This is a genomic window from Pseudomonas sp. 91RF, from assembly GCF_003576265.1.
Classification (GTDB): domain Bacteria; phylum Pseudomonadota; class Gammaproteobacteria; order Pseudomonadales; family Pseudomonadaceae; genus Aquipseudomonas; species Aquipseudomonas kribbensis.
In genome coordinates this window covers 114807-172346 of the sequence record NZ_QWFC01000029.1, presented here as the reverse complement: position 1 = coordinate 172346, position 57540 = coordinate 114807, and the positions used below count along the sequence as shown (strand labels likewise).

Here is a 57540-nt window from a genome sequence, read left to right as displayed (position 1 = left end):
AATTCGACAGGCCCCAATAACGGATCTTGCCCTGGCGAATCAGATCGCCAATCGCCGAGACCGTCACTTCCAGCGGCGTGTTGTGGTCTTCTCGGTGCAGGTAATAGATGTCGAGGTAGTCGGTGCCGAGCCGGGTCAGGCTGGCCTCCAGACCATTGAAGAGATGCTTGCGACTCAGACCGCTGCGGTTCGGCACGCCATCCACCGGGCCGAAACCGACCTTGGTCGCCAGCACCCACTCATGACGATGACGGGCGATGGCTTCACCGACGATCTCTTCCGAGCGGCCGTTGGTGTAGACGTCGGCGGTGTCGATGAAGTTGATGCCCTGATCCCAGGCCTTGTCGATGATGCGCAGCGAGTCTTCCGCGCTGGTCTGTTCGCCGAACATCATCGTGCCGAGGGTGAGGGTGGACACCTGCAACCCCGAGTGACCCAGTGTGCGATAGCTCATGCCGAAATCCTTTTGTCGGTGGGAAAGCTTCCATCAAATACCAGAAGCATCCGGCGCGGCAAAGTGAATTTATCGGCGCAATGCCTCGCAGCGCTCGCGCAAAAACGCCTGCAACACCTTGACCCGTTCCGACACCTGCACCCGGTGCGGGCACAGCAGGTTGAACGGCACGCTCTCGCCGTGCCAGTCATCGAACAGCGTCACCAGCCGCCCGGCGCGCACGTCTTCGGCCACGTCGAGCCAGGCTTTATAGGCGATACCGTGCCCGCCCAGCGCCCAGCGGCGGGCGACTTCGCCGTCGTCGCTGAGGTAATCGCCGCGTACTTCGACCTCGACCGTTTCGTCTTCGCGATGGAAACGCCAGGTGTTGTACGGCCGGCCATTGCGCAAGTAGAGCAGCGCGCTGTGTTCGCTCAGTTCGGCGGGGTTTTGCGGTGTGCCGTGACGCTCCAGATACGCAGGGCTGGCGCAGGCCACACGCCGATGCTCAGGCAGCATCGGCAATGCCACCAGTGTCGAATCACTCGGCACGCCAAAGCGCAGCGCCACATCCACTGTCTCGCGAAACAGATCCGCATGCCGGTCGTTGAGCAGCAATTGCAATTGAATGTGCGGGTGCTCGCGCTTGAAATCGTCCAGCCACGGCAGCAACACATTGCGCCCGAAGTCCGACGGCGCCGCCAGTTGCAGCACGCCGCTCAGGCCTTCGGTCTGCTGCTTCAGCGCCTGCTCGCCCTCGGCCAGGGTGACCAGCGCCAGACGCACGCTTTCCAGATAACGCCGGCCTTCTTCGGTGAGGCGCATGCTGCGGGTGGAGCGAGCGAAGAGGCGGATGCCGAGGCGGGTTTCCAGGCGTTTCAGCGCGATGCTGGCGGCCGCCGGCGTCAGCTCCAGCGCCCGGGCGGCGGCGGAAATGCTGCCGGAGTCGGCGGTGCGGACGAAGATTTCCAGATCGAGGATCGAGCTCATTAGTAAAAATCCGTTGAAGATCCTTGGCGTTTTGCGGGATTTTTCCGGGATTGGCAAGCGCAGATACTGGAATCCTGAATAACCGCAGGAGACAGACATGACGTGGACATTTGATCATCTGGCCTTCAACACTGCTGACGGTCAGGCGCTGCAGGACGCTTTTGGCGGGTTATTGGGATTGACGCCGGGGCGCCGGCCGCCATTTCCGTTTCCCGGGCGGTGGTTGTACCAGGATGAGCAGGCGTTGGTGCATGTGATTGAGCAGCCGGCGCTGGATGAGGCGGCGTTGAGTCACATTGCGTTTCGTACCGATGAAGACGCGACGGTGGTTTTGAAGCGGGTGCAGGGCAGTGGGTTGCCTTATCAGCTGGCGCAGGTGCCGGAGGACGGGATCTGGCAGATTTTTGTGCAGATTCCGGGGGGATTGGTGCTGGAGCTGGATGCAAAAACGGGCATTTTGTGAGTGTTTAATCGTGGTGTTTATGGTGGCCATGCGCGGGGCGCTTTCGAGCGCGCCGGTTCTCCAAGTCACCGGTCTACCAACCCGTGTACGGCCACCACCTCTTCGTTTGGTAGCGAAGTTTGATGGCTCCATTTTTCTGATTTGGAGATTCAAACGTGATCAAACCAACACCCAACCCACCCGAAGTCGATTCAACGTCCCCCTACGAAACCCTCGACTCCAAGAAATTCCACGAAGCCGCCGAACGCGCCCTCGATCACTACCTCCATCCGTTCCACCCCAGAAAGCCGCTGCTCAAGCCCAACACCCGCTACCTCATCGCCCCCGGCATCCCGAGCGAAGAACTGTTGGCCGACGCCTGCGAAACCCTGACCTGCGCCAAAACCATGGCCAGCGATTTCGCCGGGATGATCGATACGCCGCAGCGGCATGTGCTGCTGGGCATCGGGCAACTGATCATGCTGGCGGAACTGGCGGTAAATCGGGTGCTGGATAACCTGGAGGTGACCGCGGACTCGGCTGTCTGATGCGTTGAAAAAGAAACGGTCTGCATGCGGACCGTTTTCATCTGGGGTGTGGGGGAATCAACCATGACCACCTGTCGCTACTGTCAGAGTTGACAGTAGCGATGCTCCAGGCGAATGGCGTTCGATGGCTGAGGCCACTGCCGCGTCATTCGAAATCACGAAGGAATGTTTGCCATGAGCACCCAGAATCCGTTTTTCTCTTTTTTTTCCACGTACCCGGGCGGGACCCCGCTGAATAACCCCGATATTACGCAATCCAAAGGCATTGAGATTGGAGCTGACGGGCCGCCCGGAGATCCGCTGGAAATAACCGACACCCATGGCGGCGCCCTTAAAGTTCTGACGCCACCCGGCAGCGTGTTCAACCAGAGTGGCCGCTACCTCCATCGGGAGCTGAACATGCTTGGTGGGGTGCACACCTTTGGCGTGCGTACAAACTCGAGTTCGAAACCCTCCGAATGGGTTTTGACCGTGGTTGAATCGGATTTGCCGAATACGGAGGATTTTGAGTCCGCACCCAATCAGGGTGCCTTCGAGGTCGGGCAATTCGTTTCTACCAGCACGATCAAAATAACCTTGACGGGGAAATTTTGGCCAAGTGACCATCTAGCCATTGCAAAGTTTGTTGATACGGTAGACGCGAATGGACAGGCGTTTTATGGATATTTGGGGCAGATTAATGGGCAAATTACTTCCCTATCTTATGACGTGGAGCTGATTGGCAGAACTGCCAACAGACTGCTGATCTGGATAGCAGGTGGCAATATTACCGGGATTGCTCAGATGAATTTGATTTTCAGGGACGCCGCTGGGGCGACACTCAATATCATTAACCGAACGGTCACCGCCCTCCAGCGTCAGCAACAGATCGATACAGGGCCTCTGAATGGCATCAAGTCGATTGCTGTGGTAGTAAATGGTCAGGTGATCATCGATCGGATACAGTTTTTGTAGCCCTTGCATAGCGCTGACTCTAGCGTCTCAAGACAAAAAACGGCCCGAAGTGGGCCGTTCTTGTTTACATGCCAATAATCAGGCCCGCAACTTCCGCGTCATCCGCAACGCCAACAAACTCCCGCCAATAATCACCTCCATCAGCAGATACGGAATCGCACTCAGCCAGCCAGTCACCAGGTTGTCGCTGAATCCGAGGTTCTTGATGATCGACGGCAGCCGAATCGGGCGCTGGATAATTTAGAGGTGGCGGCGGATTCTGCTGTTTGATCCGCTGAAAAAGAAACGACCTGCGGGCCGTAATGAGAGGGTCACACCGACACTCTGCGAGGCCTACACTTTCGCAGGGTGTTTGGTTTTTTGAAATCATCATGAGCACTGTGACACTGACCGGCATCAGACTCAGCCAGATCTCGGCTTGACCATTCGTCGCTACTGTCAAAGTTGACAGTAGCGGGGTGCTCGGCAATTGACGCTTGATGGCATGGCCCACGCGGCATGAACCCGATCAGCGAAGGAGCGTCCCCATGAGTGTCCCAAATCCCTTCTCTACTGACCCCGCGCCGTATTCCGGCGGACTCCCGATCCCACCTTGCACAATTGCTCCTTTTCCTAACGTGGGGGTTAGCGGAAGAGGGCCGGTGGATGTTTCATTACAAAATCCGTTCTTGTCTTACTGCGCGACGCCTCACGGCGGATTCCCGATCCCACCTTGCACAATTGCTTCCTTTCCTAACGTGGGGTTGAGCGGAAGCGGGCCGGTGGGTGTTTCAGTGCAAAATTCCTTCTCTACCGAGCCCAGGCCGTATTCCGGCGGATACCTGGTCCCACCTAGCGCCATTGCACCCTTCCCTGACGTCGGGTTGAGTGGAAGCGGGTGGGCGAACGCTCCATTTCAAAGCATGATCTTTAGTTATTGCACGACGCTTCCCGGCGGAACCCCGATCCCGCCGGGCACCAGTACCCCCTCCACTGGAGTCGAGCTCGGCGCACGCGGGCCTGCGTATGCTCTATATGTGATCACGGATTACGGCAGAGAGGTGGCCAATGGAGCGTTTAATGAGAGCGGTGCGTCCATTAATCCGTTGGAAAACCTGGCTCCGGGGCCTCATAGCTTTGAACTACGGCCTGATCGCAACTCGCCGCCGATCCACACCTGGCCTCTGACTGTGGAGCCCGTTGCACCTGTAAGAAATGAGAATTTTAACAACGTACCAATTGGCAATTACCCGGGGGCGCTTATAACACCTGGACTCAAGATAACTGCAACTTCCGGTGCTTTTGGCGTAACGGTATACACCACGCCTAATCATCAAGTTCCTTCGCTTCCAGGCAAAATCGATGGCAGGGCGGCTGTGCTGCAGACAAACAGTGGCGCAATGGGGATTTTCAGATGTGATTTCCCGCAGCCGACGAACGCTGTTACCTTCTACTACGCGCGAGTTTTGTTTCTAGGCGGATCGGTCGCGATCTATGACCGCGCGCAAAATATGATTCAAACACTGCCTCTTCAAGTGACAGGACCGTATGATTCCCCAATCGCACATCTGATGGCATTTAATGCTGTAGATATAGCCCGATGCGACATCATTACTCCGCCCAATAACGGCATTGTCGTAGATAATTTCACATTCTAGGGCAGCGGTTCCGGGCAGTTCCTGGTTGTATGCCCCCAAAATGCGCGGAACTGAAAATCCAGAATAGAAAACGGCCCTGCAGAGGGCCGTTTCTGTATCCCACTAAGGCTTAAGCCCGCAACGTCCGCGTCATCCGCAACGCCAGCAGACTCCCGCCAACAATCACCCCTGCCAGCAGATAAAGCGCCGCATCGGTCGAGCCAGTGCTGTCCTTGACCCAACCCACCAGATAAGGACTGAGGAACCCGGCCATCTGCCCCATGGAGTTGATCAACGCCAGACCACCCGCCGCAGCACCCGCGCTCAGCATGGCAGTCGGCACCGGCCAGAACATCGGCAAACCGGTCAGCGCGCCCATGGTCGCAATGGTCAGACCGAGGATCGCAATCGCCGGGTTCGCCGCGAAGTTCACCGCAATCAGCAGGCCGACAGCGCCCATCAACATCGGCACTACCAAGTGCCAGCGACGTTCTTTGCGCAGGTCCGCCGAACGACCGACCACCAGCATGAACACCGCTGCCAGCAGATACGGAATCGCGCTCAACCAGCCAATCACCAGGTTGTCGCTGAAGCCGAGGTTCTTGATGATCGACGGCAGCCAGAAGTTGATCGCGTAAACGCCGCTCTGGATGCAGAAGTAGATCAGGCCAAACGCCCAGATCGCCGGGTTCTTGAACACCGCGATCAGCGAATCGGAAGTGGTTTTCGGTTTGTTCGCCAGGTCTTCCGCCTGATCGGCTTCCAGCACCGAACGCTCGAGCGGGGTCAGCCATTTGGCAGCGGCGAAGTTGTCGCTCAACAGGAAGTAAGCGAGTGCGCCGAGGATCACAGTCGGAATGCCCTGCAGCAGGAACATCCACTGCCAGCCGGCCAGACCACCCTGGCCTGCAGCGAAGTGATTGAGGATCCAGCCGGAAAACGGGCTGCCGAGCAGGCCGGACACCGGGATCGCCGACATGAACAGCGCCATGATCCGCCCACGGCGGAAGGTCGGGAACCACTGCGAGAGATACAGCACAACACCCGGGAAGAACCCGGCTTCGGCGGCGCCGGTGAACAGGCGCAGGGTGTAGAACTGGGTCGGCGTGGTGACGAACAGCAGGCAGGTCGACAGCGTGCCCCAGGTGATCATCATCAGCGCGATCCAGCGCCGTGGGCCGAATCTGGTCAGCGCCAGGTTGCTCGGTACGCCGCACAGCACGTAGCCAATGAAGAAGATACCGGCCCCGAGGCCGTACACGGTTTCGCTGAATTTCAGCGCGTCGAGCATCTGCAGTTTGGCGAATCCGACGTTGACCCGGTCGAGGTAGTTGAACAGGTAGCAGATGAAGATGAAGGGGATCAAACGCAGGGTGATGCGTTTGTAGACGGCATTTTTATCGTCAGCGATGGTCTGGGCGGCAGCGGCGCTCTGCGACATGGCGGCTCTCTCTTTATTATGATTTTTTGCGATGCAAAGGGTAACGTTGATCGCCCTGAGAGTCTCGGTCACCTTTGGCCGGATTGTCTTTGTGCCTGAGCACAGGGTTTGCCGGCAGACCCTGTGCGGGTGAACAACCGTCCGCGCCTGTTTTCAAGGATTTTCCCCTTATGTTCGAACTCGATCACGACCTCGCCCAGGACATCGTCGACCGGGCCATGGCCATTTTGCCCTACAACGTCAACGTCATGGACAGCCAGGGCCTGATCCTCGGCAGCGGCGAGCCGGAGCGGATCAACACCCGCCACGAAGGCGCGCAACTGGTGCTGGCCAACGGGCGGGTGGTGGAGATCGATGCGCAGACCGCCGTGCATTTGAAAGGCGTGCAGCCGGGGATCAATCTGCCGCTACTGCTCGACCAACGCCTGATCGGTGTACTCGGCATTACCGGCGAGCCGGAGCAACTGCGCACTTACGCCGAACTGGTGCGCATGACCGCTGAAATGCTGGTCGGCCAGCGCAATCAGCAATCCGAGCAGCAATGGCGGCGGCAGCGTTGCGATGACCTGCTTGCGTTGTTGCTGAGTGAGGCGGGGGATTCACCGCGCCTGGTGGATGAAGCCCAGCAGCTTGGGCTGAAACCACAATTGACGCGAGTGCCTTATCTGTTTGAGCTGGGGCTGGAGCACGGGCCGGGGCAAACCGTCGAGGCGCTGAGTGCCTGGCTGATGTCGCGTTATCCAGACAGTTGGTGCGTGAGTTCGGCCAAGTCGTCGCTGTTGTGGTGTCGGCCGGCGAGTCAGAACGTCGAGCATGATCGGCTGCTGGAAAAGCTCGATGGTCTGGGCTGGAACATCCTGCGCATTGCCGTTGGCGGGCAGGCTGATGGACTGGCCGGGTTGCGCCGTTGCTATCGGCGGGTCGGCGATTTACTCGCCTATGGCCGCGAAGTGCTGCCGCGTTCACGACTGCTGACCCTCAATCGCTACCGCTTGCCGGTGATGCTCTGGCGTCATCGCAACGACGATGCGCTGGATGAACTGCTCAAACCGTTACGCAAAGTCATCGCCAAGGACAGCAACGGCCAGTTGCTCGCGACCCTGCGCAGCTGGTGCGATCACGACGGGCAGAGCCAGGCCTGCGCCGATGCCTTGGGGATCCACCGCAACAGCCTGCGTTACCGGATGGAGCGGATTGCCGAGTTGAGCGGGGTCGATCCGCTGAAGCTCGACGGCATGTTGGCGTTGTATCTCGGGGTGCAATTGCTGCCGCAGACTGACTGAAGCTTATTCGGCGCCTCGGATAATGCTTTCGCGAGCAGGCTCGCTCCCACATTTGGAATCCATTCTTCTGTGGGAGCGAGCCTGCTCGCGATGGCGGTGGGACATTCAGCACCGAAATTCCTGCCTTTGTGAAAATGAACAATAAACGCCAATCCAACTTGTGCAGCGGACAGGCGTCAACGTTTGAAGCGACTGGCAGCATGAGGGGCATTGGAACTGGAGAATTCGCATGAAAATCGTCATCGCCCCCGATTCGTTCAAGGACAGCCTGAGTGCCCAAGGCGTTGCAGAAGCCATCGCGCTGGGCCTGGCGCAGGTCTGGTCGCAGGCGACGCTGGTCAAATGCCCGATGGCCGACGGTGGCGAAGGGACGGTGGAGTCGATTCTCGACGCCTGCGAAGGCGAGTTGCGCCGCACCTGCGTGCGCGGCCCGTTGGGCGCGGCGGTCGAAGCCGCGTGGGGCTGGCTGCCGCACAACCACACCGCGATCATTGAAATGGCCGAAGCCAGCGGCTTGCAACTGGTGCCACCGGGGCAGCGGGATGCGTGCATCAGCAGCACGTTCGGCACCGGTGAGCTGATCCGTGCAGCGCTCGATGCTGGCGCACAACGGGTGATTCTGGCCATCGGCGGCAGCGCCACCAACGACGGCGGTGCCGGCGCGATGCAGGCGCTGGGCGTGAAACTGCTGGATGCTCAAGGGCAATCACTGGTGCCTGGCGGTCTGGCGCTGGCACAACTGGCCAAACTGGATCTCGATGAACTCGACCCGCGTCTGGCACAAGTCCGTTTCGACATCGCCGCAGACGTCAACAATCCGCTGTGCGGCCCCCACGGCGCTTCGGCGATTTTCGGTCCGCAGAAAGGCGCATCACCCGCGCAAGTGCAGCAACTGGATCAGGCCCTCGGTCACTTCGCCGAACTGTGCGCGCAAGCGTTGGGCAAGGATGTTCGGGACGAGCCTGGCAGCGGTGCAGCGGGCGGACTGGGTTTTGCCGCCAAGGCGTTTCTCGGCGCACGGTTCCAGGCCGGGGTTGAAGTGGTCGCGGAACTGGTCGGGCTGGCCGATGCAGTGAAAGGCGCAGATCTGGTGATCACCGGGGAAGGGCGCTTCGACGCGCAGACCTTGCGCGGCAAAACCCCGTTTGGCGTCGCGCGAATCGCCAAGCAACACGGCGTCCCCGTAATCGTCATCGCTGGCACCTTGGGCGAGGGCTATCAAGAACTCTACGGTCACGGCATCGACGCCGCATTCGCCGTCACCAGCGGCCCGATGACGCTGGAACAAGCCTGCGCCGAAGCGCCGCGTCTGTTGCGCGAACGTGCTACTGACATTGCCCGCGTCTGGCGCATGGCGACTGCGGGCTGACCTGTCACCCATCATCTAAAACGGCGGGTGTTTCAATCGCGAAACACTCGCAATAATTAGAAAAATATTTGCGCTTTACCTGCAAAATTCCTCAAGCCTGGCCGATATATAGATCAGGCGCGCACAGGATTTCCACAAACAGTGACGCCGGACTGAAGCCCGCCCTCGCGGGCCAGTGATTACGGCATGGATGCTCTTAGCTTCGACTTTCCGAGAGCCTTCCTATGTCCCTGCGTAATCTGAATATCGCACCCCGTGCCTTCCTCGGTTTTGCCTTTATTGCCCTGTTGGTGATCGTGCTCGGCGTCTTCGCCGTCAACCGCATGTCGGTCATCCGCCAGGCCTCTGTCGAGATGCAGACCAATCAGTTGCCCAGCGTCGCCTACCTTGGTGTGGTGACGGAAAACGTCTTGCGCCTGCGTATTCTGTCGTTCCGTATTCTGGTCAACCGTGACGCCGCCGGTCTGCAGGAGGCACAGACCCGCATCGGCGTACTCGTCGATAAAGTGCGCAGTGCCCAGGCCGCCTACGCCGCATTGCCGGCAGAGAGTGAAGAGCGCGCGCAATATCAGGCCTTCGCGACGACGCTGGACAACTACCTGCAAGCGCAAAATCAGATGATGGAGTTGTCCCGTCAGGACAAGGTCGAGGACATGCGCACCCTGATCAACACGAAGATCAAGGACGGCACCGACCAGATGGGCGAGCAGCTCAACAAGCTGATTGCGATCAACGCCGCCGGTGCGAAAGACGCCTCGATTCAGGCCGGTGAGCATTACGACAGCGCCATCACCGGCGTGGTCATCGTGGCGGTCATCGCCGCTGTGGCTACCGTGCTGCTGGCCCTGTTGCTGACCCGCAGCATCGTCACCCCGTTGAACCGTGCCGTGGCCGCTGCGCAAACCATTGCCGATGGCAACCTGACCAAAGCCATCGAAGTCGACGGCAAGGACGAACCGGCGCGTCTGCTCGAAGCCTTGGCAGTGATGCAGACCAACCTGCGCAAGACCATCGAGCAGATTGCCGGTTCCGCCACGCAACTGGGCGCCGCTGCCGAAGAACTCAGCGCCGTGACCGAAGAAGCCTCCCGTGGCCTGCAACAGCAAAACGACGAAATCGAACAAGCCGCCACCGCCGTCAACGAAATGACCGCGGCGGTGGAAGAGGTTGCGCGCAACGCAGTCTCGACCTCCGAAGCCTCCAACCAATCGACTCACGCTGCTCGTGAAGGTCGCGATCAGGTGGTGAAAACCGTCGACGCGATCCAGACCATGACCCAAGACGTGCAGAACACCGCACAAATGATCGAAGGCCTCGCCGCACAGGGCCGCGACATCGGCAAGGTGCTGGACGTAATCTGCGCCATCGCCGAACAGACCAACCTGCTGGCGCTCAACGCTGCCATCGAAGCAGCCCGTGCCGGTGAGGCCGGGCGTGGTTTTGCCGTGGTAGCAGACGAGGTGCGTGCCCTGGCCCATCGCACCGCGCAATCGACCCAGGAAATCGAAAAAATGGTCGCCGGCATCCAGAACGGCACCGGCGAAGCAGTGGAGTCGATGCAGCAAAGCAACCAGCGCACGCAGACAACCCTGGAAATGGCCCGCGCCGCTGGCGTGGCGCTGGAGCAGATCACCCAATCGATTCATCAGATCAACGAGCGCAATCTGGTGATCGCCAGCGCTTCGGAAGAGCAGGCGCAAGTGTCCCGTGAAGTCGACCGCAACCTGGTGAATATCCGCGATCTGGCCACCCAATCGGCAGCCGGTGCGAATCAAACCAGCGCCGCGACCCACGAACTGTCGCGTCTGGCGGTGGATTTGAATGCGATGGTGGCGCGGTTTGTGATTTGACCTAGGGTGAAGGCTGGAGACCGCGCAATCAGGAGACGTACATGCGCTATTCAGCCTTGACCCAACGAATCGCCGGGGAGGGAGCAGCGGCCTGGCGGATTCACGACCGAGCGCTGGAGCTGCGCGCCGAAGGGGTCGATGTGTTGCTGCTGTCGGTGGGTGATCCGGATTTCGATACGCCGTTGCCGATCATCCACGGCGCCATCGACAGCCTGCTGGCGGGCGATACCCATTATTCCGAAGTGCGCGGCCGCCTGGAGCTGCGCAAGCGGATCGCCGAGCGCCATCGGCGACGCAGCGGCCAGGACGTGGACGCTGACCATGTGATTGTGCTGCCGGGCGCGCAATGCGCGGTGTATTCGGTGGCGCAATGTCTGCTGGATCCGGGCGATGAAGTCATCGTCGCCGAACCGATGTATGTCACCTACGAAGGCGTGTTTGGCGCTTGCGGCGCGACCGTGGTGCCAGTGCCGGTTCGTCCGGAAAACGGCTTTCGTGTCGATCCGGTGGATGTCGCGGCGCGCATCACCCCGAAGACTCGGGCCATGCTGCTCAACAGTCCCAACAATCCTTCCGGCGCCAGTCTGTCGCTGCTGATCTGGCAGGAGCTGGCAGCGCTGTGCATCCGTCATGACCTGTGGCTGATCAGCGATGAGGTCTACAGCGAATTGTTATACGAAGGCTCGCATGTCAGCCCGGCGAGCCTGCCGGGCATGGCCGAGCGCACGGCGACCATCAACAGCCTGTCCAAATCCCACGCCATGACCGGGTGGCGGATCGGCTGGACGATCGGCCCCAAACCGTTGGCGGAGCATTTGGTGAACCTGTCGCTGAGCATGCTGTTCGGTCTGCCGGATTTTGTGCAGAAAGCCGCTCAGGTCGCACTGGAAAAGGATTTGCCGGAAGTGACCCAGATGCGTGAGGAATACCGTTTGCGCCGGGATCTGGTGTGCGAACGGTTGCGCGGCTGTCCGGGGCTGTACCCGATCAAACCTGATGGCGGGATGTTCGTGATGGTCGACGTGCGCCAGACCGGGATCGGCGCGCAGGGTTTTGCCGAACGGCTGCTGGAAGGGTATGGAGTTTCGGTGCTGGCGGGAGAGGCATTCGGGCCGAGTGCGGCGGGGCATATCCGCATCGGGCTGGTGGTGGATCGGGTGAAGCTGGCGGATGCGTGTTCGCGGATTGCCCTTTGTGCTGCTCAGCTTCTCCAGGTGCGCAGTGCCTGAAAGTTGTGTATTGCCTTGACTGGCCCCTTCGCGAGCAGGCTCGCTCCCACAGTGTACTGCGGTGTACACAAGACCTGTGGGAGCGAGCCTGCTCGCGAAAGGGCCGGTACAAGCGCTGAGAGTTTCAGCTCTGCCAAGCCGATGAGTTCACCAGATTCATTGGCTTCTCCCCACCCAACGCCGCCAACAGATTCTCCACCGCACACCGCGCCATGGCCTCGCGCGTTTCATGGGTCGCCGAACCCATGTGCGGTGTGGCCACCACGTTGTTCAACTGCAGCAACGGCGAGTCATGATTCAGCGGCTCACGCTCGAACACATCCAGCCCCGCCGCGCGAATCCGGTTATGGCGCAAGGTGTCGATCATCGCCGCCTCGTCCACCACCTTGCCCCGTGAGATGTTGATGAAGATGCTTTCCGGGCGCATCAACCCAAACTGTTCCGCGCCAATCAAACCCTCGGTCTGTGCGGTCAGTGGCAACGTGAGGCAAATGAAATCCGCCTGCCGCAGCAGATCCTCCAGACTGCGGTACTGCGCATCGAAACGCGCTTCAACTGCCGGTTTGCGCGACTGGCTGTGATAGATCACCGGCATCCCGAACCCGAAATGCCCGCGCTGCGCCAGCGCCTCGCCAATCCGCCCCATGCCGATGATGCCCAGCCTCTTGCCATGCACATCGGTGCCGAAATGCGCCGGGCCAATGCTGCGATGCCAGTGACCGCCGCGCACCATGTTCGCCAGTTCCACCACGCGCCGGGCGGTGGCCAGGATCAGTGCGAAACCGGTGTCGGCGGTGGTTTCGGTGAGCACGTCCGGGGTGTTGGTCAGCAGGATCCTGCGCCGGGTCAGGTAGTCGATGTCGTAGTTGTCGACGCCCACCGAGACGCTGGAAATCGCTTCGAGCTTCGGCGCCAGATCGAGCAGCGCCGCATCCAGTTTCAGGCTGGCACCGAGCAAACCGTGAGCGGCGGGCAGTGCGTCGCGCAGTTTCATCAGGCCAGTGGCGTCGAGACTGTCGATCAGTGTCACATCGACCTGTTCCTCAAGGCGCGCCATCAACGCCGGCGACAGTTTCTTGTACAACACAACCTGCTTTTTCATTGCAGTCATCTCTCTTTCAATTCAGGAATGGGCCGGCAGCGGACGCGGTGCGACGTGCTTGGCCATCAGCCGGTCGCTCGCGCCGGGCTTGAGAAAAATCGTCAGCACCACCGAGAGCAACAACGCGCCGCTCATCAACAAGTACGAAGCGCCGGGCGAACCGGTGGAGCTGTTCAGGTAGCCGACCAGATAGGAACCGCCGAACGAACCGAGGGCGCCCATGCTGTTGATCAGCGCCATGGCGCCACCGGCAACGTTGGCCGGCAGGATCTCGGGGACGATGGCGAAGAACGGCCCGTAAGGTGCATACATGCAGGCGCCGGCAATCACCAGCAACGTGTACGACCACCAGAAGTGTTCTGCACCCAAAGCGTAGGAGCCGTAGAACGCCACCGAAGCAATCAGCAGCGGCGGCCAGACGAAGCGTTTGCGTTTTTGCAGTTTGTCCGAGCCCCAGGACACCAGCAGCATGCCGATCACTGCCGCCAGATACGGCAGGGCCGACAACCAGCCGGCCTCGATCATGTCTATTTGCGCGCCGGCCTTGAGGATCGACGGCAGCCACAACACGAAACCGTAGACGCCAATGCTCCAGCAGAAGAATTGCAGCGCCAGAATGATCACCTTTGGCGAGCGGAAGGCTTCGGCGTAGTTTTTCACCGCTTTGATCCCGACCTGTTCGGCGGCGAGAGCGCTTTCCAGATCGTGCTTTTCCCGGTCGCTGAGCCACTTGGCCTGGGCCGGACGATCATCGGCGAGTTTCCACCAGATGAATGCCCAAAGCACCGCCGGCAGTCCCTCGATGATGAACATCCAGCGCCAGCTGAAATGCTGCACCAGATAACCCGAAACCACCGACATCCACAGCATGGTCACCGGGTTGCCAAGGATCAGGAAGGTGTTGGCCCGTGAGCGTTCGGCGCGGGTGAACCAGTGGCACAGATACACCAGCATCGCCGGCATCACCGCGGCTTCGACCACGCCGAGCATGAAACGGATGACGATCAGCCAATAGGCGTTGGAGACCACGCCGGTCAACGTGGCGAGCCCGCCCCAGAGGATCAGGCTGACGAAGATCAGCTTCTTGACGCTGTGCTTTTGCGCGTAGATCGCTCCGGGCACCTGGAAGAAAAAGTAGCCGAGGAAGAACAGCGCGCCGAGCAGCGAGGACAGGCCCGGCGTGATCATCAGGTCGGCGGCCATTCCGGAGGCGGCGGCGAAGCCGTAGTTGGCACGGTCGAGGTACGCCAGGCTGTAGGTGATGAACACGATCGGCATGATGTACCACCAGCGGCGGGTGGCGAGGGTTGCGGTTTTCATGGTCTTGCTCCTGAGCTTGTTGTTTTTGTCGCAGCAGGTTCAATTAATCGGTTGTTTGTACTGGCCCTATCGCGAGCAGGCTCGCTCCCACACTGGATCGGATTCCAACTCAGAACCCTTGTGGGAGCGAGCCTGCTCGCGATTGACGGCCTCCGGCTCAGCCGAAAGTTCGGATCGGGTCGGCAAACCCTCCATGTCGCCACGGCTCTGCACCGCCCGGCTGCCAATCCAGTTGGCGCGTCTGACGGCTTCGGGAAAACTCAGGTGCTCCAGCAAGGCGCTGATCATCCCCACCGCAAATCCGTCCCCGGCGCCGACCGTATCGACCACGGTCTCGACCGGCACCCCGGCGACAAACCCCTGATCCAGATGCGTGCGGTAATACGCGCCCTGCGGCCCGAGCTTGATTGCCACGGCTTCGGCACCCTGATCGAGATAGAACGCAGCAATATCCGCCGGATCTTCAAACCCGGTCAGCAACCGGCCTTCGCTCAACCCCGGCAACACCCAGTGGGCGAGGGCGGCGAGGCGGTTGATCTCGGTGATCATCTCTCGCTCACTGGCCCACAGGCTCGGGCGCAGGTTCGGGTCGAACGACACGCTGCGCCCGGCGTTGCGCATGCGGGTCATCAGTTCACGGGACATTTCTCGCGCTGAGGCGGACAGCGCCGGGGGAATGCCGGTGGCGTGCAGATGTCGGGCGCCGAGCAGTGTCGGGGTGATCGACTGCGGCGACAGGTGACTGGCTGCCGAGCCACGACGGAAATATTCGACCGTCGGGTCGCTGCCGTCATCGTTGCGGGATTTGAGCTGGAAACCGGTCGGGTGCGCGTTGTCGACTTCGACATGGCTGCAATCCAGTCCTTCGCGAGCCAGAGTCTCGACGACAAATCGTCCCAGCGAATCGGCACCGACCCGGCTCAGCCACGCAACTTTGAAACCCAACCGGGACAAACCGATGGCCACATTGCTGTCCGCCCCGGCAATCCGCCTGTGGAATTGGTCGACGAATGCCAGATCACCGCATTGTTCGGCGACAAACATGGCCATGGTTTCGCCGAAGGACAGAATATCGATCTCAGACATGAGCAGGCTCCAGGGAGGATTGGCCGAGGCGGGCGAGGGCGGCGACGTGTTCGGTAGTGAGTTGCATCAGGTCATCGCCCTGCAACGGGTATTCGGCGGCGCGCATGACCCCTTGGGCCATGTGCCGTAGCAGTTGTTCCCACAGATGCAGATCAGTGGCGGCCGGCGGCACCGCCACCAGTTTGCCGTCGGCACGACGGGCCACTGCTTTGCAATGCACGTAACCGACGTGGCGGCCCAACAAGCGTGCGGCGCTGGTGGCGGACTGGTCTTGCCACTGCCAGTTGCCGATGTCGAAGGTCATCTTGATTGGCAGGTTGTGTTGTTCGACAGCGGCGAAAAAGCGCTGGAACGGTTCGATGCGACCACCGTGCAGGGTCTGGTCGTTCTCCACCAGCAGTTGCACCGGGCTTTGCGCAAGGATTTGCGCCAGCGTCTGCAGATCGTTGTTGTCGGTGAAGAAACCAAGGGAAACTTTCAACCACTTCGAGCCGAACGCTTGGGCGTTCTGCAGTGCGGTGATGAGTTCGGGATTGGGTCGCGACTGGCCGGCAAGCCACAGTTCGGTGGGCGAGGAGTAGATGCTTTGAAGGCCTTCGACTTGTGTTGCGGCGGCGAGCTGTTCGGGGACTTCGTTGGTCAGCAGCTCTTCGCGCCATTCGATGCGATTGGCGCCGGCGGCGGCCAGCACTTCGATGAATGAGCCTTGACCGCGGCGGCGAACGAGGTCGGCGCCGTAGCTGGACAGGCTGATGGAGACGGCAGGTTTATTCATTGTTATCTACCTCTGAAACCGGTTTCATTTTTGGTCAAAAAAATTTTGGTGGCTCCGCAGGGCCTTATTCCGCCTTACTGCGCGTTGAGCCGCGCTCGATCAGCACCGACGCAAAATCCCGAGTTCGCGCCGCTTCATCATTTCCACGGAGGCGCGTGAGCAAGCATTCAAATGCCTGTGCTCCAATCTCGGCGGTTGGCTGGGCGAGGGCGGTGATCCCGCTGCCTACCAGCGGGTACCAATCCAGATCATCCAGCGCGATCAACCCGACATCCTCGAACAACCGGCAGCCAATCTCGCGCAAGGCCAACGTGCAAGCCAGCGCTGCCACGCCATTGGCGCAGAACAGGGCTTTCGGCCCGTTATCAGGTGTGTTCAAAAAGGTTTGAAGATCGTTCGCAAGGCTTGGACCGGTTTCCAGCACCGCGCCACGCAGGTCTCCGCGCTGGCCAATCTGCTGCTGAAAACTGCTGACCCGCTCGATTCGTGAACTGGTGCCGTCGTACGGTTCAGTCACTAGCAGTACATCGCGATAGCCACGCTGCTGAAGATGTGAGAGCGCCATCTCGATGGCTTGCGGGTTGTTCAACCCGACCATGTCGCTGTCGAGCCCGTCGACCTTGCGATCCACCAGCACCAGCGGCATTTCCCGCTTCAGCTCGTCCAGTTCATCCCGGTGATGGCCCAGGGTGTTCACGATCAGTCCTTCGATGTTGTACGAGCGCAACAGCGCCAGGTGCTGACGTTCCTGCTCGTCATCGCGGTCGGTGTTGCACACCACCAGGCTGTAGCCATGCCGGCGGCAGGCGGTTTCCACCCCGTGCATCACGGCAATCGAATAAGGGTTGCGGATATCGGCCACCAGCATGCCGATCAGCCGGGTGCGGCCGCGCTTCAAGCCTCGGGCCATTTGATTGGGGCGGTAGCCCAGTTCGGCAATGGACTGCTCGATGCGCTGCGCAATGGCATCGGAGAGCAGGGCGCGGTCATCGCCGATGAAACGCGAGACGCTGGCCTTGGATACGCCCGCGTGTTCGGCGACGTCAAGCATGGTGACGCGGCTGCGTTGGGCGGCGGAGAAGTCGTTCACGGTGATGGACCTTGTTTTTATGTCTGTGTGCAGCTAACGAAACAAATGCTGAAACCGGTTTCAGTTGGCCTGAAAAAACCGTTCTTCGTCAAGCTCCCGAAGCGTCAAGTCTGACATCCAGTTCAGATTGTTCCGACAGGCGGTCTTGAGACCTGTCAGATCTGACAGTAGGCAAGCGTGGAAAATCGTCGCCTAATCGAATTGAGTCCGACATTGAATCAAGTGCGCATTCATAACGCCTGCATCAAGGGAGATCGCCATGCCGCCCGATCAACAAATAACCGCAGAGGCTTTGAAAATCGATGGTGTGAGTGATCTCGACCCGGAGGGCTACGTACCGTCGGACATATTGATTAATGGAACTCTGATAAGGATACCGCGCTGGGCTCGCTTTCCGCCGCCGCCAGCTCCGGGAGAGGCTGCCAAACATACGGTTCTTCATATCTACTGGCAGCAGAACAATGTCGAAACAGAGATCGTCAGGAAAACTTACACTTACGTCGATGATCAGCCCGAGTTCACGTTTTCGTTAACACCGCAACAAATGAGCTCCAACGGGACCGCGTTTATTCGTTACGTTCTGGAAGGCTTTGATGGCAATGACGATCCGTCACCTGTGAAAAAGTTAACTATTTTACATGCGTCGCTTAGGGCTCCTGTGTGCCCGGACGTGGATATATGGAATACCCTGCATTGTTATTCTGTTCCTCCGGTGTCGGAGAAAATAAGAGTAAGAGTAAATCCGGAGTCGGTGTTTGCTGCTTTCGATGATTTTGTAATTGAATGGCAAGGTTTCGCGACAAGAGACGGAAAACCTCCTGCGTTGACTCAGATTTTTAAATTTAATAAAAAAGTTGATGCGAATGAGGCTGTCAATGGATTTGTGTTCGATATTTTGTTTGATCCTTATGTCCGGCCTATGTTTGACAACCATTCTGGAGTGGCGAGATACATTGTTTTTCGAAATGGAACACCTGTTTATAAATCTTTTGATGTTGTGGTCTCGATAGATCGCAAGATAGCAGGCGAGCTGGTTCCCTGTGGCGGCTATCCTTGAAAGTGGTGGTAGGGTGAAGTAACAAACGATTGCCTGAGAATGTGCAGCGAAGTCGTTGAGAGACTGCGTCGTTTGTCACGCTGTTCGTGTTTCTGATCGTTTATTTAAATAGTATTTGAATTAAACAAATCGGGAGAGAAATAATGACCGCTCAAGAAAAAATAAGCAGTGGAAAAAAACTGACCCCTCAGGAAATTGCCAAGCGCTCTCGCCTGGCATTGCGAACCAATTATGTAAATGTGGGAGTCAGGTCAGCCGCCCCGGAAGTTATTGGAAAAATCGTCGATGATTTGATTCCCAAGGCAATTCTGGATCCGGGCCCGTTGAACATTCAATTCGATACCAGAACAATAACAAACCCTCATGACCTTGATGCATACCGGTTATTTATTCGCAAGGGCGCGTCGGGAACTCCGATTACGATCGTAGATAAAGATATTGGTGTTGTTGCAGGGCGCCCTGACTTTGTGGATATAGAAGTCCTTACAGCTCAACTTGTTGATGATGATACGAGCAAAGGATCTACAACCTGGCAATGGTTTTTCAGCTTTATCAAAGGCGCTGATGGTAACCCGGAAAATCATGGGTGGTTCAACATTGAAATTGATCGGCGCGCGCCTGAAGAAGACGTGCCAGGGACAAAGTTTCGACCTGAGGCGGTCAGCTTCGTCAACTTAAGTCCACCTCATAAAATTGATGAGGTATGGCTGGGAAGTCATACATCGCTTGATCTGACTATCAATATTGCGTATCTGTACTATCGTCCCGATGACAATATTGATATTTATATTGGTACCAATATCGGAGTCGGTACGCCTGTCTATTCCAAACCGTTGACATCGGCAAACGTGTCCATTCCAGTAGCGGATCTTCCAAAAATCGATGGAACTTATTTCATCTGGTACAAATTGAGGGATGTGTGTGGCAATATAAGCGATATTTCCCTCACGGCCACAGTCGTTGTAGAGCGAGTTCCGCCACCATCCCTTAGGGATTGTCTGATTCCCAAAGGTATATCGCCGGATGTCATTGATCTGGAGGATCTCAAGGGGCCGGTTTATCTGGAAGTGCCGTATACCACCAATGGCAATCAAAATGATCGCATCATTCCCACGGTTGCTGTTCCCGGAGGTAATTCAGTTCCTCTTGGAAGTCAGACTCTCGGCCCTGATACAACAAGAACGCTTCAGTTCCTCATCACTACCAGCCGGCTTCTCCATCTATGGGCGAATGCCACGACTGTAGTGGATTTAATTGCCAACTATAAATTCGGCCGCGGCGTCGAGCCACTTGTTGACTCAGTGGACACTCCTTCAGGCATCGACTTCTCGTACAAAGGACCCATCAACCCGGGTTTCCCCGGAACGGAAAACCCTGACATGGTCAAGGTGCTGGTTGTCGGCGACTCCGCCACGCCGAATCACATTCTGTCCAGCGACCGTGGAAAGGATGCGACCATCAGTACACCAATGGTTTCTGCCGGTCATGCGTGGGTTCCGCTTGGGGATGAGACGGCAAGACTCTGGTATGACGGTAAAGAGGTATTCAGTGTACTTCTGACTGCCGGTGCCGTTACGCCCTTGAGTGCCACCATTGATGCCGCTGATATCGACGCCGCCGGTCCAGGCAAAAAAATTGCGTACTGGACAATTGAAGAAACCGGTGGGCGAAACGTAATCAAGTCTTTCGATACCGAAGTCACCGTTGATCCGGTTCTGGTCAATCTGCCTCCACCGACAGTACGGCTTCATAACGGTTTTGTTTCCTGCGTGTCTCTGAAACCTTTCACCTGGGAACTGCCGGTAACCGTTCCGATTGATGCCACTCATATGCCAACAGGAACGACTGTCAGGATCAGATCAGTCGGCACTGAAGACTCAGCGGGTTTGAAAGAGATTACAGGTACGGAGTTCACTACTACCTACCCTATCAACGGCTCAGAAACTGGAGGGGTATTCACGGTTGACGTCCAACCGTATCTGACAAAAATCAAACCGATCCAGCCGCCAAACGGCTCCGGTTTGCCGAAAGGATATATCAAAATCCAGTACTTCGTACCTATCGCAGGGGTGGAGAATCCTTCTGATATTTTTCTGAATATTGTTTCTTTGCTGAATGACAGCTTCAAGTATTGCGAGGAGGCATAACGTATCGGTCCCGGGGAAGGCTGGCTTTCCCCGGGATTTCTTACGTGAGCAGAAAATAATCCTAGAACAATCTCGGATAAGTCCTACATACAGCTTCCAGTTCCATCTGTAGTTTGCCGGCCGAAATGAGCGAAGAGTCGCCGGTCTGGATAATTCGCCTCTGCTTCCGAGGGGCAAGAGCAGGAACTTTACGATGCGTGCAGTTAGAATTTTTAATCCGATACACGTCAACAGAGTGTTGGGCAGCAGCTCCACTTTTTGCATTTCGTTCCTCATAGCTCAATCTGTTTGCGCCGGCCAGTTGGTCGGTGGTAGTCAGACCATCGGCAGTGGCTCAAACGTTGAGCAGTGGGTGCTTTCTCAGGCGGCGACATTGAATGTAAATGGCGCACAGACACTTGATATCACGGCGACAGAATCTACATTGAATGCCACCGGCGCCACGACTCAGCAGATCTCCGCCACTAACGGTTCCAGTGTAAATCTCGTTAATACAACGGTAAGCGGCGGTAACGCGAGAACGGCACTTGAGGTCATCAACAGTAACGCGACCATCAGTGGCAACAGCAACATTTCCGGCAATCGCCTTGGCCTGCAGGTAGGGCATGAGGTCACTACCAATACCGGCTCCAATGTAACGGTCACCGATAGCAACATTACCGGTGTGACGGGTGGGGCTCGGGTCACGGCGTTCAGTAATCTGGGGCTGTCCAATGCGAAAATTGACGGAACAGGTGCCGGCAGTGCTGGTCTCTCCTTGATCAGTGGTACCGCCAATGCGACTAACGGTACGCGTATCACCGGCGGACAAAATGGCGCGACCCTGGGGCTGGAAGGTGCTGGTTTGCCCGCGAGCCAACTCAGTCTGGATCGCTCAAGCATCGAAGGTAAAAACGGCTCCGCCATTGTGGTGGATTACGCAGGCACTTCAGCTGCGGCCTCCACGATCAATGTACTTAATGGTTCGACGCTGACCGGAAGCAACGGCACCATTCTGGAGGTCAAGGGAGGTGCCAATGCTGTACTGAATGTGGCAAACAGTGATCTGGCCGGTAATGTTCAGGCCTCCGGAAACAGTGTCGCTGGGGTGAATTTCGATCAAGCCTCGCTGGTCGGCAATGTGACGGCCGATACGGGCAGCACGGCGACGGTGTCATTGCAACGAAGTTCGCATTTGACCGGTGTCATGAGCAATGTCGCTACGGCCACCATCGATGCGACTTCGAGTTGGACCATGACGGGAAAAAGCCAGGTAGGTGACCTGGTGGTTAACGGTGGTCAAGTGAAATTTGGCGTTGACAACACGTTCTATCAATTGAACGTCACCAACTTGTCCGGCAACGGACTGTTTCTGATGCGCACTGATTTCACGACGGGGCAGACTGACTTTCTCAATGTGGCCGGCACTGCAACGGGAGCCCATGAGCTTTTGATTGCCAGCAGTGGTAACGAGCTGCCAAGCGGTCAGCCCGTTCAAGTGGTTCATACCGCAGCAGGAGATGCCACATTCCGACTGGCTAATGCCGGTGGTGCAGTTGATCTCGGGGCGTTTTCCTACGGGTTGAAATCCGACGGGACTGGTCGAGACTGGTTTCTCGACCCAACAACCCGCACTGCGAGTCCTTCCACGCGGGTGGTCACTGCTCTGTTCAACACAGCGCCGACTGTGTGGTACGGCGAACTGACTTCCCTGCGTAGCCGGATGGGTGAATTACGCTTCAATCCGGATAAATCAGGTGCCTGGATCAGGGCCTACGGCAACAAGTACAACGTGTCGGATGCTTTCGGTGATGGCTATCGCCAGACTCAGCAAGGGTTCTCGCTGGGGGCTGATGTACCGTTGCAATTGGGGGATGGGCAATGGCTGCTTGGGGTAATGGGGGGGCACAGTACTTCGGATCTGGATCTGAGTCGCGGAACTTCTGGCACGATCAAAAGTGACTACGTTGGTACATACCTGACCTGGATGGACGAAGTCAGTGGCTATTACGTCGATGGGGTACTCAAACTCAACCGTTTCCGGAATGACGCGAAAGTGGGAATGAGTGATGGCACACAGTCGAAAGGTGATTACAACAACATCGGAGTCGGTGGGTCCATGGAGTTCGGTCGTCACCTGAAACTGGAGAATGGCTATTTCGTCGAACCGTTCACACAAGTATCGGCTGTGACGATAAAAGGCAAAGACTACAAGTTGGATAGTGGTCTTCAGGCCGAAGGCGATCGCACTCGTTCCTTGCTCGGTAAAGTCGGTGTAACGGCAGGGCGGGATATGCAATTGAGCAACGGTACTGAACTTCAGCCGTACATGCGTGCGGCACTGACACACGAGTTCTCTAAAAATAACGAAATCAAAGTCAATAATAACGTGTTCAATAATGACCTTTCCGGATCGCGAGCCGAGCTCGGAGCTGGTATTGCCGTTAACTTGTCAGAGCGATGGCAGGCTCATGCCGAACTTGAATACATGAACGGCAAAAACATCGAAATGCCTTTGGGTGGAACTGTGGGTATACAGTTCAAGTGGTAAAGCGTTGCGGTTGCCAATTTTATGTGTGACAAAGAAATGCCTTGGTCTTGCCAAGGCTTTTCTTTTTGTCAGTCTTGCAGGCTCAGGATCGTATCGAAATGCGCCCTGCAGAGATAGGTTTCGCTGCCATCAGCTTTATCAATCTCTGCATTGAATGACCCAATGAATGTCATGTTCTCGGTGTTCAGTTTGTATTGAATGGCACCGGATCTTGCGAGTTGAAATGTGGGATTCTGGATGTCTTTGTAGTCGTTGTAAAACACTGAGGCGTCGCTATCTCCTTCTGTGATTTTCACAATGCCTTCTTTAGAATCTTTCGGAAATGTAATGGTAAAAGTTTTTGTTGTACCGTTTTTGGGGTCTGATGCAATGACAACCCAAATATCACCTCTTTCGGGTGTTGTGTCGCTTCTTAATTCGGTGTGCAGGGCACCAAACGTTGAGCCGTCCTCCAGGTTGGCGGAAAAATATTCATTTTGTTCGGAAAGAGTACAATCGGTTTTCAATGCGGCGTTATTCATGACTTAATACTCCGTTATTATTGCAAGGCGGACCCATGGCGATATTCTGAATATCGCCAATATGGAGTCCTTATATAGAGCCAATATGGACGCACTGTAAACTGTCAGGTATGACAGCTATGCAAAATATGTTTTTTGTGATTTGTCTTGGTGATGAATATGCCCGCGAGAAACGTCCCAGGCGTTACCCAAACAAACCCGCTGCAATATTGATCGAGAAACCGAGGATGGCAGTATTGAACACAAACCCGATCAACGACTGCGCCAGCACGATCTTGCGTATCTCCCGCGTGGCCACACCAACATCCGCCGTCTGCACAGCCACACCGATGGTGAACGAGAAGTACAGAAAGTCCCAATAGTTGGGCGTGGTCAGGCCTTCGGCAAAGCGCAGCGCCGGCTCCTTGCCGTCCCAGGTGTAAAACAGCCGGGCGTAGTGAACGCAGAAAATCACCCCGATCAGTAGCCACGAACCGATGACGGTCAGCGCGGTAAAACCGTAATGCAGGAGTTTGCGGGTGGTTTCCAGGTCCTTGCTGCCAGCCAGTTCGACGGTAATGGTCGCCAGGCTCGCCAAAGCAGCGATGCAGACGACAAACAGCACCAGCCCGGCATTTTCATCCTCGACTTCGGCAATGCGTTTGACGTCCGGCGCTTTGGCGCGGATGGTCAGCCAAAGCATCAGGATCAGGTAAGTCCAGACCCCGGCGTTCCAGCCGATGAGGATTTTGCTGATGACAGATTCCGCCGGGGCCAGGAGGCCTGCGGCAAGGCCGAGCAAGGCGGCAGCGGAGAGGCGAGGGTGGGTGCGGGCGAGGAAGCGCATGAGGACTCGATGGGCCAGGGTGGTTCAGACACCTTAGCCCAGCGCGGCGACCTGTGGCCACCGCGCCGGGAGCGCTCGATCAATCAGGCTTGGTGAACCGGCGCACAAGTTTGATCACGACAACGAAGAACACCGGTACAAAAATCACCGCCAACGTCGCGGTAATCATCCCGCCAATTACTCCGGTACCAATCGCCTGCTGACTCGCCGAACTCGCGCCCGTGGCAATCGCCAACGGCACCACGCCGAGAATGAACGCCAGCGAAGTCATGACAATCGGCCGCAACCGCAGACGCGCCGCTTGCAGCGTGGCGTCAATCAGATCGTGACCTTCGTCATACAGACTCTTGGCAAACTCGATGATCAGGATCGCGTTCTTCGCCGACAGACCGATGATGGTGATCAGGCCGACCTTAAAGAACACATCGTTGGGCATCCCGCGCAAGGTCACCGCCAGCACTGCGCCAAGCACACCGAGCGGCACCACCAGCAGCACGGAAGTCGGAATCGACCAGCTCTCGTACAACGCCGCCAGACACAGGAACACGATCAGCAACGACAATCCGAGCAGGAGCGGCGCCTGACTGCCGGACAAACGTTCCTGCAGCGACAGACCGGTCCATTCCTGACCCATGCCTTTCGGCCCTTGCGCTACCAGCCGTTCGATTTCCGCCATGGCTTCGCCGGTGCTGTGGCCGGGTTTCGGTTCGCCGGAAATCGAGATCGCCGGGTAGCCGTTGTAGCGGGTCAGCTGCGCCGGGCCCTGAGTCCATGTGGCTCGGACGAACGCCGACAGCGGCACCATTTTCCCGGCGTCGTTACGCACGTGCATCTTCAGCAGGTCGTCGACCTGACTGCGACGGTCGCCTTCGGCCTGCACCACCACCCGTTGCATGCGCCCCTGATTGGGAAAGTCGTTGACGTACGAAGAACCGATGGCAGTGGACAGCACGTTGCCGACGTCGGCGAAGGAAATGCCCAAGGCGTTTGCCTGCTTGCGGTCCACTTCCAGCTGCACTTGCGGCGCTTCGGCCAAGGCGCTTTCACGCACGTTCATCAGGATCGGGCTTTTCTCGGCGGCTTCCAGCAGTTGGGTGCGCGCCTCCATCAGGGTTGCATGGCCGAGGCCGCCCCGATCCTGCAAGCGGAATTCGAAACCGCTGGAGGTGCCGAGACCGTCAACCGGCGGCGGCAGTACCGAAAATGCCATCGCATCCTTGATCTGGCTCAGGGCGATGTTGGCGCGTTCGGCAATCGAGCTGGCCGAGTCGTCGCTGCCGCGATGCGACCAGTCCTTGAGTGTGGTGAACGCCAGTGCGGCGTTCTGCCCGCTGCCGGAGAAGCTGAAACCAAGAATCACCACACTGTCACTGACGCCCGGTTCGCCACTGTTGTGCGCCTCAAGCTGCTCGGCGACCTGCACGGTACGGTTTTTGGTCGCCCCCGGCGGCAGCTGAATGTCGGTGATGGTGTAACCCTGATCCTCGACTGGCAGGAACGAGGAGGGCAGGCGCGCAAAGCACAGGCCCAGGCCAACCAGCAACACAACGTAAATCAGCAGATAACGCCCGGTGCGTTTCAGCGCGTAGCCGACCCAGTCTTGATAGCGATCGGTCAGTTGCTCGAAGCGGCGGTTGAACCAGCCGAAGAACCCGGTCTTCTCGTGATGCTCGCCCTTGGCGATCGGCTTGAGCAGCGTTGCGCACAGTGCCGGGGTCAAAGTCAGGGCAAGGAAGGCCGAGAACAGAATCGAAGTGGCCATCGACAGTGAGAACTGCCGGTAGATGACGCCCACCGAACCCTGCATGAACGCCATCGGAATGAACACCGCCACCAGCACCAGCGTGATGCCGATGATTGCGCCGGTAATCTGCCGCATCGCCTTGCGTGTCGCCTCTTTGGGCGACAGGCCTTCGGTGGCCATGATCCGCTCGACGTTCTCCACCACCACGATGGCGTCGTCCACCAGAATGCCGATGGCCAATACCATGCCGAACATGGTCAGCACGTTGATCGAGAAGCCCAGCGCGAGCATGGTCGCGAAGGTGCCCATCAGCGCAACCGGCACCACCAGCGTCGGGATCAGCGTGTAGCGGATGTTCTGCAGGAACAGGAACATCACCGCAAACACCAGCAGCATCGCCTCGCCGAGGGTGTAGACCACTTTGGTGATCGAGACCTTCACGAATGGCGAAGTGTCGTAGGGGATCTTGTATTCCACGCCGGTCGGGAAGTAACGCGACAGTTCATCCATCTTCGCCCGGATCAGCGTTGCGGTGCTGAGGGCGTTGGCGCCCGGCGACAGTTGCACGCCGACGGCGGTGGACGGTTTGCCGTTCAGGCGGGTGCCGAACTGATACTCCTGGCTGCCGATCTCGACCCGCGCCACATCCTTGATGCGCACGGTGGAACCGTCCGGATTGGCCTTAAGCACGATGTCGGCGAACTCTTCCGGCGTCGACAGCTGACCCTTGACCAGAATCGTCGCGGTGATTTCCTGAGTGCCCGGGTTCGGCAGATCGCCGATGCTGCCCGCAGAGACCTGAGCGTTCTGCGCGACGATGGCGGCGTTGACGTCCGCCGGCGTCAGGTTGAAACCGATCAGCTTCTGCGGGTCGACCCAGATCCGCATCGCCCGCTCGGCGCCATACAACTGGGCCTTGCCGACGCCGTCGATGCGCTTGACTTCGTTCATGACGTTGCGCGCCAGGTAATCGCTGAGCGCCACGTCGTCGAGTTTGCCGTCGCTGGAAGTCAGGGTGATCAGCAGCAGGAAACCGGCGGAGACTTTCTCCACCTGCAAGCCTTGCTGATTGACCGCTTGCGGCAGGCGCGATTCGACCACTTTCAGGCGGTTCTGCACATCGACCTGCGCCAGTTCCGGGTTGGTGCCCGGCTGAAACGTCGCCTTGATCGTGGCGCTGCCGAGGCTGCTCTGGGATTCGAAATACAGCAGGTGATCGGCGCCGTTGAGTTCTTCCTCAATCAGGCTGACCACGCTTTCGTCGACGGTCTGCGCCGAGGCGCCCGGGTATACGGCATAGATTTCGATCTGCGGCGGCGCGACGTCGGGGTATTGCGCCACCGGCAATTGCGGGATGGCCAGCGCACCGGCCAACAGGATGAACAACGCGACGACCCAGGCGAACACCGGGCGGTCGATAAAGAACTGCGGCATAGAAGAGCGTCCTGCTTACTGACCAGAGGTCTGGGCAAGTGGAAGAGGGGTGTCGTCGATCTGCACGGTTTCGCCGGGGCGGGCGTGCTGCAGGCCTTCGATGACCACGCGGTCGCCGGCCTTCAGGCCACCGGTGACGATCCAGCGGTCGTTCTGCACCGCGCCGAGCTGAACCGGTTGCAGGGCGACACGCATCTGATCGTCAACGGTCAGCACTTGCGCGACACCGGCGCTGTCGCGTTGCACCGCACGTTGCGGCACAGTCAGGCCATGCTGGATCACGCCTTGTTCCAGACGCACGCGAACGTAGCTGCCGGGCAGTAGATCAAGGTCCGGGTTGGGGAATTCGCTGCGCAGAACGATTTGCCCGGTGCCCGGATCGACTGTGATGTCGCTGAACAGCAACTTGCCCGGCAGCGGATACAGGCTGCCGTCATCCTGAATCAGCGTGGCCTTGACCTGATCCTGACCGACCTGCTGCAACTGCCCGGAACGGAACGCCCGGCGCAGCTCATTGAGTTCGCGGGTCGACTGGGTCAGGTCGGCGTGGATCGGGTTCAGTTGCTGGATCAGCGCCATGGGCGTGGTTTCATTCTGGCCGACCAATGCACCTTCGGTTACCAGTGCACGACCGACGCGGCCGGAGATCGGCGCGGTGACGGTGGCGTAACCGAGGTTCAGCTTCGCTCGTTCGACGGCAGCCTTGTTGGCAGCGACGTCGGCGGCGGTCTGCCGGGCATTGGCGCGGGCGTTGTCGTAGTCCTGAGCGCTGATGGCCTTGTCGTCGATCAACTGGGCGTAGCGCTGCTCCTGCAGTTTTGCCTGGAACGCATTGGCCTCGGCTTTGCGCAGGGCGGCTTCGGCGCTGTCCAGGTCGGCCTTGAACGGCGCCGGATCGATGCGGAACAGCACGTCGCCCTTTTTCACGTCGCTGCCTTCGCGGTAGGTGCGTTGCAGCACGACGCCGGCGACTCGGGCGCGGACTTCGGCGATGCGTGGCGCGGCAATGCGCCCGCTCAGTTCGCTGCTGATCGACAGGGGGCGTGTCTCAAGGGTTTCGACCCGCACGGTGGCCGGCGGTGCCTGTTCCTCGGTGCTTGAGGATTTACCACAGGCACTCAGCGTCAGCGCCAATGCGATCAGGCCGAGCCCGGCCAGCAGATTCTTCGACATGTACAACCCCCAATATTGATCTGCGCATCCTACGGACAGTCGCCGAGGGTAGCGGTGAAGCTTTGTAGGCGCTGTGTGAAATTGTGTAAGGGTTTTGCTCAGGGACGAGTGAGGGCGTATATCCTTTACGCCTTGAAATTTATTGCGACAGATAAAGCATCGCGAGCAGGCTCGCTCCCACATTTGGAATACAGTCCTTGTGGGAGCGAGCCTGCTCGCGATAGCGGATGATGAGTCGCCACAGCACTTTCTGGATCATCAATGCCCAACATCCTCCTGGTCGAAGACGACACCGCCCTCGCCGAACTGATCTCCAGCTATCTCGAGCGCAACGGCTATTCCGTCAGCGTGATCGGCCGGGGCGACCATGTGCGCGAACGGGCGCGGCTCAATCCGCCGGACCTGGTGATTCTCGACCTGATGCTGCCGGGCCTAGATGGCTTGCAGGTCTGTCGTCTGTTGCGCGCCGATTCGGCGACGCTGCCGATCCTGATGCTCACTGCCCGCGACGACAGCCACGATCAGGTGCTGGGTCTGGAAATGGGCGCCGACGATTACGTCACCAAACCCTGCGAGCCACGTGTCCTGCTGGCGCGGGTGCGCACCTTGCTGCGGCGCAGCAGCCTCGGCGAACCGATGACCGCCAACGACCGGATCCTGATGGGCAATCTGTGCATCGATCTGTCGGAGCGCACGGTGACCTGGCGCGAACAACCGGTGGAACTGTCCAGCGGCGAATACAACCTGCTGGTGGTGCTGGCCCGGCATGCCGGTGAAGTGCTGAGCCGCGACCAGATCCTGCAACGCCTGCGCGGAATCGAGTTCAACGGCACCGACCGTTCGGTGGATGTGGCGATCTCCAAGCTGCGACGCAAGTTCGACGATCACGCCGGCGAGGCGCGCAAGATCAAGACGGTGTGGGGCAAGGGGTATTTGTTCAGCCGTTCCGAGTGGGAATGCTGAGCCGATGTTCAGAATCCTGTTTCGCCTCTATCTGGTGACGATCGTTTCCTACAGCGCGGCGATCTATCTGGTGCCGGATCTGGTGGTGATGGCGTTCAGGGATCGGTTCGTGACTTACAACCTCGATTACTCCCGTGGCCTGCAATCGCTGATCACCAAGCAGTTTCGCGCCGTGCCGCAGGATCAATGGCCGGCGGTTGCCGCGGCAATGGACAAGGATTTCCAGCCGCTGCACATCGTCCTCGCCCGCATCGATAACGCCGACTTCACCCCGATCGAACAAGAGCGCCTGCGTCGCGGCGAAAACGTGGTACGCATCGGTGACTGGGGCTGGCGCACGCTGGCGGTGACGCCGCTGAACGACCAGGTGGCCGTACAAATGGTGGTGCCACCGGATCCGATGGACGTGAACTTGCTGTACTGGAGCATCAACGTTCTGATCGGTGCGAGTTTGCTGGCGTGCCTGCTGCTCTGGCTGCGTCCGCACTGGCGTGATCTTGAACGCCTGAAGGGAACCGCCGAGCGCTTCGGCAAAGGCCATTTGAGCGAACGTACGCAAATCGGCTCGAGTTCGAACATCGGCAGTCTGGCCAACGTCTTCGACACCATGGCCGGCGACATTGAAAACCTGCTCAACCAGCAGCGTGATCTGCTCAACGCGGTGTCTCACGAACTGCGTACGCCACTGACCCGACTGGATTTCGGCCTGGCGCTGGCGCTGTCCGATGATTTGCCGCAAACCAGCCGTGAACGCCTGCAAGGTCTGGTCGCGCACATTCGCGAACTGGATGAGCTGGTGCTGGAGTTGCTGTCCTACAGCCGCCTGCAAAATCCGGCGCGTTTGCCGGAACAGGTCGAAGTGTCGCTGGACGAGTTCATCGACAGCATTCTGGGCAGCGTCGACGAAGAGCTGGAATCCCCGGAAATCGTTATCGATGTGCTGCTGCACAATCAGCTGGAACGCTTCTCCCTTGACCCGCGCCTGACTGCCCGCGCCATTCAGAACCTGCTGCGCAACGCCATGCGCTATTGCGAAAAACGCATTCAGATCGGTGTGCAGGTCTGCCCGAAGGGCTGTGAGATCTGGGTGGATGACGATGGCATCGGCATTCCGGAAGACGAGCGGGAGCGGATTTTCGAGCCGTTCTATCGACTGGATCGCAGCCGCGACCGTGCGACTGGCGGGTTTGGACTGGGGCTGGCGATCAGCCGACGGGCGCTGGAAGCACAGGGCGGGACATTGACGGTGGAGGGGTCGCCGTTGGGCGGAGCGCGGTTCAGGCTTTGGCTGCCGACCCCGGTTTGATTTGATCGCTCCCGCGCATGGCGCGGGAGCGATCCGTGATCAGAGCAATTCAGTGGATTGAATCAGCCCGACCCCGGCCACCTGCATCCGCTCGATGGCCGATGCCAGCGAGCCGTTCATGTCGATTGCCCGGCACGCATCCAGCACCACATGGGTATTGAACCCCGCTGCCCGTGCATCCAGTGCGGAAAACATCACGCAGAAATCCAGCGCCAGGCCGACCATGTACACCGTGTCGATGCCGCGCTCCTTCAGATAACCCGCCAGACCTGTGGTTGTGATGCGGTCCGCTTCCAGAAACGCCGAATAGCTGTCGATGTCCGGATTGCAGCCTTTGCGGATGATCAGCTGAGCGTGGGGCAGGTTGAGTCCCGAGTGAAATTCGGCGCCGTGTGAGCCCTGAATGCAGTGATCCGGCCAGAGCGTCTGTTCGCCGTATGGCAGTTGAATAACGTCGTAAGGCTGGTGGCCGGGATGGCTGGAGGCAAACGAAGCGTGGCCCGCCGGATGCCAGTCCTGGGCAATGACCACTTGCCTGAACTGTTCGGCGAGACGGTTGATCAGCGGAACGATCCGGTCACCCTCGGGCACGGCCAGTTGGCCGCCGGGAATGAAGTCGTTCTGTACATCGATGACCAGCAATGCAGTGCGCGGTGAAATCGTCATGTAAGGGTTCCTCCCTGGATAATCACTGGCCAAGCATAGTGACAGGCGGGCTCATGTGCTCAGCCGCTCTTTAAACATTTTCGCGAGACCTTCCAGCTCGGTGGCCGGGTTATGGCCGATCAGCATCCAGGCGTGCTCGCGTTCGGTCCAGTACACCACGTTCATCCCGTGCCGGCGTTCATGGGCCAGCGGCTGGCTGCCGCTGTTGGAGCGGGTAACACACAGTGCCAGCGGGCCGTGGGCGGCGTCGAGCCAGGTCATCTGCGCAATCGGCACACCGTCGTATTCGAGCAGTTGCGCACGTTTGAACTGCGCACCGGGCAGCTTCAGCTTCGCGGGCGACAAGTTCAGGCCCAGCCGTGCGTCGACGGTGCGCAATTGCGCCAGTTGCGAGGCTTCGTCGGTGGCCAGATGTTCAAGGGTTTGCGGTACATACAACGCCATGTAATCGCCCACCAGCTCGCGCCAGCTATGCGATTGCCGCGCTTGCCAGCCGAGGAACAACCGATCCGCCGCGACACCTGCGAGCGCCAAGCCCGCTGCTGCCGCGCCGATGAACCAGCGACGACTGAAGCCGGGGCGTTGCGGAGAGGGTGCGGCATCCAGTCGGGCTTGCAGGCGATCGAGCGGTGCCTGTCGTGCCAGCTCGTCGTAGGCGTCGCGATAGGGCAGGTTGCTGCGGCTCAGCCACTGCACGCGCAGGTTGAGCAGCGGATCGTCGGCGATGAGGCTGTCGAGCTGGCTGCGTTGTTCGCGGTCCAGTTCATCGTCCAGATACGCCACCAGTTGCTCGTCGGAAGGCGTATTCATTGCCGGTCTCCTGCGGGGGTGTTCGGTACCGCATGCAGCGGCGGGTATTCGGCCAGTTTCAGGCGGGCGGTGGCGAGGCGACTCATGACCGTGCCGATCGGCACTTGCAGGATCTCGGCGACTTCGCGGTAGGACAGTCCCTCGACATAGGCCAGATACACCGTTTCGCGCTGGGTCTCCGGCAGCGCGTCGACGCGGCGGATCACCTGCGTCGCCATCACGTGGGTCTGCGCGGCATATTCGCCGTCGAAGGTGAGCTGGTTGTCCGCGTCCACCACGCCCTGGCCCTGGCGCACCCGGCGGGCGCGCACTTCATTGAGCCAGATCGAATGCAGGATGCTCAGCAGCCAGCGGTCCATGCGCGTGCCGGCCACGTACTGGCCCGAACGTTCAAGCGCCCGTACGCAGGTGGCTTGTACCAGATCCTCGGCCACGTGCCGGTTGCGCGACAGCAGCAAACCGTAGCGCCAAAGGCGCGCCAGGTGTTGTCCGAGTTCGGCTCTGAAGGCCTGATCGCTGAAAATGTTCGCCTCCGCGTGTCGTGTCAGGTTTTCGATGAATCGTTGATGGCTTCGGCCAGGTCCCGGTATTCCTCGCAGGTCGTGCCGCAAATCTTCTGGATATGTTGCAACTGTTCCTGCGCCAGATCGACCCGACCCTTGATGACATAAGCCTCGCCCAGGTATTCGCGGACTTGCGCGTACTGCGGATCAAGCTTGACCGATTGCAGGTAATAACCGATGCCTTCGTCGGTTCGGCCCAGCTTGCGCGTGGCATAACCGCGATAGTTGAGCGCCTTGGCGGTGTTCGGCTGTTTCAGGGTGTCGAGCAAGGCCAGGGCTTCTTCATAGCGACCGTCCCTGGCCAGGCGATAGGCGTAGTCGGTACGGTCGGCGTCCGGCACCAGGCTGCTGGTCTGCGTCACGCATTTCTGCGTTTTGCTGTCGTACACCTGACCTTTCGGGCAGTTGGGCTTTTGCACCGGCTCGTCTTCATCACCGTGGGCCAGGGCCAAAGGGCTGGACAACATCGCGGCCATCAGCAACGGGGCGGCGAACATAACGGAACGGAAAGTCATGGGCAAGGCTCCATAGTGGGTCATGTTTCACGTTGAACACCGCAAGGTGAAGTTTTATTCATTGCTTTGTCAGGTGCCATTCAAGGAAAGCTCAAAGTCGCGGGCTATGCTCGTGTCGTCTGTCGTCAATCCGCCGTTCTACCCCGGGAGTTGCGCCATGAAAGATCAGGTTCACCACTCCGCTGCCGCCGGTTACAAGACCGCAGCGGAAACCTACGTCAAAGGCCGGCCGGACTATCCCCCGGCTGTTACTGAATGGCTGACGACAACCCTGGACCTGGATGGCCACAAGACTGTTATCGACCTCGGCGCGGGTACCGGCAAGTTCACCGGACGATTGGTGGCGACCGGTGCCCAGGTGATTGCCGTGGAGCCGGTGGCGCAGATGCTGGCAAAACTGTCTGCCAACTGGCCCGACGTGTTGGCCGTCAGCGCCATGGCGACCGATTTGCCATTGCCCGATGCCTCGGTTGACGCGGTGGTCTGCGCCCAGGCCTTTCACTGGTTCGCCAGCACCGAGGCGCTGGACGAAATCGCCCGGGTGCTCAAGCCCGGCGGCAAGCTCGGGCTGATCTGGAACCTGCGCGACACCCGGGTCGGCTGGGTGCCCAAGCTCGATGCCATCGTCAACGCCCGGGAAGGCGACACACCGCGCTATTACACCGGTGCCTGGCGCAAGGTGTTCCCGCATCCGGCGTTCGGGCCGCTGCAGGCCGAGCATTTTCATCATGGACATACCGGCTCGCCGGAAGATGTGATTTTCAACCGGGTGCGCTCCACCAGTTTCATCGCGGCGCTGCCGGATGCAGAGCGTGCGCGGATCGATGAGCAGCTGCGGGCGCTGGTGGCGTCCGATCCCGAGCTGCGGGGCAGGGATGTGATGACCGTGCCCTACGAGACTGCCGCGTTCGTGGCAGTGAAGGGCGGCTAGAGTCCTGCATTTGGCCGAACCGCCGTTCTGAGGCCTTGATATAGTTCAGGCCTCATTTTCAGACCGGTAAAGGATTTCTGCCATGACTCAATACACCGCCTTCAGCGTCGAACTGGCCGACAACATCGCCCATGTGCAGATCAACCGTCCGGAAAAGATCAACTCGATGAACGCCGCGTTCTGGAGCGAAATCGTCGAGGTTTTCCAGTGGGTCGACGACACCGACGAAGTGCGGGTGGTGGTGCTCAGCGGTGCCGGCAAACACTTTTCCTCGGGCATCGACCTGATGATGCTGGCCGGCGTGGCCAATGAGCTGGGCAAGGACGTCGGCCGCAACGCGCGCCTGCTGCGCAAGAAGATCCTGACCCTGCAAGCCTCGTTCAATGCCGTCGATAATTGCCGCAAGCCGGTGCTCGCGGCGATTCAGGGTTATTGCCTGGGTGGTGCCATCGACCTGATCGCGGCCTGCGACATGCGTTACGCCGCTGAAGACGCGCAGTTCTCCATTAAAGAAATCGATATCGGCATGGCAGCCGACGTTGGCACTTTGCAACGGTTGCCACGAATCATCGGTGACGGCATGCTGCGTGAGCTGGCTTACACCGGTCGCACCTTTGGCGCCGAAGAGGCGCGCAGCATCGGGCTGGTCAACCGCGTCTACAGCGACAAGGACAGCCTGATCGAAGGCGTGATGGACATTGCCCGGGACATCGCCGGCAAGTCGCCGATCGCGGTCACCGGCACCAAGGAAATGATCAGCTACATGCGCGACCACCGTATCGACGATGGTCTGGAGTACGTTGCCACCTGGAACGCCGCCATGTTGCAATCCACCGACTTGCGCGTGGCCATGGCCGCCCACATGAGCAAACAGAAACCCGAATTTCTGGATTGAGAAACCATGACATCTCGCTGGACCACCGCAGTACTGGACACCGATCAACCGGGCGGCTGGGCCGTCGCGCGCAGCCCCGAGGGTTTTCTGTTCGATGACAACGGCGTGCTGTTCCCTCGTGAATGGCTCAAGCGCCAGGACCTGTCGATCCTCGCCGAGCACGGTATCGGTCACCTTGATGGCGAGCCGGTCTATCTGCTGGAACTGCGCAGCACCAGCGAGGTGCCGGGTTGCAACTGGAAAGGCTTGCGGGCGTTCATGCTCGACGGCGATCACACGATCTACAAAGTGTTGGGTTACGCGGCGCAGATCGGGACGTGGGCCCGTGAACACCGGTTCTGCGGCAACTGCGGTCAGCCCATGACCCAGGTGCCACGGGAGCGGGCGATGTATTGCCAGCCGTGCGATTTGCGCAGTTATCCGCGCATTTCACCGAGCATGATCGTGCTGGTGACCCGGGGCGATGAAGTGCTGCTGGCGCGCTCGCCGCGTTTCGTCACCGGGGTCTATAGCACGCTGGCCGGGTTTGCCGAGCCTGGGGAGTCGGCCGAGGATTGCCTGATCCGCGAGGTGCGAGAGGAAGTCAGCATCGAAGTGAAGAACATTCAGTACATGGGCAGCCAGTGCTGGCCGTTCCCGCATTCGATGATGTTGGGTTTCCATGCCGAATACGCCGGCGGCGAGATTGTCTGTCAGGAAGACGAGATCGAAGACGCCCAGTGGTTCAACGTGCATGATCTGCCACCGTTGCCGGCGTCCAAATCGATTGCACGTTACCTGATCGACGTCTACGTGGCGCGGCGCTTAGGCCACGCTGAACCAGTGCTGCCAGGCTAGACGCACGGTCAACCCCAGGACCACGGTGATGAACACCGGACGAATGAACTTGGCGCCGCCGCTGATCGCGGTGCGCGCCCCGAAGAACGCGCCGACCATCACCGACAGGCCCATGCTCAGGCCGATGATCCAGTCCACCTGCCCGGAAAACACGAACACCGACAGCGCCGCAATGTTGCTGACGAAGTTCATGCTGCGCGCCACGCCGCTGGCCTTGACCAGATCGATCGGGTACAGCAGCAGGCTGCTGACGGTCCAGAACGCGCCCGTGCCCGGGCCGGCCACGCCGTCATAGAAACCAAGGCTGAAACCCTGGCTCGATTGCCACTTTTTCTTGATCGGTGCATCGCTGTCCAGCGGCGCTTTCGGCGTGCCGCCAAACAACAGGTACAGGCCGCAGGCAAATACGATCACCGGCAGCATTTTGTTCAGCCATTCCGCCGGCAGATAGTGGGCGACGATGGCGCCGGTCAACGCGCCGACCAGCGTACCGATGATCGCGTGCATCCACTGCCGTGGGTGAAACAGCTTGCGCCGGTAGAAGGTGAAACTGGCGGTGGCCGAGCCGAAGGTCGAACTCAGTTTGTTGGTGCCCAGCACCAGATGCGGCGGCAGACCGGCGGTGAGCAGCGCCGGCGTGGTCAACAGACCGCCACCGCCGGCGATGGCGTCGATGAATCCGGCAATGAAAGCAACGAGGGCCAGAACGGCCAGGGTAGTGAGGTCAACGCTGAGTTCGAAAGGCATGGAATCGGCTTATTCGGCAGGTTGCAGAGCTGGGCTGCGGGGAGGGCAGTCATGTTACTCATTTCCAGGTGTTGCGGCGACCCATAAGACCCGGCCACCAGCTGCCCAACTGTTGCCCAGCCAACACGCACACAACAAATCACCCTCCCGCCATGCATCCCGATCACCTCAAGCCCAATAAAACCGGGCTGTCGAGGCTGGCACGCTTGCTGCTCTGGTTCTCTCACCTTCATCAACTGTCCCGAGGACACGCCTATGAGTCAGCAAGCCGTGAAATTTGCCTACTGGGTGCCGAACGTCAGCGGTGGGCTGGTGGTCAGCAAGATCGAACAACGCACCGATTGGGGCATCGATTACAACCGCAAACTGGCGCAACTGGCCGAAGCGGCGGGTTTCGAATACGCCCTCACCCAGATCCGTTTCACCGCCGGCTACGGCGCCGAGTTTCAGCATGAGTCGGTTGCTTTCAGCCACGCGCTGCTCGCCGCCACCAGCAAACTCAAAGTCATCGCCGCCATTCTGCCCGGCCCGTGGCAACCGGCGCTGGCGGCCAAACAGTTGGCGACCATCGATCAACTCACCAATGGCCGGATTGCGGTGAACATCGTCAGCGGCTGGTTCAAGGGTGAATTCCAGGCCATCGGCGAACATTGGCTGGAGCACGACGAGCGCTATCGTCGCTCGGAAGAGTTCATCCGTTCGCTGCGAGGGATCTGGAGTCAGGACAACTTCACCTTCCGAGGCGATTTCTATCGCTTCGACAACTACAGCCTCAAGCCGAAACCGCTGGGCCACCCGGAAATCTTTCAGGGCGGCAGCTCCCGTGCGGCGCGGGACATGGCGGCGCGGGTCTCGGACTGGTATTTCACCAACGGCAACAGCGTCGAGGGCATCAAGGCGCAAGTCGACGACATTCGTGCCAAAGCGGCAGCGAATCATCATTCGGTGAAAGTCGGGGTCAATGCGTTTGTCATTGCCCGAGATACGGAAGAGGAAGCCAAAGCGGTGCTGGCGCAGATCATCGATCAGGCTGACCCGGAAGCGGTGAATGCCTTTGGTGATGCGGCGAAACAGGCGGGAAGGGCGTCGCCGGAAGGTGAGGGCAACTGGGCGAAATCGACCTTTGAGGATCTGGTGCAGTACAACGATGGCTTCAAGACCAATCTGATCGGCACGCCACAGCAGATTGCCGAGCGGATTGTGGCGTTGAAGGCGGTGGGTGTGGATCTGGTATTGGCGGGGTTCCTGCACTTTCAGGAAGAGGTGGAGTATTTCGGCCAGCGGGTGTTGCCGTTGGTGCGGGAGCTGGAAGCCAAAGCGCAATCGGTCCCGACTGCGGAAGTTGCCTGAGAATCCCTCCTGCATTTTGTGCAGGAGGGATCGGCTGAATTACAGACCGAGTTCGGACAGCCCCGGATGATCATCCGGGCGCCGGCCCAGCGGCCAGTGGAACTTGCGTTCGCTTTCCTTGATCGGCATGTCGTTGATGCAGGCATAGCGCTGGAACATCAGGCCGTGCTCGTCGAATTCCCAGTTCTCGTTGCCGTAGGAACGGAACCAGTTGCCCGAGTCGTCGTGCCATTCGTAGGCGTAACGCACGGCGATGCGGGTGTCGGAATACGCCCAGAGCTCCTTGATCAGGCGGTAATCCAGTTCCTTGGCCCATTTGCGGGTCAGGAAGCCTTTTGCTTCTTCGCGGTTGTTGGCGAATTCGGCGCGGTTGCGCCATTTGGTGTCCAGGGTATAGGCCAGCGAAACCCGCTGAGGGTCGCGGGAGTTCCAGCCATCCTCGGCCAGACGAACTTTTTCAATGGCCGATTCACGGTTGAACGGTGGCAATGGCGGACGTACTTCGGCTGCAGTAGACATGTTTGTCTCCCGATCAAATTAACGATTTAACAACTTGTCGCTTATTGAGGCTTTACAGGTCCAATAACTTTCGCGCCATGCATTGCGCATTATCGGCGGCACTGTGATCACCCATCACAAGCGCTACGGTAATGGCGCCGTCAATCAGGATCAGCAACTGTTTGGCCAGCAGTTGCGGGTCCTCGGCACCATGTTCGGTACACAGCTCGCACACGTAGTCGAGCAGCTTCTGTTTGTGGTCTTTGGCGACCAGACGGACCGGATCCTCTGGATCGCCGGTTTCGCCACTGGTATTGATGAAGGCACAGCCCCGGAAGCCTTCCGAGGCGAACCAGCCCTTGAGCACGGTAAACAGGTTGAGCAGGCGATCGGCCGGGGTTTCGGCCTGATCGACGGCGCTTCTGTACCAGTGCATCCAGCGCACGTCGCGGCGTTGCAGGGCGGCGACGGTCAGCTCCTCCTTGTTGGCGAAGTAGCGGTAGATACTCTTTCTGGAGACGCCGGCGGTTTTCACCAGAAGATCCATTCCCGTGGCGGCGATGCCACTTTTGTAGATCAACTTTTCGGTAACATCCAGAATGATGTCGCGGGTCGTGTCGTTGCTAGTGATTTCGTTCATGTGGTGAACAGTAGAACGATCGTTCTCCTTGGTCAAGCGCTAATTTTGGAATGGCTTTCGCGAGCAGGCTCGCTCCCACATTGGAAATGTGATTCACGTGGGAATCAGGCTGCTGGCGACGAAGTTATTACAGACACTCACAAGACCCGAAGGAGTTGATGGTGTAAGCTCTCGGGTTCTTCGGATTCGACCCATTGCGAGCCCTATGCCGTTGCTTTTCAAACGCTCTCTGCTGCCCAAGCTGCGCAGCTTTCCGCTGACCGCCGAGGCCGTGACCATTCTGTCCGGCGCCGCCGAGTTCCGTCGTTGCCTGCTGGAGAAAATCGCCCAGGCGACCCAGCGCATCTACCTCGTCGCGCTCTATCTGCAAAACGACGAAGCCGGTCAGGAAATCCTCGATGCCTTGCACGCCGCCAAGCTCAAGCGCCCGGAGCTTGAGATTGTTGTGGTCGTCGACTGGCTGCGCGCCCAGCGCGGATTGATCGGTGCCGGCAAGCAACCGGGCAACGCCGCGTGGTATCAGGAAATGACCCGCACCCACCAGAGCGTGGTGCCGGTCTACGGCGTGCCGGTGCAGACCCGCGAGCTGTTCGGCGTGCTGCACTTGAAGGGCTTCGTGATCGACGATTGCGTGGTCTACAGCGGCGCCAGCCTGAACAACGTTTATCTGCACAAGTTCGACAAGTATCGCTTCGACCGCTATCACGTGTTGCAGAGCCGTGAACTGGCGGACTCGATGCACCATCTGGTCAAGCATGGCCTGATCGAATCGAAAGCGGTGCATCGCCTCGACCTGCCGCACCTGCCGACCACCCGCAGCCTGCGCAACGACATCGGCGATCTGCGCAGCCGTCTCAAATACGCGGCGTACGACACCAGCGCCGGCAGCACGGCGCATACCGGCCTGTCGGTCAGCCCGTTGCTCGGCGTGGGCAAGAACAACCCGCTGAACCGGGTGATTCTGGAGCTGATCGCCAGCGCCCAGAAGCAACTGACCATCTGCACGCCGTACTTCAACCTGCCGCTGGGGGTGATCCGCGAGATCAACCGGGCGCTGGCGCGCGGCGTGAAGATCGACATCGTAGTCGGTGACAAGACCGCCAACGACTTCTACATCCCGCCGAGCGAGCCGTTCAAGGTGATTGCCGCGCTGCCGTATCTCTACGAGATCAGCCTGCGCCGTTTCGCCAAGCGTCATCAGCGCAACATCGACAGCGGCCAGTTGAACCTGCATCTGTGGCGTGAGGGCGACAACAGCTATCACCTCAAGGGCATGTGGATCGACCAGCGCTACACGCTGCTGACCGGCAACAACCTCAACCCGCGGGCGTTCCGTCTCGATCTGGAAAACGCGCTGCTGATCGATGACCCGAAAGGCGAGTGGCTGGAGCCACGTCGTCTGGAGCTGGAAAACATCTTCGAACATACCTCGCGGATCGAGCGATTCCAGGACCTGGAAGCCTTGCCGGATTACCCGGCCGGGGTGGCCAAGTTCCTCAAGCGCGTGAGCCGGGTGCGGGTCGAGCGGTTGCTGTATCGGATTCTCTAAGATTCGAAATCTTTGGCGCGGCAAAAATAGCTATCGCGAGCAGGCTCGCTCCCACATTGGAATGCATTTCCCTGTGGGAGCGAGCCTGCTCGCGATGAGGCACTACAAAACGCTATAGAACTCAGTTCAGACCCAATTTCCCACGCAATGTGGAAAGGTCTTCTGCCAGAGTATTGACCGGGCCCACCAGCGCCTTGCGGTCGTTGTCCTTCACTTTGTCATAAGTTTCGAAGCCACCATCCTTGGTCTTGTACTTGGCCAGGATCTTGTCCACGGTGGCGAAGTTCTTGTCGACTTTGGCCACGAAGGCCTTGTCCTGCTTCTCGATCTGCGGACGGAACAGGTCGACGATTTTCTTCGCGCCGTCGATGTTGCCCTGGAAGTCATAGAGATCGGTGTGGCTGTACCGGTCTTCTTCACCGGAGATCTTGGTGGCGGCGACTTCTTCCAGCAGGGCGGCAGCACCACCGACGACTTTCTCGGGCGGGAAGGTCAGGCCGGCAACGCGGGTCTGCAGGTCCTGCACGTCTTTATCCAGTTTGTCGGCCAGATCGTTCAGGCCCTGTGTGCTCTTCTCCGAGAACAGCGAGTACTCGAGGCGGTGGAAACCGGTGAAGTCTTCAGCCTTCACGCCTTTTTCGTGGTCGTCGACGCGGGAGTCGATGGACGCATCGAGGTCACTGAACAGCTCGGCAATCGGCTCGATCGACTCGTAGTAGACGCGGGTCGGTGCATAGAGCTTCTGCGCGGTGGCCAGGTCGCCCTTTTTCACGGCGTCGGTGAATTGTTTGGTGTGGGTGCCCAGCTGGTCCAGTTGCTCGGTGACGTAGATCTTGTAGTCCGAAACCGGCCCGACCAGATCCAGCGGTGCAGTCGCCGCGAGCGCCGACAGCGGGGTGTTGAGTAGACCAAGGGTCAGCAATAACGCGATGGGCGTCTTTTTCATGGGGGCGGCTCCTGTTGAATGCTATGCAGTTGTTTTTGGTTGGGTAGCGTTGAGCAGCGAGCGACCGATGAAATCCTTGTCGCCCGTAACACCCGGCAGGGTGAAGAAGTAACCGCCGCCGACCGGCTTGAGGTATTCCTCCAGCGGCTCGCCGTTGAGGCGGGTCTGTACGGTGATGAAGCCTTTTTCCAGGTCAGCCTGGTAGCAGATGAACAGCAGGCCCATGTCGAGCTGGCCGTTCTTGTTCACACCGTTGGAGTAGTTGAACGGCCGGCGCAGGATCAAATTGGCCTGGCTCGCGGCGGTGCGCGGGTTGGCCAGACGGATGTGCGCGTCGAGCTTGGTCAGCTTGCCTTCCGGGTCCTTGCTGTAGTCCGGGACTTCGGTCTCATGGCTGGCACCCATTGGCGCGCCAGTGGTTTTCACGCGGCCGATGATGCTTTCCTGCTCCTGCAACGGCGTGCGGTCCCAGCGCTCGACGAAGTTGCGGATGATCCGCACCGCCTGATAACTGCCGTGGGCCGCCCAGGCCGGTTCGTCGCTGCCCGGTTGCACCCAGACGATGCGATCCATGGCTTTGCCGTCGTTGGAATCCGGGTTGGCCGAACCGTCGCGGAAACCCAGGAAGTTACGCGCCGATTGCGCCGGCACGCCGGGTTTGGCCGGGGCTTGCGGCGGCACGCTGCCTTCCTGTTTCCAGCGCACCAGCAGCAGGTCCGGCAGGTTTTTCACGATGTCGCGCAGGGCGTGGATGTTGGTGTCGGCGGTGTTGGAGCAGAACTGCAGGCTCAGGTCGCCGTGGCAGCAATCGGCCTCCAGCGCATCGTTGGGGAAACCGACCATGCGGATCAGGCGCTTGGGCTTGGCGGCGGCGAGGCCGAAACGCTCGTCGAACAGTGACTCACCCACCGACACGGTGATGGTCAGGTTGTCCGGGGTGACCACCGGGCCGAGGATGCCGGAATCCGGCGGCGGCAATTTCGGATCGATCTGCGCCACCGGGCCACCTTTCATCAGGAACGCGATGCGCTCGTTGAGGGTGCGGAACAGGCGTTCGAGGTCTTCGCGGTCGCTGGCCAGTACATCGAACGACACCAGCATGCCGGACGCCGGACGCGGGGTGACGATGCCGGTCTGGTGCACGCCATGAAAATCGTGGTGATCCTGGGTCTTGTCGCTGCTCGGTGCTTCGGTGACTTGTGCAGGCGCAGCGGCCATGGCCGGGCAGCTCAGGGCGGTACCGGCCAGCGCGACGCCGGCGGCGCCCATGCCCATCAGTACGCGACGGCGTTGCAGGTTGAAGTGTTCGGAATCGTTCATCGGTATTCGTCTTCTACTTACAGGCCGGAGAGGCCGAGGGCGGGATCAATGGCGTCGAGGGCGTCGGCCAGAGCCTTGGCCTTGTCGGCGATCTGTTTGCGTTGTTCACCGCTGACGGTGTCGTAACTCGCGTAGCCGTCCTTGATCTTGAAACCGTTCAGGGTGTTGTCGAAGTCAGTCAGCGCGCTGTCGATTTTCGGCAGCAGGTCGGCGGCGGATTTCGTCAGCAGGGGGCGCAGCAATTCGACGACCTTGTGCGCCGTCTCCAGGTTCGCCGCGAAGCCGTTGAGGTCGCCGTGGCTGTAGCGTTCTTCTTCGCCACTGGCGGCGCGAACGTCGGCCAGGGTGTTGAGGTTGCGCACTAGGATTTCCACCAGTTGCTCCGGCGGCAGCGATTGGGCCAGCAACTGTTGTTTCAGCGTGGTGACATCGCCCAGCAGGCGCTCGGCAATCGGCGACAAGCCGTCGAGGTTGCGTTGCTGGAACAGCGCGTACTCGATGCGATGGAAGCCGACGAAGGCCGGATCCTGCTCGCGTTTCTCGAAGTAATCGGCGCGGGCGTTGATGCTGTTGTCCAGCTCGGCCAGGCGTTGTGCGGCCGGGGCCAGACGCTGATAAGCCGCGCGGGCCGGCAGATAGGCGGCTTGCGCCTGGGCCAGATCACCGCTGGTGATCGCTTGATTGAGTGCGGTGACAGCTCTGATCAGCGCGCTGCCCTGGGTGGCCAGATAAACCCGGAACTCCGACAACGGCCCGACAAACGCGACCATCGACGGCTTGGCCTTGGCGGCGGCATCGGAGGCCGCGGTCGGCGTCACATGCAGCACACCGCGGGGGTTGCTCAACAGGCCGCAGGTGATGGCGTAGTCGCCGGGTTGCAGGTTGGCGTTGATCACCTGGCTCAGGCCCGGTGCGATGTTCTCGCGTTCTTCGATCACCAGAACGCCATCGAGGATTTCCCATTCCACCGCCCGGTCGGAGCGGTTGACGATGCGGAAACTGGCACGGCCGGCGGGTACGCTCAGCTCGTTCGGCTCGCAACTGCCGGGGTGGATGTTGACCACCACTTCGTCATGGTTGTGCTGACGTTTGGCCGCAGCCATTTTCGAGGCGTAGTAGAACAGGCCGCCGGCGGCGATCATCACGACCACCGAACCGGCCACCGCCCAGCGCAAGGCACGGGGAGGGGACGCCTGAGGAATATTAGGCTTTGACATGGAGGCCCTTATTGACTGGAAGCGGAATTCGAGGCGGCGGCTTTGGGCGCCGCGGCGGGCGCCGGATAGAAGAACATCACCAGCGCTACCACCAGATAGATCAGGTACGCGCCGAGGGTGCTGACGGTCGGCGCATCCTGATAACCGAACATGCCGGCCAGTACCGAGCCCAACGGGCCGTCCATCGGCAGCGTTGCGCTGAAGTCGAAGAGCACGGTTTGCAGGTGATTCCAGACGCCGGCTTCATGCAGTGCCTGCACCGAGTTGGAGAGGATCCCGGCGGCGACCACAAGGATGAACAGCCCGGTCCAGCGGAAGAACGCCGAGAGATTCAGGCGCATGCTGCCGCTGTAGATCAGGAAACCAACGACGATGGCCAGGATCAGGCCGAGCAGGGCGCCGATCGGCGCGCCCGGGCCTTCGCTCTGCTGGAACACGGCGAGCAGGAAGAACACGGTTTCCAGGCCTTCTCGGGCGACGGCGAAAAACACCATGGCGATCAGGGCGATGACCTGATGCTTCGACGCCGTCAGCGCATGATCGAGGGAGGCTTGCAGCGAATGCTTGATCGAACGCGCCACCTTGCGCATCCAGAACACCATGGAGCTGAGAATGCCCACGGCGACGAGGCCGACCACGCCTTCGAACAGTTCCTGCTGTTTTTGCGGGAATTCGGCACTGACCAGCTCCAGGCCACCGCCCACCAGCAAGGCCAGCGCAGCGGCGAGAAACACGCCGATCCACACCGCCGGCATCCATTGGCCACGGCCGGTCTGTTGCAGGTAGCTGGCGATAATGCCAACGATCAGTGCGGCTTCAATGCCTTCGCGCAGCATGATCAGAAAGGGAACGAGCATTCGGCATCCACTGTGTCACGAAATGAGGTTACAAGTTGTAACATAATGAAAGTCATTCTCACATGTCACTCATTGACATTTACCTGAACGGTAGCTGAACAGGCTTGAAGATCAACCATTCTCAAATGCGTCACGGCCATTGCGGATGAAGCGAGCCGTGTCCGGGCGGCTGCGTTAAGATGCCAGCCACTCGTACAACCACAGGATTCGCCTAGATCCATGTCGGAAAAAGACACCATCGCCATTCAACTGGTGCGTGAAGCGCTGCAGCAAAGTTGTGCTCCGGGCGTGGCCACGGAAGAAGTCTTGAACAAGGTCGGCATCGATCCGGCGTTGCTGGTCACCGACGACGCCCGCGTGCCAGCCAGCCAGTACGCGCGGTTATGGCGATTGCTGGCGCGGCGGGGCGATGACGAGTTCTTTGGCATGGACCCGCGCAAGCTGAAATCCGGCAGCCTGGAATTCCTCTGCCGCAGCGCGATGGCCCAGCCGAATCTGGCGGTCGGGTTGAGCACTGGTTTGAATTTCCTGTCGCTGATGCTTGAACGCTTGCCGGCGCAACTGGTGCACCAGCAAAGTCTGGCGGAGATCGTGCTGCTGGAGGATGACCCCGAGCCGCGCCGCGCCTTCACCTATTTCACCTACTGGATGATCGTCCACGGCGTGGCGTGCTGGCTGGCGGGGCGGCGGATTCCGATCCTGGCCATCGAACTGCGCTGTCCGGCGCCGGATTTCTGCGATGACTATCGGGTGATGTTCTCGGAAAACCTGCGCTTTGCCCGGCCGCGCACGAGAATGATCTTCGCCGCTGACGTGCTGGATCTGCCGATCAAGCGCAGCGCCGAGGAGTTGAAACGCTTCCTCGCCCATGCCCCGGCCAACATTCTGGTGAAGTACCGCGACCCGGAAAGCCTCGCCAGCCGGATCAAGCAGGATTTGCGTCAGCTGCCCGCCGAACAGTGGCCAGAAACCGACGCGCTGGCCCAGCAGTTGTGCATGTCGGCCTCGACCCTGCGCCGGCGTCTGGCGGAAGAGGGGCAGACTTATCAGGGGTTGAAGGACAGCGTGCGCAAGGAACTGGCGATCACCTGGCTGGCGGAACCTTCAATCAGCTTTGTGGACATCGCCTCGCGACTTGGGTTTGCCGATGCGAGTTCGTTCTACAAGGCGTTTCGCAAGTGGTCCGGGACCAATCCGGGGCACTATCGCAGCCTGATATTGAATGAGGCCGTCTGATCCGGCCCCATCGCCAGCAGGCTGGCTCCCACATTTGAAACCCGCCCCCTGTGGGAGCCAGCCTGCTGGCGATAGGGCCAGTCCAGGCAATACAACGCATGAACCTTGGCCAAACCAGTCATCCACTTTGATGGCTTTGACCATTGCCGCAGCCAGCGTGCGGCGCGAGTATTCCTCTGATGTTTACGGTTCCCCGACCTAATAAAAACACAGAGGGATTCTGGCAATGCGCGATTACTTGTCTGCCACCGAACAGTTCAATTATCAGCACACCGTGGACGCCGCGCTCAGCGGCTCGCTCGAGGCGCTCAACGCCTGCGTCGAATGTTGTGACCGTCACGCCTTGCCGGGGCGCATCGCGCTGTTCTGGGAGGGCCGCGATGGCGCCAGTGCGACCTACACCTTCAGCGATCTTCAGGACAAGGCCGCACGTTTCGCCAATTTCCTGCTCGCCCAGGGCGTGCAGAAAGGGGACAAGGTCGCCGGCCTGCTGCCGCGCAATATCGAATTGCTCATCACCGTGTTCGCCACCTGGCGCATCGGCGCGGTGTATCAACCGCTGTTCACCGCATTCGGCCCCAAAGCCCTCGAACATCGTCTGAACAGTTCCGGCGCCAAAGTCGTGGTAACCGACGCCGTCAACCGGCCGAAGCTCAGCGAAGTCGCCGATTGCCCGACGCTGGTTACCGTTGGCGGCCCGAAAGGCCAGGGCATCGTCCGTGGCGATTACAGTTTCTGGGCCGAATTGCCCAACCATTCCAGTGTCTGCGAACCGGTCATGTTGACCGGCGAAGACCCGTTCCTGCTGATGTTCACCTCGGGCACCACCGGCCCGTCGAAAGCGCTGTCGGTGCCGCTCAAGGCTGTCGTCGCGTTCCAGAGCTACACCCGCGATGCCGTGGATCTGCGACCCGAAGATGCGTTCTGGAACGTCGCCGATCCGGGTTGGGCCTATGGCATTTATTTCGGCGTGACCGGCCCGTTGTCCATGGGCCATCCGATCACCTTTTACGATGGCCCGTTCACCCTCGAAAGCACCTGCCGGGTCATCAACAAATACGGCATCACCAATCTCACCGGGTCGCCCACGGCCTATCGTCTGCTGATTGCCGGCGGCGATGAATTCGCCAAGTCGATCAAGGGCAAGCTGCGCATCGTCAGCAGCGCCGGCGAGCCGTTGAACCCGGAAGTGATCCGCTGGTTCGCCGACAACCTCGGCGTGGTCATTCACGACCACTATGGCCAGACCGAACTGGGCATGGTCCTGTGCAACCACCACGGCCTCGAACACCCGATCCACCTCGGCGCCGCCGGTTTTGCTTCGCCGGGCCATCGCATCGTGGTGCTCGACGATCAGTACAACGAACTCGGTGTGGGCCAGCCCGGCATCCTCGCCATCGACCGCACACAGTCGCCGATGTGCTGGTTCGCCGGTTACGAAGGCGCACCGACCAAGGCCTTCGTCGGCGATTACTACCTGAGCGGCGACACCGTGGAGTGGAACCCGGACGGCAGCATCAGCTTTGTCGGCCGCAGTGACGACGTGATCACCACTTCCGGCTACCGGGTCGGCCCGTTCGATGTGGAGAGCGCACTGATCGAGCACCCGGCGGTGGTCGAAGCCGCCGTGGTCGGCAAGCCCGATCCCGAGCGTACCGAACTGGTCAAAGCCTTCGTCGTGCTCAACCCGCAATACCGCGCGGAGCCGGCGCTGGCCGAAGAACTGCGCCAACACGTGCGCAAGCGTCTGGCCGCGCATTCGTACCCCCGTGAAATCGAATTTGTCAGCGAGTTGCCGAAAACCCCGAGCGGCAAATTGCAGCGCTTTATCTTGCGCAACCAGGAAATCGCCAAGGCTCAAGAGGCCGCGGCGCACAACGTTTCAGCTTGAATCCAAGGAAACAATCATGCAGATCGAGAACAAGGTTTTTATCGTCACCGGAGGCGCATCCGGCCTGGGTGCCGCCACCGCTGAGTTACTGGTGAGCGCCGGCGCCAAAGTGATGCTGGTGGACATGAATGCCGACGCCGTTGCCGCCCAGGCCCAGCGCCTTGGTGCGCAGAGCGTGGTAGCCGATATCAGCAACGAAGCCGCCGCCGAAGCCGCCGTGCAGGCGGCGGTAAAAGCTTTCGGTAGCCTGAATGGTCTGGTGAATTGCGCCGGCATCGTTCGCGGCGAGAAGATCCTCGGCAAGAACGGCCCTCACGCCTTGTCCAGCTTCGCCCAGGTGATCAACGTCAACCTGATCGGCAGCTTCAACATGCTGCGCCTCGCAGCGGCAGCGATTGCCGAAAGCGAAGCCAACGCCGACGGCGAACGCGGCGTGATCATCAACACCGCGTCCGTTGCGGCGTTCGACGGCCAGATCGGCCAGGCGGCGTACTCTGCATCCAAAGGCGCGATCGCCAGCCTGACACTGCCTGCCGCCCGTGAACTGGCGCGCTTCGGCATCCGCGTGATGACCATCGCTCCGGGCATTTTCGAAACCCCGATGATGGCCGGCATGACCCCGGAAGTGCGCGACTCCCTGGCCGCCGGCGTACCGTTCCCGCCGCGTCTGGGCAAACCGGCCGAGTACGCCGCGCTGGTGCGGCATATCATTGAAAACAGCATGCTCAACGGCGAGGTGATCCGTCTCGACGGTGCTTTGCGCATGGCCGCCAAATAAGGAGGATTTCCCATGACTATCTCCAACGATCCGATTGTCATCGTCAGCGCCGTCCGCACCCCGATGGGCGGTTTTCAGGGCGAACTGAAAAGCCTGACTGCACCGCAACTGGGTGCGGCTGCGATCAAGGCTGCTGTTGAACGCGCCGGTGTTGCCGCCGATGCGGTCGATGAAGTGCTGTTCGGCTGCGTACTGCCGGCCGGTCTCGGCCAGGCGCCTGCGCGTCAGGCTGCACTGGGAGCGGGGCTGGACAAATCCACCCGCTGCACCACCGTCAACAAGATGTGCGGCTCGGGCATGGAAACCACCATCCTCGCCCACGACATGCTGCTGGCCGGCAGCGCCGATGTGGTGATCGCCGGCGGCATGGAAAGCATGTCCAACGCGCCGTACCTGCTGGACCGCGCCCGCGCCGGTTACCGCATGGGCCACGGCCGGGTGCTGGACTCGATGTTCCTCGACGGCCTCGAAGACGCCTACGACAAGGGCCGCCTGATGGGCACCTTCGCCGAAGACTGCGCTGAAACCAACGACTTCAGCCGCGAAGCCCAGGACGCCTTTGCCATCGCCTCGACCACACGCGCCCAGCAGGCGATCAAGGACGGCAGCTTCAAGGCCGAGATCGTTCCGCTGACCGTGACCGTCGGCAAGGAACAGGTTGTGATCAGCAATGACGAGCAACCGCCAAAAGCCAAACTGGACAAGATCGCTTCGCTGAAACCGGCGTTCCGTGAGGACGGCACCGTGACCGCAGCCAACTCCAGTTCGATCTCCGACGGCGCCGCCGCACTGGTGCTGATGCGTCAGTCGCAAGCGCAGAAACAGGGTCTGAAACCGCTGGCGGTGATTCACGGCCACGCTGCCTTCGCCGACACCCCGGGCCTGTTCCCGGTGGCACCGATTGGCGCGATCAAGAAACTGATGAAAAAAACCGGCTGGTCGCTGGACCAGGTCGATCTGTTCGAGGTCAACGAAGCCTTTGCCGTGGTCGGCATGGCGGCGATGACCCACCTGGAAATCCCCCACGACAAGCTGAACATCCATGGCGGCGCCTGCGCCCTCGGTCACCCGATCGGTGCCTCCGGCGCACGGATTCTGGTGACCTTGCTCTCGGCCCTGCGCCAGAAGGGCCTGAAACGCGGCGTCGCGGCGATCTGCATCGGCGGCGGCGAAGCCACGGCGATGGCCGTGGAATGCCTCAACTGAGGTCAAGACCAAATCCTTGTGGGAGCCAGCCTGCTGGCGATAGCGGTGTGTCATACCAGCAAATGTTGACTGACAGACTTCAATCGCCAGCAGGCTGGCTCCCACAAGTTTCATGTATTAAGGATTTGCCATGATTCCCAATGACGACCAGCAACAAATCCGCGACATGGCCCGGCAGTTTGCCGAGGAACGGCTGAAACCGTTCGCCGCCGAATGGGATCGCGAACATCGCTTCCCGAAAGAAGCCATCGGCGAAATGGCTGGACTGGGCTTCTTCGGCATGCTGGTGCCGGAGCAGTGGGGCGGTTGCGACACCGGTTACCTGGCTTACGCCATGGCTTTGGAAGAAATCGCCGCCGGCGACGGCGCCTGCTCTACGATCATGAGCGTGCACAACTCGGTGGGTTGCGTGCCGATCCTCAAGTTCGGCAATGACGACCAGCGCGAGCGCTTCCTCAAACCGCTGGCCAGCGGCGAGATGCTCGGTGCCTTCGCGTTGACCGAACCCCAGGCCGGCTCCGACGCCAGCAGCCTGAAAACCCGTGCACGACGGGAAGGCGATCACTACGTGCTCAACGGCTGCAAACAGTTCATCACCTCCGGGCAAAACGCCGGGATCGTGATCGTGTTTGCCGTCACTGACCCGAGTGCCGGCAAACGCGGGATCAGCGCGTTCATCGTGCCGACCGACTCGCCGGGCTACAAAGTCGCCCGGGTCGAAGACAAGCTCGGCCAGAATGCCTCGGACACCTGTCAGATCCTGTTCGAAGACGTCAAAGTACCGGTGGCCAACCGTTTGGGTGAGGAGGGCGAGGGCTACAAGATCGCCCTGGCCAACCTCGAAGGCGGCCGTGTCGGCATCGCTTCGCAATCGGTGGGCATGGCTCGCGCCGCGTTCGAAGCGGCGCGCGATTACGCCCGTGAACGTGACACCTTCGGCAAGCCGATCATCGAGCATCAGGCCGTGGCGTTCCGTCTGGCGGACATGGCGACTCAGATCGCCGTGGCGCGGCAAATGGTGCATTACGCCGCCGCCCTGCGTGACAGCGGTCAGCCGGCGCTGGTCGAGGCGTCGATGGCCAAGCTTTTCGCCTCGGAAATGGCCGAGAAGGTCTGCTCCATGGCCTTGCAAACCCTTGGCGGTTACGGTTACCTCAACGACTTCCCGCTGGAGCGCATCTACCGCGACGTGCGGGTCTGCCAGATCTACGAAGGCACCAGCGACATTCAGCGCATGGTCATTTCGCGCAATCTTTGATAAGGAATCTGCACATGAGTTACGAAACGATTTTGCTGGAAACCCATGGCCGCGTCGGCGTCATCACCCTGAACCGCCCGCAGGCGCTGAATGCCCTGAACGCGCAACTGGTCAGCGAAGTGAACCGCGCCCTCGATGGCCTGGAAGCCGATGCGAACATTGGCTGCATTGTCATTACCGGTTCGAAGAAAGCCTTCGCTGCCGGCGCCGACATCAAGGAAATGGCCGAGCTGACCTACCCGCAGATCTACATGGACGACCTGTTCAGCGACAGCGACCGTGTGGCCAACCGCCGCAAGCCGATCATCGCGGCGGTCAACGGCTTTGCCCTTGGTGGCGGCTGTGAACTGGCGCTGATGTGCGACTTCATCCTGGCCGGCGACAACGCCAAATTCGGCCAGCCGGAAATCAACCTCGGCGTGCTGCCGGGCATGGGCGGCACCCAGCGCCTGACCCGCGCCGTGGGCAAGGCCAAGGCCATGGAAATGTGCCTGAGCGGGCGTTTGATCGACGCGGTGGAGGCCGAGCGTTGTGGCATCGTTGCGCGGATCGTGCCGAGCGACGAGTTGCTGGATGAGGCGCTGAAAGTCGCGGCGGTGATCGCCAGCAAGTCGTTGCCGATTGCGATGATGGTCAAGGAAAGCGTCAACCGCGCGTTTGAAGTGAACCTGACTGAAGGCGTGCGCTTCGAGCGCCGGGTGTTCCATGCGGCGTTTGCGACGCAGGATCAGAAGGAAGGGATGGCGGCGTTTGTGGCCAAGCGGCCGCCTGAATTCCAAGGCAAGTAACGCGGCGCTTCCATCGCCAGCAAGCTGGCTCCCACATTGGATCTGTGATTACACAAATCCCTGTGGGAGCCAGCCTGCTGGCGATGCTTTTAGAGCTGGTAGTTCTTCAACTCCCGAGCAATCACCATCCGCTGTATCTCACTCGACCCCTCGTAAATCTGGGTAATCCGCGCATCCCGGTAATATTTCTCCACCGGGTAATCCTCCAGATACCCATACCCGCCATGAATCTGGATCGCTGAAGAACACACCTTTTCAGCCATTTCCGACGCAAACAACTTGGCCTGCGAAGCCTCCGACAGACACGGTTTGCCCGCCGTGCGCAGCCGCGCCGCATGCAGGATCATCAAGCGCGCCGCGTTGATCTGCATCTGCATGTCCGCCAGCAGGTTGGCGATGCTCTGGTGCTCGACGATGGCCTTGCCGAACTGCACCCGATCACGGGCATAACCCAGCGCCGCTTCAAACGCCGCACGGGCGATGCCCAGTGCTTGCGCGGCAATGCCGATGCGTCCGCCTTCGAGGTTGGAAAGGGCAATGGCCAGGCCTTTGCCGCGCTCACCCAGCAGATTGGCCTCGGGAATACGGCAATCGTTCAACGTCACCGCGCAGGTGTCGGAGGCGCGGATGCCCATCTTGTGTTCGGTGCGGTCGACGATGAAACCCGGCGTATCGGTCGGCACCAGAAACGCCGAAATGCCGCGCTTGCCCAGATCCGGATCGGTGACGGCAAACACGATCGCCAGTTTCGCCCGCTTGCCGTTGCTGACGAATTGCTTGGCGCCGTTGATCACCCATTGCCCGTCGCGCAGTTCGGCGCGGGTGCGCAGGTTATGCGCTTCGGAACCGGCCTGGGGTTCGGTCAGGCAGAAGCAGCCGATCACTACACCGCTGGCCAGGTCTGCCAGCCAGGTCTGTTTCTGTTCTTCGCTGCCGTAATTCAACACCGGCCCGCAGCCCACGGAGTTGTGGATGCTCATGAACGCGCCGGTGGCGCCGTCGCCGGCGGAAATCTCTTCCACCGCCAGCGCATAGGCCACGTAGTCGACGTAAGTGCCGCCCCATTCTTCCGGCACCACCATGCCCAGCAGGCCGAGTTCGCCCATCTTCGCCACCAGACCGTCATCGATCCAGCCGGCCTTTTCCCAGGCCTGGGCGTGGGGGGCGATTTCGCCGCGGGCAAAGTCCCGGGCCATGTCGCGGATCATTACCTGGTCTTCAGTCAATTCGAGATCGTGCATGGCTCAGCTCCCGCTCTCTTCGAAACCGTGGAAGAAACTCGCGACGTGCTCGGCGTGCAACGCGGCAAGGGTCGGCGGGTTCCAGCGTGGTGATTTGTCTTTGTCGATCAGCAAGGCGCGTACGCCTTCGATCAGGTCGCCGCGTTCGAACCACTGGCGATCCAGATGCAGTTCGAGGGCGAAGCAGTGTTCCAGGCTCAGGTGCCGGCCGCGACGGAGCATCTCCAGGGTCACGCCCATGGCCAGCGGCGAGCGGGTTTCCAGCAGGTCGGCGGTGGTGGTTGCCCATTCGTGGCTGTCGGCGACGGTCACCGCGCGCAGTTGCTCGACGATGCTCGGCACGTCAGGCAAGGCGAAGAAGTGGTCGATGGCCGGGCGCAAGGCTTCCAGTGGCGCATCCGGCAGGGTTTGCACGGCGTGGCAGGCCAGCAGGTTTTGCAGGTCTTTGAGCGGCGTGTCGTGCCATTGCAACTGATCGAGTTGCTCGTCGAGGGTGCCGAGCTTGCTGCTGTCCAGATACCAGTCGGCGAGGCCGCAATACAGCGCATCCGCCGCGCGAATCTGTATACCACTAACGCCCAGATAAATCCCCAGTTCGCCGGGAATGCGCGGCAGGAAATAACTGCCGCCGACATCCGGGAAATAACCGATGGCCACTTCCGGCATCGCCAGACGGCTCTTTTCGGTGACCACCCGCAGATCGGCGCCTTGGACCAGGCCCATGCCGCCGCCGAGGACAAAACCGTCCATCAGCGCCAGCACCGGTTTGCGGTAGTGGTGGATCGTCAGGTCGAGGGCGTATTCCTCGACGAAGAAGACTTCGTGCAGCGTGTCGCCGCTTTTATGGCTGTCGTACAGGGAACGAATGTCGCCACCGGCACAGAAGGCCTTTTCGCCGGCACCGCGCAATACCACGGCGTGAATACTGGCGTCGGAGGCCCAGGCATCCAGGTGTTGCTGGAGCTGGCGCACCATGTCTAGGGTCAGGGCGTTGAGGCCGGCGGGGCGGTTGAGGGTCAGGTGACCGATGTGATTGCGAACCTCGGCCAGCACTTCGTTTTGCGTGGCATCCATGGACGAAGTCCGCGGGGATGAAGCCTGAGCAGTCATCACTAACTCCCTGCTTTTATTGTCTTTATTCGAGAAGCCCGCGCACGGGCGTTAGCGGATCGTAACAGTGCAAATTTGCCGTGTACAACGGGGATATGTGCATGGGGTGTCTGCATTTTTGCCTTGGGCTGAATGCACGGGATCGCGGCTTCTCTTCAATCGACAACGCTGACAGGGGCAGGCTCTGGACTCAGCGGAACACCTGGCCAATGCTCCGCCGCCTGGCGTGCAATTCACTGGCGTGAATCAACTGTTCCAGATCCTCCGGGGTGACGTCGATAAACGCCTCCATATCGGCCAACGCTAATTTCAGATCCTCGGCCGTGATGGCCTGAGAATCGACCGGCACCACGGCCGGCGCAGGCTCTGCGGGGCGTTTCGGGTAGCGGATGCGGGTCAGGTTGTTGTAGGCCAGTGCGGCCAGCAGCAGGCACGCGGCGCTGAGCATCACCGGTTCCAGGGCTTTCCAGTCCATGGCGATGGTCGTCGGATCGGCCAGCACCATGGTCAAGGCGACCGCGCCGGCCGGCGGATGCAGGCAGCGCAGCCAGCACATCAGGATCAACGCCATGCCCGCCGCCAGGCAGGCACTGCCCAGCGTTCGGCCAAGGACATGAGCCACCAGCAATGCGACGACGCCCGCACACAGGTAACCGCCAATGATCGACCACGGCTGGGCGAGGGCGCCGGAGGATACGGCGAACAGCAACACCGCCGACGCACCCAACGGGCCGATCAGATGGTAGGCCACTTCGATGCCAAACACCTGACTGCACGCCCATACACTGAACAATGTGCCCAACGCCATGCCGATGGCAGCGCGGCTCCATTCGGTGGGACGGGTGTTGATGGCAGCGGGCAACCAGCGAGCGAGCATGAAGAAGCGATCCTTTGAAGAAAACCGAAGGCAAAAAAAAGGACTTGTCCGTCAACCCGGAAAGTCCTTCGAAGCGTTCCAACTATTGGGGGAGGAACGCGCACAGTGTGCCAAGCAATCTCGATGCTGACAAATTCATATAAATGCATCTTCAGTACATTATTTATGAAGTAAAGCCACTCGCCGCCCGCTCATAAAGCACAGGAATCCGCCCATCGCGGTCAGCGCGCTGAGGGCGTAGAACATGGTCGGCGCCGGCGTGTGCATCAGCAGGAAACCGCAGATCACTGGACTCAAAGCACCGCCCAATGCTGCGAGGTTCTGCGCGCCGTAATAACTGCCGCGCAGTTCTTCCGGGGCCAGAGTGTCGACGAACAGGAATTCCGACGGGTAAATGATCATCTCGCCGAGGGTGAAGATGAACATCGCGATGCACCAGCTCACCAGGCTGTCGGCCAGGCTGAAGCCGATCAGGCCGAGGATGAACAGGCTGGTGCCGGCGGCGATCCAGTAGCGCAGTTTTTCCCGGTTGAGAAAGCGGCCGATCTGGTATTGCAACAGGATCACCGCGATGGCATTGCAGGCGAGCAGTGCGGCCATGGTTTGCAGCGCCCGTTGCGAGTCTTCGACCACCAGCAGGTATTGCGACAGGTAAAGCGTGAAACGCCCGTGAACCACAGTGCTGAGCAGACAGCCGCAGGTGAACATGATCAGCGTGCGGTCGTTTTTCAGGGTAATCAGGGTTTTCAGAAAGCTCTGCGGCTGGCCGATGGCGGCGATCGGGCTGGCGTCCTTGGGAATCCCGATCATGAGGAAGATGCTGCCGAAGGCTATGCCGGCGGCAATCAGGAACGGTGCAATCGGGTACACCCCGGCGATCACCACACCCAGCATCGGGCCGGTGGCGTAGCCGATGTTGGTCAGGGTGTAGCGCAGGGAAAATGCCTTGGCCCGCTGACCCATGGGCAGGTTTTCACTGAGGATCGCCTTGGAACCGATCAGGAACAAAGCCGAGGCGGTTTCGGTGATGACCAGCGTCGCGGTCGTCAGGTACAGGTCTTTGGCGAAGGTCAGCAGCACGAAGCCGATGGCGCTGGAGAGCATCGCCAGAATCAGCAACCGGCGTTTTTCCAGCCGGTCGATGATGTAGCCGCCGTACAGCGCGAGCAGGGTGGCGATAAACACCGCGATGCCCAGCAACAACCCGACGTCCTGTTGGTTGAGGCCGAGCTTGTTGCTCAAGAACAGAGTGAGCAAAGGGCTGGTGATGGCGCGGCTGACGACGATGGTCAGCGAAACGATCATCAGGCGGCGGATAACGAGCGAGTAGGTGGCCACGGAAAATCAAATGTCCTTATTCGGTTAACAGGTGCTCGAGATCGCGCACGGAATCCAGCGTTTGCAGCTGTCGTAGCTGCGCCAATAGTGGCTCGGCCTTGAGCGGTGAAATCACCCGCAACGCCAGACTGAAAAACTTCTCCTCCAGCGCCGCCTCGCTCAGCGGATTGCCCGGCGCGCCCAGCGGCACCTCGACACACAGGCTTGCCTGACGCCCGTCCAGGGTTCGAACAATGACCACCGGCTC

Annotated in this window: 52 protein-coding genes (2 of these 52 running past the window's edge); 24 read left to right on the top strand and 28 right to left on the bottom strand. The window is 59.9% G+C overall.

Annotated features, from left to right (window positions below; all coding sequences use genetic code 11):
• Together DXT77_RS15310 and DXT77_RS15305 are read right to left on the bottom strand one after the other, a co-directional pair.
• On the bottom strand, window positions 1–454 hold the beginning of the coding sequence (locus DXT77_RS15310) for an aldo/keto reductase (RefSeq protein WP_119428239.1). Its footprint begins 560 nt before the window's first position; 454 of the gene's 1014 nt are visible here — the first part of the coding sequence; it begins with the start codon at window positions 452–454; its stop codon lies beyond the left edge, outside the window.
• Between the two features lie 69 nt (window positions 455–523).
• Window positions 524–1423, bottom strand: coding sequence for a LysR family transcriptional regulator (locus DXT77_RS15305; protein WP_119428238.1), 900 nt, complete (start codon window positions 1421–1423; stop codon window positions 524–526).
• Between the two features lie 97 nt (window positions 1424–1520).
• Here DXT77_RS15305 and DXT77_RS15300 point away from each other — a divergent pair, with 97 nt between their 5' ends.
• From DXT77_RS15300 to DXT77_RS29735, 4 genes are all read left to right on the top strand, one after another.
• Complete coding sequence (locus tag DXT77_RS15300) at window positions 1521–1886, top strand: hypothetical protein (protein ID WP_119428237.1); 366 nt, start codon at window positions 1521–1523, stop codon at window positions 1884–1886.
• Between the two features lie 155 nt (window positions 1887–2041).
• Window positions 2042–2413 (top strand): DUF6124 family protein, encoded by a 372-nt coding sequence (locus DXT77_RS15295; protein WP_119428236.1) that lies wholly within the window; start codon window positions 2042–2044, stop codon window positions 2411–2413.
• 174 nt (window positions 2414–2587) lie between these two features.
• Window positions 2588–3367, top strand: coding sequence for a hypothetical protein (locus tag DXT77_RS15290; protein ID WP_119428235.1), 780 nt, complete (start codon window positions 2588–2590; stop codon window positions 3365–3367).
• A gap of 1016 nt (window positions 3368–4383) precedes the next feature.
• Window positions 4384–5004, top strand: coding sequence for a hypothetical protein (locus DXT77_RS29735; RefSeq protein WP_147407004.1), 621 nt, complete (start codon window positions 4384–4386; stop codon window positions 5002–5004).
• 109 nt (window positions 5005–5113) lie between these two features.
• On the opposite strand, the gene DXT77_RS15285 is transcribed toward DXT77_RS29735, so the two are convergent.
• Complete coding sequence (locus DXT77_RS15285; protein WP_119428234.1) at window positions 5114–6424, bottom strand: MFS transporter; 1311 nt, start codon at window positions 6422–6424, stop codon at window positions 5114–5116.
• Between the two features lie 170 nt (window positions 6425–6594).
• On the opposite strand from DXT77_RS15285, the gene DXT77_RS15280 reads away from it, so the two are divergent.
• The 4 genes from DXT77_RS15280 to DXT77_RS15265 all read left to right on the top strand — a co-directional run bounded on the left by DXT77_RS15280 (window position 6595) and on the right by DXT77_RS15265 (window position 12155).
• Window positions 6595–7707 carry a sugar diacid recognition domain-containing protein gene (locus DXT77_RS15280; RefSeq protein WP_119428233.1) on the top strand — a complete coding sequence of 371 codons (1113 nt, stop codon included), beginning with the start codon at window positions 6595–6597 and terminating at the stop codon, window positions 7705–7707.
• 229 nt (window positions 7708–7936) lie between these two features.
• Window positions 7937–9076 (top strand): glycerate kinase, encoded by a 1140-nt coding sequence (locus DXT77_RS15275; protein WP_119428232.1) that lies wholly within the window; start codon window positions 7937–7939, stop codon window positions 9074–9076.
• 224 nt (window positions 9077–9300) lie between these two features.
• Window positions 9301–10926: a methyl-accepting chemotaxis protein gene (locus DXT77_RS15270; RefSeq protein ID WP_119428231.1), complete on the top strand. Its 1626-nt coding sequence runs from the start codon at window positions 9301–9303 to the stop codon at window positions 10924–10926.
• Between the two features lie 41 nt (window positions 10927–10967).
• Window positions 10968–12155: a pyridoxal phosphate-dependent aminotransferase gene (locus DXT77_RS15265; protein WP_119428230.1), complete on the top strand. Its 1188-nt coding sequence runs from the start codon at window positions 10968–10970 to the stop codon at window positions 12153–12155.
• A gap of 124 nt (window positions 12156–12279) precedes the next feature.
• Here the strand turns inward: DXT77_RS15265 and DXT77_RS15260 are convergent, their stop codons facing one another.
• The 5 genes from DXT77_RS15260 to DXT77_RS15240 form a co-directional block, all read right to left on the bottom strand.
• Window positions 12280–13257 carry a D-glycerate dehydrogenase gene (locus DXT77_RS15260; RefSeq protein WP_119428229.1) on the bottom strand — a complete coding sequence of 326 codons (978 nt, stop codon included), beginning with the start codon at window positions 13255–13257 and terminating at the stop codon, window positions 12280–12282.
• Between the two features lie 21 nt (window positions 13258–13278).
• Window positions 13279–14577, bottom strand: coding sequence for an MFS transporter (locus DXT77_RS15255; RefSeq protein ID WP_119428228.1), 1299 nt, complete (start codon window positions 14575–14577; stop codon window positions 13279–13281).
• A gap of 66 nt (window positions 14578–14643) precedes the next feature.
• Window positions 14644–15663, bottom strand: a complete 1020-nt coding sequence (locus DXT77_RS15250; protein ID WP_119428227.1) for a sugar kinase — start codon at window positions 15661–15663, stop codon at window positions 14644–14646.
• Window positions 15656–16438: a sugar phosphate isomerase/epimerase gene (locus DXT77_RS15245; protein WP_119428226.1), complete on the bottom strand. Its 783-nt coding sequence runs from the start codon at window positions 16436–16438 to the stop codon at window positions 15656–15658. The genes DXT77_RS15250 and DXT77_RS15245 overlap by 8 nt, the downstream gene beginning before the upstream one ends.
• Window positions 16439–16502: 64 nt before the next feature.
• Window positions 16503–17528 carry a LacI family DNA-binding transcriptional regulator gene (locus tag DXT77_RS15240; RefSeq protein ID WP_119428225.1) on the bottom strand — a complete coding sequence of 342 codons (1026 nt, stop codon included), beginning with the start codon at window positions 17526–17528 and terminating at the stop codon, window positions 16503–16505.
• 259 nt (window positions 17529–17787) lie between these two features.
• Between DXT77_RS15240 and DXT77_RS15235 the strand changes: the two genes are divergently transcribed.
• From DXT77_RS15235 to DXT77_RS15225, 3 genes are all read left to right on the top strand, one after another.
• On the top strand, window positions 17788–18585 hold the full coding sequence (locus tag DXT77_RS15235; protein ID WP_119428224.1) for a hypothetical protein: 798 nt from the start codon (window positions 17788–17790) through the stop codon (window positions 18583–18585).
• A 143-nt stretch (window positions 18586–18728) separates the two neighbouring features.
• The gene (locus DXT77_RS15230; protein WP_119428223.1) at window positions 18729–20732 is read left to right on the top strand and encodes a hypothetical protein; all 2004 of its coding nucleotides are present in this window, start codon (window positions 18729–18731) and stop codon (window positions 20730–20732) included.
• A gap of 193 nt (window positions 20733–20925) precedes the next feature.
• The gene (locus DXT77_RS15225) at window positions 20926–23262 is read left to right on the top strand and encodes an autotransporter outer membrane beta-barrel domain-containing protein (RefSeq protein ID WP_119428222.1); all 2337 of its coding nucleotides are present in this window, start codon (window positions 20926–20928) and stop codon (window positions 23260–23262) included.
• Window positions 23263–23330: 68 nt separating this feature from the next.
• On the opposite strand, the gene DXT77_RS15220 is transcribed toward DXT77_RS15225, so the two are convergent.
• From DXT77_RS15220 to DXT77_RS15205, 4 genes are all read right to left on the bottom strand, one after another.
• Window positions 23331–23783: a hypothetical protein gene (locus DXT77_RS15220; protein ID WP_119428221.1), complete on the bottom strand. Its 453-nt coding sequence runs from the start codon at window positions 23781–23783 to the stop codon at window positions 23331–23333.
• A gap of 184 nt (window positions 23784–23967) precedes the next feature.
• Window positions 23968–24609 (bottom strand): DUF1345 domain-containing protein, encoded by a 642-nt coding sequence (locus tag DXT77_RS15215; protein WP_114883288.1) that lies wholly within the window; start codon window positions 24607–24609, stop codon window positions 23968–23970.
• A gap of 79 nt (window positions 24610–24688) precedes the next feature.
• Window positions 24689–27787, bottom strand: a complete 3099-nt coding sequence (locus DXT77_RS15210) for an efflux RND transporter permease subunit (RefSeq protein ID WP_119428220.1) — start codon at window positions 27785–27787, stop codon at window positions 24689–24691.
• 15 nt (window positions 27788–27802) lie between these two features.
• Window positions 27803–28960 (bottom strand): efflux RND transporter periplasmic adaptor subunit, encoded by a 1158-nt coding sequence (locus DXT77_RS15205; protein ID WP_119428219.1) that lies wholly within the window; start codon window positions 28958–28960, stop codon window positions 27803–27805.
• Window positions 28961–29221: 261 nt separating this feature from the next.
• On the opposite strand from DXT77_RS15205, the gene DXT77_RS15200 reads away from it, so the two are divergent.
• Both DXT77_RS15200 and DXT77_RS15195 read left to right on the top strand, forming a co-directional pair.
• Complete coding sequence (locus DXT77_RS15200; RefSeq protein ID WP_007960391.1) at window positions 29222–29923, top strand: response regulator transcription factor; 702 nt, start codon at window positions 29222–29224, stop codon at window positions 29921–29923.
• 4 nt (window positions 29924–29927) lie between these two features.
• A complete protein-coding gene (locus DXT77_RS15195) occupies window positions 29928–31229 on the top strand; it encodes an ATP-binding protein (RefSeq protein WP_119428218.1) in 1302 nt (433 codons plus the stop codon).
• A gap of 39 nt (window positions 31230–31268) precedes the next feature.
• Here DXT77_RS15195 and pncA read toward each other — a convergent pair whose 3' ends face one another.
• The 4 genes from pncA to DXT77_RS15175 all read right to left on the bottom strand — a co-directional run bounded on the left by pncA (window position 31269) and on the right by DXT77_RS15175 (window position 33783).
• Window positions 31269–31895: a bifunctional nicotinamidase/pyrazinamidase gene (pncA, locus tag DXT77_RS15190; RefSeq protein WP_119428217.1), complete on the bottom strand. Its 627-nt coding sequence runs from the start codon at window positions 31893–31895 to the stop codon at window positions 31269–31271.
• 51 nt (window positions 31896–31946) lie between these two features.
• Window positions 31947–32705: an anti-sigma factor gene (locus tag DXT77_RS15185; RefSeq protein ID WP_119428216.1), complete on the bottom strand. Its 759-nt coding sequence runs from the start codon at window positions 32703–32705 to the stop codon at window positions 31947–31949.
• Window positions 32702–33187, bottom strand: coding sequence for an RNA polymerase sigma factor (locus DXT77_RS15180; protein ID WP_119428389.1), 486 nt, complete (start codon window positions 33185–33187; stop codon window positions 32702–32704). Before DXT77_RS15180 ends, DXT77_RS15185 begins: the two co-directional genes overlap by 4 nt.
• 62 nt (window positions 33188–33249) lie before the next feature.
• On the bottom strand, window positions 33250–33783 hold the full coding sequence (locus DXT77_RS15175; RefSeq protein ID WP_119428215.1) for a tetratricopeptide repeat protein: 534 nt from the start codon (window positions 33781–33783) through the stop codon (window positions 33250–33252).
• A gap of 157 nt (window positions 33784–33940) precedes the next feature.
• Here DXT77_RS15175 and DXT77_RS15170 point away from each other — a divergent pair, with 157 nt between their 5' ends.
• From DXT77_RS15170 to nudC, 3 genes are all read left to right on the top strand, one after another.
• Complete coding sequence (locus tag DXT77_RS15170) at window positions 33941–34714, top strand: class I SAM-dependent methyltransferase (RefSeq protein ID WP_119428214.1); 774 nt, start codon at window positions 33941–33943, stop codon at window positions 34712–34714.
• Between the two features lie 82 nt (window positions 34715–34796).
• The gene (locus tag DXT77_RS15165; RefSeq protein WP_119428213.1) at window positions 34797–35609 is read left to right on the top strand and encodes a crotonase/enoyl-CoA hydratase family protein; all 813 of its coding nucleotides are present in this window, start codon (window positions 34797–34799) and stop codon (window positions 35607–35609) included.
• Between the two features lie 6 nt (window positions 35610–35615).
• Window positions 35616–36446 carry an NAD(+) diphosphatase gene (gene nudC / locus DXT77_RS15160; protein ID WP_119428212.1) on the top strand — a complete coding sequence of 277 codons (831 nt, stop codon included), beginning with the start codon at window positions 35616–35618 and terminating at the stop codon, window positions 36444–36446.
• Here the strand turns inward: nudC and DXT77_RS15155 are convergent.
• Window positions 36414–37193, bottom strand: a complete 780-nt coding sequence (locus DXT77_RS15155) for a TSUP family transporter (protein ID WP_119428211.1) — start codon at window positions 37191–37193, stop codon at window positions 36414–36416. The genes nudC and DXT77_RS15155 overlap by 33 nt on opposite strands.
• Before the next feature lie 255 nt (window positions 37194–37448).
• Here DXT77_RS15155 and sfnG point away from each other — a divergent pair, with 255 nt between their 5' ends.
• A complete protein-coding gene (gene sfnG, locus DXT77_RS15150; RefSeq protein ID WP_119428210.1) occupies window positions 37449–38543 on the top strand; it encodes a dimethylsulfone monooxygenase SfnG in 1095 nt (364 codons plus the stop codon).
• Window positions 38544–38582: 39 nt separating this feature from the next.
• Here sfnG and DXT77_RS15145 read toward each other — a convergent pair whose 3' ends face one another.
• Both DXT77_RS15145 and DXT77_RS15140 read right to left on the bottom strand, forming a co-directional pair.
• The gene (locus DXT77_RS15145; RefSeq protein ID WP_119428209.1) at window positions 38583–39062 is read right to left on the bottom strand and encodes a nuclear transport factor 2 family protein; all 480 of its coding nucleotides are present in this window, start codon (window positions 39060–39062) and stop codon (window positions 38583–38585) included.
• Between the two features lie 52 nt (window positions 39063–39114).
• Window positions 39115–39681: a TetR/AcrR family transcriptional regulator gene (locus DXT77_RS15140; protein ID WP_119428208.1), complete on the bottom strand. Its 567-nt coding sequence runs from the start codon at window positions 39679–39681 to the stop codon at window positions 39115–39117.
• Window positions 39682–39886: 205 nt separating this feature from the next.
• Here DXT77_RS15140 and pssA point away from each other — a divergent pair, with 205 nt between their 5' ends.
• A complete protein-coding gene (gene pssA, locus DXT77_RS15135) occupies window positions 39887–41230 on the top strand; it encodes a CDP-diacylglycerol--serine O-phosphatidyltransferase (protein ID WP_119428207.1) in 1344 nt (447 codons plus the stop codon).
• 121 nt (window positions 41231–41351) lie between these two features.
• Here the strand turns inward: pssA and efeO (DXT77_RS15130) are convergent, their stop codons facing one another.
• From efeO (DXT77_RS15130) to efeU, 4 genes are read right to left on the bottom strand one after another with little or no spacing between them, the layout of a single operon-like run.
• Window positions 41352–42176, bottom strand: a complete 825-nt coding sequence (gene efeO, locus DXT77_RS15130) for an iron uptake system protein EfeO (RefSeq protein WP_119428206.1) — start codon at window positions 42174–42176, stop codon at window positions 41352–41354.
• Window positions 42177–42197: 21 nt separating this feature from the next.
• Window positions 42198–43496, bottom strand: a complete 1299-nt coding sequence (efeB, locus tag DXT77_RS15125) for an iron uptake transporter deferrochelatase/peroxidase subunit (protein ID WP_119428205.1) — start codon at window positions 43494–43496, stop codon at window positions 42198–42200.
• Window positions 43497–43513: 17 nt separating this feature from the next.
• Window positions 43514–44713, bottom strand: coding sequence for an iron uptake system protein EfeO (gene efeO / locus DXT77_RS15120; protein ID WP_119428204.1), 1200 nt, complete (start codon window positions 44711–44713; stop codon window positions 43514–43516).
• Between the two features lie 8 nt (window positions 44714–44721).
• Window positions 44722–45570: an iron uptake transporter permease EfeU gene (efeU, locus tag DXT77_RS15115; RefSeq protein ID WP_119428203.1), complete on the bottom strand. Its 849-nt coding sequence runs from the start codon at window positions 45568–45570 to the stop codon at window positions 44722–44724.
• Window positions 45571–45789: 219 nt separating this feature from the next.
• Between efeU and DXT77_RS15110 the strand changes: the two genes are divergently transcribed.
• The 6 genes from DXT77_RS15110 (at window position 45790) to DXT77_RS15085 (ending at window position 52727) form a co-directional block, all read left to right on the top strand.
• Window positions 45790–46806, top strand: a complete 1017-nt coding sequence (locus DXT77_RS15110) for an AraC family transcriptional regulator (RefSeq protein WP_119428202.1) — start codon at window positions 45790–45792, stop codon at window positions 46804–46806.
• A gap of 226 nt (window positions 46807–47032) precedes the next feature.
• Entirely contained in the window at window positions 47033–48697 is a 1665-nt protein-coding gene (locus DXT77_RS15105; protein ID WP_119428201.1) for an AMP-binding protein, read from the top strand.
• Window positions 48698–48713: 16 nt separating this feature from the next.
• Entirely contained in the window at window positions 48714–49475 is a 762-nt protein-coding gene (locus tag DXT77_RS15100; RefSeq protein ID WP_119428200.1) for an SDR family NAD(P)-dependent oxidoreductase, read from the top strand.
• A gap of 12 nt (window positions 49476–49487) precedes the next feature.
• Window positions 49488–50681 carry an acetyl-CoA C-acyltransferase gene (locus DXT77_RS15095; RefSeq protein ID WP_119428199.1) on the top strand — a complete coding sequence of 398 codons (1194 nt, stop codon included), beginning with the start codon at window positions 49488–49490 and terminating at the stop codon, window positions 50679–50681.
• 130 nt (window positions 50682–50811) lie between these two features.
• A complete protein-coding gene (locus DXT77_RS15090; protein WP_119428198.1) occupies window positions 50812–51939 on the top strand; it encodes an acyl-CoA dehydrogenase in 1128 nt (375 codons plus the stop codon).
• A 14-nt stretch (window positions 51940–51953) separates the two neighbouring features.
• Window positions 51954–52727 (top strand): enoyl-CoA hydratase, encoded by a 774-nt coding sequence (locus tag DXT77_RS15085; protein ID WP_085709980.1) that lies wholly within the window; start codon window positions 51954–51956, stop codon window positions 52725–52727.
• Window positions 52728–52816: 89 nt separating this feature from the next.
• Here the strand turns inward: DXT77_RS15085 and DXT77_RS15080 are convergent, their stop codons facing one another.
• The 5 genes from DXT77_RS15080 to DXT77_RS15060 form a co-directional block, all read right to left on the bottom strand.
• The gene (locus DXT77_RS15080; RefSeq protein WP_119428197.1) at window positions 52817–53968 is read right to left on the bottom strand and encodes an acyl-CoA dehydrogenase family protein; all 1152 of its coding nucleotides are present in this window, start codon (window positions 53966–53968) and stop codon (window positions 52817–52819) included.
• 3 nt (window positions 53969–53971) lie between these two features.
• On the bottom strand, window positions 53972–55078 hold the full coding sequence (locus DXT77_RS15075) for an enoyl-CoA hydratase/isomerase family protein (RefSeq protein ID WP_119428196.1): 1107 nt from the start codon (window positions 55076–55078) through the stop codon (window positions 53972–53974).
• Between the two features lie 190 nt (window positions 55079–55268).
• Window positions 55269–55955 carry an HPP family protein gene (locus DXT77_RS15070; RefSeq protein WP_119428195.1) on the bottom strand — a complete coding sequence of 229 codons (687 nt, stop codon included), beginning with the start codon at window positions 55953–55955 and terminating at the stop codon, window positions 55269–55271.
• A gap of 159 nt (window positions 55956–56114) precedes the next feature.
• Window positions 56115–57293 carry an MFS transporter gene (locus tag DXT77_RS15065; protein ID WP_119428194.1) on the bottom strand — a complete coding sequence of 393 codons (1179 nt, stop codon included), beginning with the start codon at window positions 57291–57293 and terminating at the stop codon, window positions 56115–56117.
• Window positions 57294–57309: 16 nt separating this feature from the next.
• Window positions 57310–57540: the final stretch of an MmgE/PrpD family protein gene (locus tag DXT77_RS15060; RefSeq protein ID WP_119428193.1), read on the bottom strand. 1122 nt of this gene lie beyond the right edge of the window; 231 of the gene's 1353 nt are visible here — the last part of the coding sequence; its start codon lies beyond the right edge, outside the window — the gene reads right to left on this strand; it ends in the stop codon at window positions 57310–57312.

Bases quoted from the DNA above. Each gene is read 5' to 3' on its own strand.
- DXT77_RS15215 (WP_114883288.1), bottom strand. From the start codon at position 24,609: ATGCGCTTCCTCGCCCGCACCCACCCTCGCCTCTCCGCTGCCGCCTTG.
- DXT77_RS15085 (WP_085709980.1), top strand. From the start codon at position 51,954: ATGAGTTACGAAACGATTTTGCTGGAAACCCATGGCCGCGTCGGCGTC.
- DXT77_RS15200 (WP_007960391.1), top strand. From the start codon at position 29,222: ATGCCCAACATCCTCCTGGTCGAAGACGACACCGCCCTCGCCGAACTG.
- DXT77_RS15245 (WP_119428226.1), bottom strand. From the start codon at position 16,438: ATGAATAAACCTGCCGTCTCCATCAGCCTGTCCAGCTACGGCGCCGAC.
- DXT77_RS15145 (WP_119428209.1), bottom strand. From the start codon at position 39,062: ATGTCTACTGCAGCCGAAGTACGTCCGCCATTGCCACCGTTCAACCGT.
- DXT77_RS15155 (WP_119428211.1), bottom strand. From the start codon at position 37,193: ATGCCTTTCGAACTCAGCGTTGACCTCACTACCCTGGCCGTTCTGGCC.
- DXT77_RS15230 (WP_119428223.1), top strand. From the start codon at position 18,729: ATGACCGCTCAAGAAAAAATAAGCAGTGGAAAAAAACTGACCCCTCAG.
- nudC (WP_119428212.1), top strand. From the start codon at position 35,616: ATGACATCTCGCTGGACCACCGCAGTACTGGACACCGATCAACCGGGC.
- DXT77_RS15170 (WP_119428214.1), top strand. From the start codon at position 33,941: ATGAAAGATCAGGTTCACCACTCCGCTGCCGCCGGTTACAAGACCGCA.
- DXT77_RS15255 (WP_119428228.1), bottom strand. From the start codon at position 14,577: ATGAAAACCGCAACCCTCGCCACCCGCCGCTGGTGGTACATCATGCCG.
- sfnG (WP_119428210.1), top strand. From the start codon at position 37,449: ATGAGTCAGCAAGCCGTGAAATTTGCCTACTGGGTGCCGAACGTCAGC.
- efeB (WP_119428205.1), bottom strand. From the start codon at position 43,496: ATGAACGATTCCGAACACTTCAACCTGCAACGCCGTCGCGTACTGATG.
- DXT77_RS15260 (WP_119428229.1), bottom strand. From the start codon at position 13,257: ATGAAAAAGCAGGTTGTGTTGTACAAGAAACTGTCGCCGGCGTTGATG.
- DXT77_RS15185 (WP_119428216.1), bottom strand. From the start codon at position 32,705: ATGAATACGCCTTCCGACGAGCAACTGGTGGCGTATCTGGACGATGAA.
- DXT77_RS15210 (WP_119428220.1), bottom strand. From the start codon at position 27,787: ATGCCGCAGTTCTTTATCGACCGCCCGGTGTTCGCCTGGGTCGTCGCG.
- DXT77_RS15265 (WP_119428230.1), top strand. From the start codon at position 10,968: ATGCGCTATTCAGCCTTGACCCAACGAATCGCCGGGGAGGGAGCAGCG.
- DXT77_RS15080 (WP_119428197.1), bottom strand. From the start codon at position 53,968: ATGCACGATCTCGAATTGACTGAAGACCAGGTAATGATCCGCGACATG.
- DXT77_RS15090 (WP_119428198.1), top strand. From the start codon at position 50,812: ATGATTCCCAATGACGACCAGCAACAAATCCGCGACATGGCCCGGCAG.
- DXT77_RS15105 (WP_119428201.1), top strand. From the start codon at position 47,033: ATGCGCGATTACTTGTCTGCCACCGAACAGTTCAATTATCAGCACACC.
- DXT77_RS15275 (WP_119428232.1), top strand. From the start codon at position 7,937: ATGAAAATCGTCATCGCCCCCGATTCGTTCAAGGACAGCCTGAGTGCC.
- DXT77_RS15225 (WP_119428222.1), top strand. From the start codon at position 20,926: ATGCGTGCAGTTAGAATTTTTAATCCGATACACGTCAACAGAGTGTTG.
- pssA (WP_119428207.1), top strand. From the start codon at position 39,887: ATGCCGTTGCTTTTCAAACGCTCTCTGCTGCCCAAGCTGCGCAGCTTT.
- DXT77_RS15235 (WP_119428224.1), top strand. From the start codon at position 17,788: ATGCCGCCCGATCAACAAATAACCGCAGAGGCTTTGAAAATCGATGGT.
- DXT77_RS15070 (WP_119428195.1), bottom strand. From the start codon at position 55,955: ATGCTCGCTCGCTGGTTGCCCGCTGCCATCAACACCCGTCCCACCGAA.
- efeU (WP_119428203.1), bottom strand. From the start codon at position 45,570: ATGCTCGTTCCCTTTCTGATCATGCTGCGCGAAGGCATTGAAGCCGCA.
- DXT77_RS15305 (WP_119428238.1), bottom strand. From the start codon at position 1,423: ATGAGCTCGATCCTCGATCTGGAAATCTTCGTCCGCACCGCCGACTCC.
- DXT77_RS15075 (WP_119428196.1), bottom strand. From the start codon at position 55,078: ATGACTGCTCAGGCTTCATCCCCGCGGACTTCGTCCATGGATGCCACG.
- DXT77_RS15165 (WP_119428213.1), top strand. From the start codon at position 34,797: ATGACTCAATACACCGCCTTCAGCGTCGAACTGGCCGACAACATCGCC.
- DXT77_RS15285 (WP_119428234.1), bottom strand. From the start codon at position 6,424: ATGTCGCAGAGCGCCGCTGCCGCCCAGACCATCGCTGACGATAAAAAT.
- DXT77_RS15300 (WP_119428237.1), top strand. From the start codon at position 1,521: ATGACGTGGACATTTGATCATCTGGCCTTCAACACTGCTGACGGTCAG.
- DXT77_RS15175 (WP_119428215.1), bottom strand. From the start codon at position 33,783: ATGACTTTCCGTTCCGTTATGTTCGCCGCCCCGTTGCTGATGGCCGCG.
- DXT77_RS15095 (WP_119428199.1), top strand. From the start codon at position 49,488: ATGACTATCTCCAACGATCCGATTGTCATCGTCAGCGCCGTCCGCACC.
- DXT77_RS15220 (WP_119428221.1), bottom strand. From the start codon at position 23,783: ATGAATAACGCCGCATTGAAAACCGATTGTACTCTTTCCGAACAAAAT.
- DXT77_RS15140 (WP_119428208.1), bottom strand. From the start codon at position 39,681: ATGAACGAAATCACTAGCAACGACACGACCCGCGACATCATTCTGGAT.
- DXT77_RS15270 (WP_119428231.1), top strand. From the start codon at position 9,301: ATGTCCCTGCGTAATCTGAATATCGCACCCCGTGCCTTCCTCGGTTTT.
- DXT77_RS15195 (WP_119428218.1), top strand. From the start codon at position 29,928: ATGTTCAGAATCCTGTTTCGCCTCTATCTGGTGACGATCGTTTCCTAC.
- pncA (WP_119428217.1), bottom strand. From the start codon at position 31,895: ATGACGATTTCACCGCGCACTGCATTGCTGGTCATCGATGTACAGAAC.
- DXT77_RS15250 (WP_119428227.1), bottom strand. From the start codon at position 15,663: ATGTCTGAGATCGATATTCTGTCCTTCGGCGAAACCATGGCCATGTTT.
- efeO (WP_119428204.1), bottom strand. From the start codon at position 44,713: ATGTCAAAGCCTAATATTCCTCAGGCGTCCCCTCCCCGTGCCTTGCGC.
- efeO (WP_119428206.1), bottom strand. From the start codon at position 42,176: ATGAAAAAGACGCCCATCGCGTTATTGCTGACCCTTGGTCTACTCAAC.
- DXT77_RS15110 (WP_119428202.1), top strand. From the start codon at position 45,790: ATGTCGGAAAAAGACACCATCGCCATTCAACTGGTGCGTGAAGCGCTG.
- DXT77_RS15205 (WP_119428219.1), bottom strand. From the start codon at position 28,960: ATGTCGAAGAATCTGCTGGCCGGGCTCGGCCTGATCGCATTGGCGCTG.
- DXT77_RS15100 (WP_119428200.1), top strand. From the start codon at position 48,714: ATGCAGATCGAGAACAAGGTTTTTATCGTCACCGGAGGCGCATCCGGC.
- DXT77_RS15290 (WP_119428235.1), top strand. From the start codon at position 2,588: ATGAGCACCCAGAATCCGTTTTTCTCTTTTTTTTCCACGTACCCGGGC.
- DXT77_RS15280 (WP_119428233.1), top strand. From the start codon at position 6,595: ATGTTCGAACTCGATCACGACCTCGCCCAGGACATCGTCGACCGGGCC.